Source organism: Streptomyces sp. NPDC046557 (assembly GCF_040645975.1).
Classification (GTDB): Bacteria; Actinomycetota; Actinomycetes; order Streptomycetales; family Streptomycetaceae; genus Streptomyces.
Genome location: NZ_JBEYZH010000028.1, coordinates 1 through 54,497 on the forward strand (window position 1 = coordinate 1; position 54,497 = coordinate 54,497).

Sequence of the window (54,497 nt, forward strand, 5' to 3'; positions counted from 1 at the left end):
CCCCGAAGGTGGAAACCCCCGTCCTGGTCGGCGTCGGCGCCCACAACGCCGACAACGCCATCCACCTCGGCTCCGACATGTCCGACCCCGTCCACATGGGAGAGCACACCCCTGGCGGCCACGCACCGGACGGCATGCCCCGCAACGACCACACCGACTCCGCCTCTGCGGGCAGTGGCGGCCACGCGTCGGACCACACTCCGACCGGTGGAGGTGTAACAGCCCACCCCACGGACACCTCGTTCCCGGGCGAGAGCGGGCACGGCTTTGATGGTGGTGGAAACAGCGGCACCGGGGTTCCCGGCACAGGCGCAACACCTGCTGAAGGGCCCAACCGTTTGGCGGCGGCGACGGACACCAGCGTGGACCTGGACAAGCTGGGCATGCCTGCCGTCTGGCGCACTGATGACGCTCCCTTGTATAGAAGTGACAACAGGGCTCCCGAAGAGATCTTTGAGAGTGGCTTTGAACCGCTTGACCCGTCGCGCGTCGACCTCGTTGAGTATGTCGAAGAGAGTGAGCACTCGGCGTTCGTCAGCACTTCCTACCGTGATGACATCGGTGACGACTTTGGTGGAAAGTACACATACGAGCTGGATGTGCCTGGCGGCATCGACGTGAACACTTCCATGGGGCCCCACCCTCTTTCGTACGAACAGGAGATAGCCTTCCCTGGAGGGGTCCGGCCCGAGTACATCAAGGGAGCCCGTCCGTACAACTATGCGACCGGCGAGGTTGGTGATCTCATTCCGAATCCGAACTACCGCCCCGAGGTTGAACGTGTTCCGTGAGACGGAGATTCTGCATGATTCGGAGATCGTCCTCGTCTCCGAAGGTGGGTGCGTGTCGGGAAGAGTGGTGGCCGAATTCTCCGGATCTTCCTACATGGTACGCATCTCTTACGGTGACGAGATGGTCGAACACGTGGCCTGGAATCTTTTCGAGGCGTTGGCCCAGGTGCGGACAGATCTCGAGCACGCGGGACTAAAGCCGGCAGTCGAGGGTGCTTGCCGGGACGTGTACCCCAGCAGAATGGCACTGGAGATGGGCGGCGGGAGGAAGGCGTATCGCTGGCCGGTCGCAGAGCGACCGGTGACAGTGGGAATTTTTGCTGCTGTACCGAGGTCTGAATATTGTCGACTCGCTTATGTGGGAGAGCAGCGAGTCTCTATCGAAAAGCTCAGGAAAAAAAGAAGTGGGTGAAGCGGTGGTGCGGGCGCCCGTTGAATGGATAACAGAAGCGATGCGAGCCGAGGCGTCAAGGAATCCCGATTCCTGGGTCTATGCGATCGATCCCTTTGTCGATCCGGCCGGTCGAATCCCTCCGTACGCCATCTTCGGTGCTTGGAAGGTCGACGAGCAGGGTGAAATAACCGATCAATTCACTCCTAATTCTAAATATCGACCTTCTCCACGCAGCATGGGCATGGCCGAGCCGACCGATGCGGTGGATGCTGCCATCCAGCTTGCTGCCACTCGGTATGGCAGCGAGGCTGACGTCGTCCGGGCCCTTGTGGGGTCCTTCGTATTCGTCCTTCCCCAGTCGGTTATCTACCTAGACGTTCGTTCCGAAGCGGTCGCCAGAAAACTCCTGCCCGTATTCACTGATCCTAGCCACGCGCCGACCGCAGCGCCGGAACTGCGAAGGGTGGAGGCGTGCAGCCTGGCGGCAGGTCTGCCGAGCGACACGTATTTCAAGATAAATCCTGGCAGTTCCGCCTCCGTGGAAATACCAGTCACGGATCTGCAATCTTGGCGCGCCGCCCAGTAGGCGGCCCCGAAGCCCTGATTTCCGCTGGGTGAGCTGATCTCCGCAACAGGCGCTGCTGTGGAATCCGAAACAGGTGGCGTTGGCGTGTGTGGCTGCCCACGCATCTGTTGTACTGGAGGCCCGGCAACGCGGGCAGCAACACAGCCGCTGACCACATCACCACGGCCCAACTCACCCTGGCTCAACTTCCGAAGAAGTACCGGCATTGACGCCGGACGCTGATTCGTACCGACTCCGGGGGCGGAACGCATGAGTTCACAGCCTGGCTCACCCAGCGCGGACGGTGGCTGTCGTACTCGGTCGGCATGACCATCACCGAGCAGATTCACCAGGCCGTACTCAAGGTCCCCGCCCCGGCCTGGACGGCAGCGATCGAGCCCGGCGGCGAGATCCGGGACGGCGCCTGGGTCGCCGAGATCCGGCGACTGCCTCAAGGGCTGGCCGAAGGGAATGCGGCTGATGGTCCGCAAGGAACCGCCCCACCCCGGCGCCCAGTTGCGCATCACCGACGCTGACGGACTGCGGCTGACTTGCTTCGCCACCAACACCACCGACATGCCGATCGCGGCACTGGAGCTGCGGCACCGTCAGCGAGCCCGAGCCGAGGACCGCATCCGGGCCGCGCGGGCCACCGGCCTGCACAACCTGCCCCTGCGCGACACCGCACAGAACCAGATCTGGCTGGAAATCGTCCAGCTCGCCCTCGACCTGCCGGCCCGGATGCCCATGCTCGCCCGGGCCGGCAAAACCCGCAGGTGGGAGCCCCGCCGTCTCCGGCTCCGCCTCTTCTCCGCCGCAATCCAGATCGTCACCACCGCCCGCCGCCGGCACCTGAGATTCGCAGGCCACTGGCCTTGGACCGACGTGATCACCGACGCCCTGGCACGGCTCGAAACTCTCCCTTAACCCCGGCTGACCGCGCGTTCCCGTCCCTGCAACCAGCACCACCGCGACCGGAGCCGTGGAACCCGGCACCCACCCGACGGGACAGCCGGGCCATCAGCGTGCCCACCACCGACCCGAACAACCGAAACGGCCCGCCGAAGAAACCGACGGACCGTCACGAAGGGCCGCGGCTAGCAAGGAACCCCGGCCCTTCGAACGCGGAGGTGAGGTAGAACAGCGGATTCGGCAGCTCCTGCCAGGACCGAAACCGAAGAGGGCTGACCTAGAGAAGGCGCTCGCCCACCTCGCGGACAATCCGGCGGGGCAGGAGATAATTTTCGTCGAATACGGCCCGGCGCCTAGGTGGCCAGTGCGATTGAAAGACTGAAGAATTGACGAATGTACGGCAACCGGATCTCCAAGAATGGGCTGAAGAGAAGCGGCGGAACGCAGCTGACGTCGCGGAGATGCTCGAGGTGCCTCCGGAAACCTACGCCCTTGATGCAATGAGCCTCCTTCCGGCTTTGCAAAATTATGTATCACGCGCCCCATTGGAAGATTTTGAACAGTCGGACTGGATCACGCTACACGTCGACTTGATGTCATTTGTGGCCGATTACCTCGTTCGGAAGTACGGCGCACAGTGGGCTGTGGCAGAAGATCCTCGAACACCACGTGGATATCGCTACCTCATCGAGGTGACCGGGCGGGATGGCCGGACTCGCCAGATTGATCCACTCGACGTGGTGACGAAGGAATTCTCCAACCGGCCGATCGATATCATCCGAATGGTGGCAAGCGCGGAACTCACACTGCGTTTGGCCTCTGAGGTGAGCCAGGAGGAGTAGGGAGCTTTCGGCGCCCGTGGGCCGAGAAGCGCGTTCGAAGCGGCCGCGTTCGTCGAGTCGGTGACGAACCGCCTAACGGGCACCCGCTAGGGCCCCGCGGGCCCCGTCGGCGGCGCTCAGTCACACCGGGGCCGGAATGCCGCGGAGGGCGCGGCGGAGGGTGTTGGCGTGGGCCGAGACGGCGGAGGGGGAGAGCGGGGTCTCGCGGGAAGGGCGGTTGGAGGTGGGCGAGCAGGCGGGGCAAGGGGTGTCCGGGGCGCCGAGGGGGTCGCGGCAGGACGGGCACTCGGGCAGGGACGCCGCGGGGGCGGCGGGATCGTGCCGGGCCCGGGGCGCGGGGAGTTTGCGGACGAGGCGGTCGGCCAGCAGGGCGCGGGCCGAGTGGACGGGGCGGGGTAGTCCGTCCGCGAGCAGGGAGCGGGCCTCCAGCTCGGGCACTCCGTGTTCCACCCACCGTTCCGCGAGCGGCGCGAGGACGAGGATTTCGGCGGCGCTGAGCGCCAGCCGCGGCTCGTACACGCCGAGCCGCCGGAGTAGCGCGCCGCCTCGGCCGGCGGCCTCCGTCAGCTTCACGGGTTCTGGGAGGGAGGGTTTTTCTTCCTCTTTCTGCTTCGCCCGAAGGGGGAACCCTCCCGCGTTCCCGTCGATCGGTTCACCGGCGGCCGGTAGTACGGGAACCGGCTCCCCTTCCCCGTACGGGGTGTCGAAAATGGACACCTTTGTCCGGACTTGCCCGGTCATCGCGTCCCGCACGGTCTCCCGCACGTAGTACCCGTACCGGATCAGCTCGTCCACGGCCTTGGAGACCCCGCGCCGGCCGACTCCCGGGTTGTTGTCGGCGAGGGAGCGTACGTCCTCACGGGCCCCGCTCGGCAGGGAGAGGAGGTAGCCGAGGATTCCCCGGGCGGTGAAGCTGAGGCGCTTGTCCCGGATCAGGTCGTTGCCGAGGACGGTGAAACCGCGCGTCCGGCGGCTAAGGTGAATCTGCATCGAAGGGCCTTTTCTTCGGTGTCGGACCCCGGGGTGTTGGCGCACCGCCGGGGTCACCTGTTTTCAGTTCGTGGTGGCCCGGACGCTAGCGCACCATTCGGCCCAACTGCCAGCTATGGCCCGGCGTTTACCGTCCGTACGCATCCGGGCCCGGAAATCGGCGCCGGCGCGTGGTCAGGCGTAGCGTTCTCGGAGTTTGTACTTGAGCACCTTGCGCAGCGCCTCGTTGCGGGGCAGGGCCTCCACCAGCTCCAGTTGTTCCGGGAGCTTGTGCGGGGACAGGCCCTGGGCGCGCAGGTGGGTCGTGACGGCGGGCAGAGTCAAGGGGCTCGCGCCCGGGGGCTGTTCGACCACAGCGCAGACTCGTTCGCCGCGGTCCGGGTCGGGAAGGCCGATGACGGCGGCGTCCGTGACGTCGGGGAGCAGGTGGAGGAGGTCCTCGATCTCCTTGGCCGAGATGTTCTCGCCCTTGCGGATGATGACGTCCTTGCTGCGCCCGGTCAGGACCAGGTGCCCGTCCGGGGTGAGGTGGCCGAGATCGCCGGTGATCAGGTAGCCGTCGGCGTCGAACGCGTCCGCCGACCGGTCGGGGTTCAGGTAACCCCGGCAGACCGCCTCGCCCCGCAGCCGGACCTCCCCGTCGACCGACGGTGGGAGCGGGGCGCCGTCCGGGGTCGTGATGCGGATCGACATGCCCTGCGGGGGTCGGCCCTCGGTCGTCGCGAGGTTCTCGTCCGTGTCGTCCGGGTCGCCCATGGTGATCATCGGAACCTCGGTCATGCCGTAGCCGTGGGTGAGCTTGCAGCCCAGTTCGCGGACCACCGCGTGGTAGATCTCCGGTGGCTTCGGGGCGCCGCCGCCCGCCAGCAGGCGCAGGGTGGGGATGAGCTTCGCGGAAGGGTCCTTGCGCTGCTCGGTGAGGAACAGCGAGTAGAAGGCGGTGGAGCCGCCGGCGATGGTGACCCCGTGGCGGCGGTACCCCTCCAGGGCGTCCGGCATCGCGAATTTCTCGAACAGCACCGCCGGGAAGCCGTACAGCAGCAGCATCACCAGGTAGTCGGGGCCGCCTATGTGCGCGTACGGGAAGGCCACCGAGCCCACGTCCCCCGGCCCCGGCCGCAAGGCGTGCGCCAGGCCGGAGCCGCCCGCGATCAGGGACCGGTCGGTGTGCAGGACCCCCTTGGGGTCGGAGGTCGTGCCGGAGGTCCAGTAGATCCAGCGCACGTCCGTCCCGGAGGCGGGTGGCGCGGGCAGGGCGGCCGGGTCGCCGTCCGGGAGGCCCTCGTAGGCTCGGAAGACGCCACGCGCCCCCAGCCGGGCCGCCATCGCCGTGTGGTCGAAGCCGCGCCACTCGCCGGGGACGGCGAAGAACTCCGCCGCCGACTCGCGCAGCGCGAAGCCCGTCTCGCGGTCCCGGTAGAAGGGGATGACGGGGGACTGGACGGCGCCGAGCCGGGCGAGCGCGAGCGAGAGCAGCACCGTCTCGATGCGGGTGGGCAGTTGCCAGGCGACGACCGTGCCGGGGCGCACCCCCATCCCGTACAGGCCCGCCGCTACCCGCTCCGCGCGGTCGTGGAGCGCGCCGAAGGTGAGGGTGCGGTCGTCGGCGGGGTCCGGGGCGGCCTCGATGAGCACGGGGGCCGTGGGGGTGAGGGCGGCCCGGCGGGCGACGAGGTCCCAGAGGGTGGGGGAGCCGCCGAGGCCCCGGGCCGTTTCCGCCGCGATGTCGACGGCCGCCGCCATGGCGCCGGACCGGCGCTCCGCCGCGATGTCGACGGCCGCCGCCATCTCGCGGCCCGCCGCCGTTTCCGAGTCGGCCGCCGTTTCGGAGTCCGCCCCCGTTTCCGAGTCCGTCGCCCTTTCGGAGTCCGTCGTCCCGTCCTTCGTCGTCATCCGGAATCCTCCCCCTCGACCCGCCCCGTGACTGACGATGCGTCAGGTCTGGCGAGAGCGTAGGGCTCCGGCGCTTGCCGGTCCAGAGGCCGCGGCGCTAGCTTGATTCTGACGGTCCATCAGATACGGCGAGGGGACACCGGACACCATGGACACGGAACTGCCACGGATCATCAGCGTCGACGACCACGTGATCGAACCCGCCCACCTCTTCGACGTGTGGCTGCCGGCCAAGTACCGGGACCGCGGACCGCAGGCGCTCACCGCCGGCATCGGCGACCTCGTCTACACCGGGGGCAAGTACGTGATCTCCATGGACCCCGACGGGCCGCCGACCGACTGGTGGATCTACGAGGACCTCAAGTTCCCGTACAAACGCAACATCGCCGCCGTCGGCTTCGACCGCGACGACATGACCCTGGAGGGCATCACCCGCGAGGAGATGCGCCGCGGCTGCTGGGACCCGGCGGCGCGCCTCGCCGACATGGACCTCAACCACGTCGAGGCGTCCCTGTGCTTCCCGACCTTCCCCCGCTTCTGCGGCCAGACCTTCGCCGAGGCGCACGACAAGGAGGTGGCCCTCGCCTGCGTGCGCGCCTACAACGACTGGATGGTGGAGGAGTGGTGCGGTGACAGCGGCGGCCGGCTGATCCCGCTCTGCATCATCCCGCTCTGGGACATCGACCTCGCGGTGGCGGAGATCCGGCGCAACGCCGCGCGCGGCGTGCGCGCCGTGACCTTCTCCGAGATCCCGACCTACCTCGGCCTGCCGTCGATCCACTCCGGGTACTGGGACCCCTTCTTCGCCGTCTGCCAGGAGACCGGGACCGTCGTCAACATGCACATCGGGTCCTCCTCCCAGATGCCCGCCGCGTCCCCCGACGCGCCGCCCGCCGTCCAAGCCTCGCTCAGCTTCAACAACGCGATGGCCTCGATGATGGACTTCCTCTTCAGCGGCGTGCTGGTGCGGTTCCCGACGCTCAAGCTCGCCTACAGCGAGGGCCAGATGGGGTGGATCCCCTACGCCCTGGAGCGCGCGGACGACGTGTGGCGCGAGCACCGCGCCTGGGGCGGGGTCCGCGACCTGATCCCCGAACCGCCGTCCACGTACTACTACCGGCAGATGTTCTGCTGCTTCTTCCGCGACAAGCACGGCATCGCCTCGCTCGACGTCGTCGGACGCGACAACGCGACCTTCGAGACCGACTACCCGCACGTCGACTCGACGTTCCCGCACACCAAGGACGTCGCGCTCGACCACGTGAAGGGCCTCGACGACGAGACCGTCTACAAGCTGATGCGCGGCAACGCCATCCGCATGCTGGGCCTGGACCTCGACCGCCACCGCGGAGGCCGCAGCCACGGGGCCCGCAGCCACGGGGCCCGCCAGTGGACCTGACCTACACCGCCGAGGAGCGGGAGTTCCGGGCCCGGCTGCGCGAGTGGCTCGCCAAGGAGCTGCCGGCGCTGCCCCCCAAGCCGTCCCCGGACGACTGGCCGGCCCGCCGCGCCTACGACGCCGGCTGGCAGCGCCGGCTGCACGACGCCGGGTACGCGGGACTGCACTGGCCCCTCGACGCCGGTGGGCGCGGCGCGACCCCCACCCAGCACCTGATCTTCCTGGAGGAGACGGAACGGGCCGGCGCCCCCTACGTCGGCGCGAACTTCGTCGGCTTGCTTCACGCGGGACCCACCATCGCCGCCGAGGGCACCGCCGCCCAGCGGGCGCGCTGGCTGCCGCCGGTGCTGCGCGGCGACGAGATGTGGTGCCAGGGGTTCAGCGAACCGGACGCCGGCTCCGACCTGGCCTCGCTGCGCACCCGCGCCGTCCGCGACGGCGACGACTACGTGATCAGCGGCTCGAAGATCTGGACCTCGCACGCGGAGGTCGCCGACTGGTGCGAGTTGTTGGTGCGCACCGACCCGGCGGCCCCCAAGCACAAGGGCATCAGCTGGCTGGCCATGCCGATGGACGCGCCCGGGATCACCGTACGGCCGCTGCGCACCCTCGCCGGATCGGCCGAGTTCGCGGAGGTGTTCCTGGACGAGGTGCGGGTGCCGGTCGCGAACCGGGTGGGGGCGGAGAACGACGGCTGGCGGGTCACGATGGTGACGCTGTCCTTCGAGCGGGGCACCGCCTTCGTCGGCGAGGTGGTGGCCTGCCGCCGCACGCTCGCCCTGCTGGCCCGGACCGCGAAGGAGAACGGCCGCTGGGACGATCCGGTCCTACGTCGCACCCTGGGACGGCTCCACGGGGAATTCGGCGCCCTCTGGAGGCTGACGCAGTGGAACGTCAGCGAATCGCAGCGCTCGGGCGGCGTCCCGGGCACGGGTGGCAGTGTCTTCAAGCTGGCGTACTCGCACGCGCGGCAGGAGCTGTACGACGCCGCGGCGCAGGTGCTCGGCGCGGGCTCGCTCGCGCTGGACGAGGAGTGGGTCCTGGACCGGCTCTCGTCGCTGTCGTACACCATCGCGGCGGGCACCTCGCAGATCCAGCGGAACATCGTCGCCGAGCGCGTACTCGGCCTGCCGAAGGGGCGGTGAGCGACGTGGACTTCCAGCCGAGCCGTGAGCAGCGTGACCTGCGGGCGGGCGTACGGGACCTCCTCTTCGGGCGGTACGGGCGCGAGGCGCTGCGGGCCTCGGTGGAGGCAGGCGTCGCGGTCGACCGGCGGCTGTGGCGGAAGCTCGGCGAGGCCGGGTTCTTCTCGCTGCGCCTCCCGGAGGCCGACGGCGGGGTCGGGCTCGGGCTCCCGGAGGCCGTCCTCGTCTTCGAGGAGGCGGGGCGGGCCCTGCTGCCGGGGCCGCTGGTGGCGACCTTCCTGGCGGCGGGGGTGGTCCCGGGCGCCGCGGCCGGGACGACGGTGGTGACGGCGTACGACCTGGACGGGCCCCTGGTGGCCCACCTGGCGGAGGCCGACGCGGTCCTCGGGGCGCCGGCACTGCCCGAGGGCGAGCCGGTCCGTTCGGTGGACCCGCTGACCCCGCTGCACCGGGTGGTCCGGGCCGGCGGGCCTGGGGACGACCGGCCGGGGCGGGCCGACCCGTACCGGGACGAGGGCGCCCTGCTGACGGCCGCGCTCCAGCTCGGCAGCGCGCTGCGCACGGTGGAGCTGGCGGCGGAGCACGCGCGCGGGCGCGAGCAGTTCGGGCAGCCGATCGGGGCGTTCCAGGCGGTCAAGCACCTGTGCGCGGGCATGCTGGTGCGGGCGGAGGTGGCGCGTGCGGCGGTGTACGCGGCGGCCGTGACGGGGGACGGCGCCGAGATCGCGGCGGCGAAGCTGCTGGCCGACGAGGCGGCCGTGCGGGGGGCCCGCGACTGCCTCCAGGTGTACGGCGGGATGGGCTTCACCTGGGAGGCGGACGTACACCTGCACTTGAAGCGGGCGTGGGTCCGTGCGGAGCAGTGGCGGACCGCGGCGCAGGCGGAGGAGCTGCTGGCGGCGGACCTGCTGGCGTCGGCGCCCGCGTGAGGCAGGGGAGGCGCGGGGGCACGGGGGGCACGGGGGACATGGGGGGCACGGGAGGAACGAGGCGGGACTCATGTCCGATTACAGAGAGTTGATATCGGTTTGTGTCCTCCGATCACCCCCTTACGGTCCGGAGTCGGGGGCGCGCTCCGGTACGCTCCCACGAATGCGAGCGGCCCTGCGGCGTGAGCGTCGCACAGTATGCACCACGCCCACTCCTTCGCGCGGGAATATGCCCGAAGCGCTTGTTGTGGTGACTGAACGTCAACCATGCTGCTCTGCAAGGGGGTCACTGGCGGTGACCCCGTTCCGTCGTGAGGCGAAGTGTCCGCCGGTTCGGATGGTGTGAGCGGTGCAGGTGCTTCAGGTTCAGCTTGAGGTAGGAGCGGACCCCGCCGAGGTCGGCCGGGCGCGCCGGTGGGCGCGCTCACGGCTGGCGGGATGCGGGATAGGGGACGACGAGCCGCTCGCCGAGACGCTGATCCTGCTGATCTCGGAGCTGGTCACCAACGCGGTCGTGCACACCGGCTGTCCGGCCGTGCTGCGGATGCTGTTCGGGGGACCCGGGGTGCGGGTCGAGGTCGCGGACGCCAGCGACCGGGAGCCCGCCCGGCGCCAGGCCGCCGGCGACGACACCGGCGGGCGCGGTCTTGAGCTGGTCGACGGGCTCGCGGACCGCTGGGGCTGGCAGCGCGAGGGCGCGGGGAAGCGGATCTGGTGCGAGATCGACCGGGGGCGGAAGGCGGGCGCCGACCGCTCCGAGGATGCCCCGGAAAGGTCTGCCGAATTCTTTGCCCCGATCCGGGAACCTCGCGTGTACCTCTAACGAGGTGTTGACGGCTCGTCACGTGTTGATCACTCTGGTGTGGAGCGATTCGTCGCGAGGGGACGCCAAGGGTCCTGCCTTGACGAGTGCGGGTCGTGGGGTGGCGGCTGCCGTGCCGCGCTCGGGGCGTGCATGCGCGTACGCCGCCACCCAGTAGGTCCCCCTTCGGGGGCCGTCCATGGTCGCCACGCCGGTGGCTGCGTCAGTGGGCGAGCGTCATCAGCAGGTAGTCGACGGGGCGTACGCGCCACTCGGGGCGCAGGCCGCTGCGCAGCACGATGCTGAAGCCGGCGGGTTCGCCCCGGTGGAGGGCGGCGAGGGCCTGTAAGCGCCCGCCGCCGTCGGCCCAGGCGAGCGCCCGATCCACCTCGGCGGGGGCCAGGGCGAAGGGGCGGGTCGTCCGGCTCTGCGTTCGGATGAGGCGGACCGCCTCTTCAGGAGTGTCCAACATCAGCCGGTCGAGCAACTCGGGCGCCGTGGAGTAGGCGTCGGGGTAGCAGAGCGCCTCGAACCAGTATCCGGTCCGGAGGGCGACCGTACAGTCCCGGCCGGGGGGCAACTTTGTCCGTTGTGGTCGCGTGAGCGGGTCGGATGGAGGCATGGCCGCCCTCCTGGGCTGGGGCGCGCCGTGGCCATCCGCAGTTGGCAGGGCAACGGCCGCGCAGACGAGGAGCGGTGCAGCGGACGGTGAGGCCGCAGCCGCAGAGGGTGACCGTAGCGCTTCGCGATGTGTGGTGGCAAGGGTGCACCGGGGCATATATGCCAGCCCTGGGCGCGCCCCCCGCCGGGACTCGGCGAGGGGCGCCGAGGCTCTGCCGCGGCGCGCGGGGCGGGCCGCGGCAACCGTCAGCTCACGAAGTGGTCGAACTCGCCCGCTTTGACGCCCTCGATGAAGGCGGCGAGCTTGGCCGGGCTGGTGGTGATGATCGCTTCCGGGTCGTCGCTCTCGCGCATCACGATTCTGTCGCCGTGCCGGCCGACCTCGATGCAGTTTTCGCCCCCGCCTCCGGAGAAGGACGACTTCTGCCAGCTGATGGGTGTGCTCATGGCGCTGTTTCTCACAGTTCTCGTGCGATGTGATGGATGATCTGCCGCGATCCCTCCGGGTCGAGGGCGGCCTTCTCGGCGATGTCGAACAACGTGCGGTACTTGCGCAGGTCGGCGTCGGCGTCAAGGAACCGTCCGCCGAAGGCGCTGTCGATCTGCACGGTGTCCAGTTGCGGAACGACTCCGTGGGCGTAGAGGACGGGCTGCGTCACCTCGATGAAGTCCTCGTTGGTGAACGGGATCACCCGGACCGTTATGGCGGGCCGCGCCGATACCTCGATGAGGTGTTCAAGCTGCTCGCGGGCCACGTCGCGTCCGCCGAAGCGCATGCGCAGGGCCGCCTCGTGGATGATCGCGTCGAACCGGGGCGGGTTCGGCCGGTCGAGGACCGTGATGCGCTTCATTCGGTGCTCGACGCGGGCCTCGACCTCGGCGGCGGGAAGCTTGGGCGTGACGCCGGAAAACAGGGCGCGGGCATAGTTCTCGGTCTGGAACAGTCCGGGCAGCGTGACGCTTTGCATCGACCGGAGCGCTACGGCGTGGTGTTCCAGTTCCGCGATGTCGAGGAATCCAGGGGCAAGGATGCCCCGATATTCGTCAAACCAATACTGCCCACGATGCTCCCTCGCGATCGCGCAGAGCGCGTCGATCAGGGCCTCGTCGTCGCAGGAGTAGAAGGTCGCGAGTCGCCTGATCCGCTCCTCGCTGATCCCCAGGCGTCCCGCTTCGATGTGGCTGATCTTCGCTTGGTCGACCGACAGCAGACCGGCGGCTTGCCTGGCCGTCGTTGCTGCCGCCTCGCGCAGTTTCCGCAACTCGGCGCCCAGCCGTGCCTGGCGTGCGGTCGGGTTGTCCCTCGGCGGCATGTGTCCCTTCCCCTTGTCTGGCACGAGTCTGCCGGTATCCATGCCGTGGGTCCACCGAGTCCCGGCGGCCGACCTGGCAAGGTTGCACCGGTGCATAGTTGCCCCTACGGTTCTCGTAGCACCGCGTCGCAGGCCCATCGGACCGAAGTGCAGCCGCTGGCACGCGCCCTGAAGGGGTGTCACGTGGAGGCGGCCGATGCCACGGAGGGCAGGCGCGCGCGGATCCGTACCGTCAGGAGACGATCGCGATGACGAACACGAGCGCTTTACCGGCCGCCGACGAGGGGCCGGGGCGGAGGGCGACCTACCGGATGGTGGCGCCGAGTCGGGCCGGGACGGTCGGGATCGCCCGGGACTGGGTGGTCTCCGTCCTGCGCGGGGCGGGGTGGAGCGAAGCGGCGGAGCGGGCGCGGTTGTGCGCCTCGGAGCTCGTCACCAACGCCTACCGGCACACCGATACCGGGGAGATCGCCGTCGAAGTGTCGCTCTCCGATGAGCGCGCGACGGTTTACGTCTACGACGGCGCGCCCGAGCTGCGCCTTCCGCCCCGGCCCCCGGCCGGCGGCGACCCGCCGCTCCTGGTCACCGGCGGGCGGGGACTCGCGCTCGTCGCCGCCTACGCCGACGACTGGGCGGTCGTGGCGCAGGGCGCCTGCGTCAAGGTCGTCTGGTTCAGCCTCCTGTCGGCGCGATGAGACGCGTGGGGCGGAGGGGCTCAGAGGACGGCGACGGGGGCCACCGGCGTACCGGTGCCGCCGACGAAGGGTTCCGGCATCGCCGACAGGAAGAACGCGTACCGGCCCACTTCCGCACAGGCTGTGGACAACGTTTCGAGGTTCCAGTTCTGGCCCTGGAGCATCCCCATCTCGACCAGGTCCAGCGCGTGCACCGGAAGCCACAGGTTCTCGATCTCCGGCGGGAAGATCTCGAAGGTCAACGTGTCGTTGGCGACGGCCGCCACGTCCCGGGCGTGGAACCACTCCGGGGTCCGCACCGACAGGCCGGGGGAGGGGAACCCGTAGCCGTGCTTGTCGCCCGCGAGGTACACCTGGATCTGGCCTGTCCGGACCAGGACGACGTCACCGGCCCCGACCGTGACCCGGCCGAACTCCTCCGCCACCGCGAGGTCCTCGGGGGTCACCGCGTGGCCGCCCGGCAGCCGGTCCACGCCCTTGGCGCGGGCCACGTCCAGCAGGACCCCCCGCGAGACGACGGGACCGGCCTTGTCGATGCCACCGAACTCGGCGCGGCCGTGGGCGGTGATCGTGGCGGCCGGGCGGCCGTTGTAGATCCGGCCCGAGTGCGAGACGTGCGTGAGCGCGTCCCAGTGGGTCCCGGCCTGGAGCCCCATCGTCACGGCGTCGTCGCTGCACGCCACCGTGCCCGGACCGAACAGCTCCTGGTTGATCTGCACCATCGTGTGCAGCGGGTTGACCCGGCCGGGGATCAGGCCGGCCTGCACCCCGTCCTCCCTGAGGGGCAGCGCCAGCGGGATGCGCCGGCCCGTACGGGCCTCGGCGGCCGCGGCGCGCACCACCGCGTCGGTGATGAGGTTCAGGGTCCCCCTCTCGTCCTCGGCGCCCCACCGGCCCCAGTTGTTGACGCGCTTGGCGATGTCGTGGAACTCGGCCGGCAGGGTCATGGCCTCATCAACTCCCGGGGCTTGTGCTGTGGCATCGGATGGCCCATAGAATCTAACGGTCCGTCAGAAACTGCGGAAAGGGGTCGGGCGTGGGGAACTTCCTGGCAGGCAAGGTCGTCGCCGTCACCGGGGCGGGCCGGGGCATCGGACGGGCCGTGGCGCTCGCCGCCGCCGCCGAGGGGGCCAAGGTCGTCGTCAACGACTACGGCGTGGGCATCGAGGGTGGCGAGCCCACCAGCGAGATCGCCGCGTCCGTGGTCAAGGAGATCGAGACGGCGGGCGGCGAGGCCGTCGCCGTCGCCGACGACGTCTCCACCATGGCGGGCGGACAGCGCATCGTCGACACCGCCCTCGCGCGGTACGGGCGCGTCGACGGGGTCGTCTGCGTCGCCGGCATCCTGCGCGAACGGATGCTGTTCAACATGTCCGAGGAGGAGTGGGACCCCGTGGTCGCCACCCACCTCAAGGGCACCTTCACCGTCTTCCGCGCCGCCTCCGCCGTCATGCGCCGGCAGGGCTCCGGCACGCTCATCGGGTTCACCAGCGGCAACCACCAGGGCTCGGTCGCCCAGGCCAACTACAGCGCCGCGAAGGGCGGCATCATCTCCCTCGTGCGCTCGGCCGCCCTGGGCCTGGCCAAGTACGGGGTCACCGCCAACGCGGTCGCGCCCGTCGCCCGGACCCGGATGTCCGCCAACGTCCCCATGGAGCTCAAGGAGATCGGCGAGCCGGAGGACGTCGCGGCGCTGGTGACGTACCTGCTCAGCGACCGGGCGAAGGCGGAGGCGATCACCGGCCAGGTGTATACCGTCGCCGGCCCGAAGATCGCCGTGTGGGCGCAGCCGCGCGAACTGCGCGCGGCGTACGCGGACGGCCCCTGGACCCCCGAGAAGATCGCCGACTTGCTGCCCGGGACGGTGGGCACCGACCCGATGCCGATGCTCGCCCAACTGGAGGCCATGGCCAAGGCGGCAGCCGCCAAGGACCGCCCCAACGCGTGAGGGAGAGCCATGGACTTCGGTTTCGGGTCCGAGGACGAGGAACTGCGCAACCACGCCCGGTCGTGGCTGCGGGAGCACCTCGTCGGCCCGTACGCGCACGCCCGCGGGCTCGGCGGGCCCGGCAGCGAGCACGAGGGGGTGGAGGCGCGGCGGGCCTGGGAGCGCGAACTGGGTCGCGGCGGCTGGATCGGCCAGGGCTGGGAGGTCCCCGACGGGGCCTACGGGCAGCGGCGGCTCTCCCTGACGGGGCAGGTGGTGTGGGCGGAGGAGTACGCGGCGCTCCGCGCACCCGGACGGGTCGGCCACATCGGGGAGAACCTCCTCGCGCCCACCCTCGTCGCCTACGGGACCACCGAACAGCGGGACCGCTACCTGCCGGGGATCGCCCGCGGCGAGGAACTGTGGTGCCAGGGGTACAGCGAGCCGGGCGCCGGATCCGACCTCGCCGGGGTCCGTACGACGGCCGTCCGGGACCCCGCCGACGGGCGCCACCGGATCACCGGGCAGAAGATCTGGACCTCCCTCGCCCGGGACGCCGACTGGTGCTTCGTCCTGGCCCGCACCGAACCGGGCTCCCGCCGCCACCGGGGCCTGACCTTCCTGCTGGTGCCGATGGACCAGCCGGGCCGCATCGAGGTCCGGCCGATCCGCCAACTGACCGGGACCAGCGAGTTCAACGAGGTCTTCTTCGACGGGGCGGTGGCCGCCGAGACCGTCGGCGGTGAAGGCGACGGCTGGACCGTGGCCATGGGCCTGCTCGCCCTGGAACGGGGCGTATCCACCCTCGTGCAGCAGATCGGTTTCGCCGCCGAACTGGAACGGGTCCTGGCCGCCCACACCGCCTCGGGCGCGGACGACCCCGTCCTGCGGGAGCGGCTGGTGCGCCAGTGGGCCGAGCTGCGCACCATGCGCTGGAACGCCCTGCGCACCCTGGGCGGCAGCGGCGACCGGGGCGCGCCGAGCGTCGCGAAGCTGCTGTGGGGCGGCTGGCACCGGCGGCTCGGCGAGCTGGCGGTGGCGGTGCGGGGCGCGGAGGCCACCGCCGGACCGACGGACCGGGGCCGGGAGGACCCGTACGAGAACGGCCTCGACGAGGAACAGCGCCTCTTCCTGTTCAGCCGGGCCGACACCATCTACGGCGGCTCGGACGAGATCCAGCGGAACATCATCGCCGAGCGCGTGCTCGGCCTGCCCAGAGAGACGCGGTGACGACATGCGAGGCGTCGTGTTCGACGGCAAGCAGGCCCAGGTGGTCGACGATCTGGAGATCCGAGACCCGGGGTCGGGGGAAGTGCTGGTCGCGATATCGGCGGCCGGACTGTGCCACAGCGACCTCTCGGTGATCGACGGGACCATCCCGTTCCCGCCGCCGGTGGTGCTGGGGCACGAGGGCGCGGGTGTGGTCGAGGCCGTCGGACCCGGCGTCACGCACGTGGAGGCCGGCGACCACGTCTCGCTGTCCACCCTCCCCAACTGCGGGGCCTGCGCGGACTGCGACCGGGGCCGGCCCACCATGTGCCGCAAGGCCATCGGCATGCCCGGACAGCCCTTCTCGCGCGGCGGTTCGCCGCTGTTCCAGTTCGCCGCCAACTCCGCGTTCGCGGAGCGGACGATCGTCAAGGCCGTGCAGGCGGTGAAGATCCCGAAGGACATCCCGGCGACCTCGGCCGCGCTGATCGGGTGCGGGGTCCTGACCGGGGTCGGGGCGGTCCTGAACCGGGCGAGGGTGGGACACGGCGAGTCGGTGGTCGTGATCGGCGCCGGCGGCATCGGGCTGAACGTGCTCCAGGGCGCCCGGATCGCGGGGGCCGGGACCATCGTCGCGGTGGACGCCAACCCGGCGAAGGAGGCGGTGGCGCGGCGGTTCGGCGCCACCCACTTCATCGACGCCTCGGCCGCCGGGGACACCTCGGCGGCGGTCCGCGAGATCCTGCCGACCGGCGCGGACCACGCCTTCGAATGCGTGGGCCACGTACGGCTCATCCGGCAGGCCGTCGACCTCCTCGACCGGCACGGACAGGCGGTGCTGCTGGGCGTCCCCGGCTTCAAGGAGGAGGCGTCCTTCCAGGTGGCGTCCCTCTACCTGGACAAGACGATCATGGGCTGTCGGTACGGGTCCTCCCGGCCGCAGCGCGACATCGCGCTCTACGCCGAGCTGTACCGGCAGGGGAAGCTGCTGCTGGACGAGCTGGTGACGGAGGTCTACCCGGTGGAGGACTTCGCGAAGGCGCTGGACGACGCGCGCCACGGGCGCGTCGCGCGCGGGGTGCTCACCTTCTGACGCGGTCCGGGGCCGCCGGAAACAGGGGCCCGGAACCGTATGGCCGGGGGGCGAAGCGACCGGTCGGGGGGTGAGGCGACCGGTTCAGGGGGTGAAGCGGCCGAACCTGCCCTGGTGGAAGAGGAGCGGGTCGCCTTCACCGGGCGCGCCCAGGGCCTCGACGCGGCCCACGACGATCAGGTGGTCCCCGCCCGTGTGGACGGCATGGATTCGGCAGTCGATCCAGGCGGGCACCGAGTCCAGCAGCGGCGAGCCGGTCGCGGGGGACGGGCGGTGGGTGACGCCGGCGAACTTGTCGGCGCCGCTGATCGCGAACGACCGGCACAGCGCTCCCTGTTCGGCGCCCAGGATGTTGACGCAGAACACCCCCGCGCGGGCGATCCGGGGCCAGGTGGTCGACGTACGCGCCACCATGAACGTGACCAGGGGCGGGTCCAGCGACAGCGAGGCGAAGGACTGGCAGGCGAAGCCGGCCGGCCCTCCCGTGCCGTCGCCGGCGGGGGCGGTGATGACGGTGACCCCGCTGGCGAAGTTCCCGAGGACGGCCCGGAACTCGGCGGCGCCGACCGGCGTCCGCTCGTCGTCCCGTACGGCCCGGAGGTCGGGGCGCGGCAGGACGGCGTCCGACAGCGGATCCGGCTCCGGCGCGGCGGAGGTGGGGGAGCCTGCTGACCTGAGGTATCGGACGACGGTGGCCGCCATCCCTGCGTGTCCCATCACCCCTCGATTGAAGCTGACGGTTCGTCAGATGGGAAGGGTCGGGACGGTGCGGCCGTGAGTGCGGCCGTGAGGTACGGCCGCACCGCTCTACCTCCGGTCGGGTGAAACCCCGGCCCGCCCGGACCCGTACGCCGGGCAGCCGCGCGCGGGCTCGGCATGGTGGCGGGGACCGGCGTGCCGCCGTACGCCGCACCACCGCAGACACCCGGGAGAGACCCCATGCTCGGCACCGATTTCCGTACCGGATCACCCAACTGGCTCGACCTCGGCAGCCCCGACATCGACGCGGCCACCGCCTTCTACAGCGGCGTCTTCGGCTGGGACTTCGTCTCCGCCGGACCCGAGGCAGGCGGGTACGGCTTCTTCCGGCTGGGCGGCAAGACCGTCGCCGGGATCGGACCGCTCACCGAGGAGGGAGCGAAGTCCGCCTGGATGGTCCACTTCATGAGTCCGGACCTGCAGGCCACCGTCCAGGCCGTCAGGGACGGCGGCGGCACCGTCCGGATGGAGCCGATGGACGTCATGGGGGAGGGGTGGCTCGCGCAGTTCACCGACCCGCAGGGCGCGCAGTTCGCCTCGTGGCAGCCCGGGAAGACCCCCGGGCTGGAGGTGGCCTCGGCCGAGAACACGCTGGTCTGGGTCGAGCTGCACGTGCCCGACCCGCTCGCGGCCGTCTCCTTCTACAACGGGGTGTTCGGCTGGCGCAGCGAGGAGATGCAGGCGCCCGGGATGACGTACCGGGTGCTGAGCATCAAGGACGGCGACCAGCGCGAGGCGTCCTTCGGCGGGGTCGCGCCGCTGGGCGACGGCGCGGGCGGTGGCGGGGCCGGGCCGAGCTGGGTGCCGTACTTCCACGTCACCGACGCGGACGCCACCGTGAGCGCCGTACAGGGCAACGGCGGCTCGGTGCTCATGCCGGCGGCCGACGTGCCGGACGTCGGCCGGATCGCGTGGGTGGCCGACCCGTTCGGGGCGACGTTCGCGCTGCTGAAGCCCAGCCCGCAGATGTAGCGCCCCGCCCGGCTTCCCCGGCCCGCCCGCCGCCCGTTCGCGTCCTCAGCGGCCGAGGTACTTGGGGGCGCGGCGCTCCACGAAGCTCGCCACGCCCTCGTTGGCGTCGACGGTGGTCATGTTGATCTCCTGGGCGGCGGCCTCGGCGGCCAGGGCGGCCGCCCGGTCGCCGTCGAGGGAGGCGTTGACGAGCTGCTTCGTCAGGGCCAGGGCCCGGGTCGGGCCCTGGGCCAAGCGCTCCGCCCAGGCGCGGGCGGTCGCCTCCAGGGCCTCGGGCGGAACCACCGTGTTGACCAGCCCGAGGCGTTCGGCCTCCGCGGCGGACACGGCGTCTCCGAAGAACATCAGCTCCTTGGCCTTCTGCGGCCCGAGCAGCCGGGGCAGCAGGTACGCGCCGCCGCCGTCCGGGACCAGGCCCCGGCGAACGAACACCTCGATGAACCGGGCCGGTTCGGCCGCGATGACCAGGTCGCAGGCGAGGGCGAGATGCGCGCCGATCCCGGCGGCGGTGCCGTTGACGGCGGCGATGACCGGCTTCTCGCAGTCGAGGACCGCGGTGATCAGTCGCTGGGCGCCGAGCCGGATCATCCGGGCCACGTCCCCTGCCACCCGCTCACCGGTGGCCGGCCCCCCGCGCAGGTCGGCGCCCGCGCAGAAGCCCTTCCCGGTGGCGGTGAGGACGACGGCCCGCACGGCGGGGTCGCCGGACGCCTCGCCGAGCAACCCGATGACCCGCTCCCGCTGCTCCCCGGTGACGGCGTTCATGGCCTCGGGCCGGTTGAGCGTGATCCACGCGACGCCGTTGTCGATGCGGTGCAGTACGTCGCGGTGCGGTACGTCGTCCTCGGGGGCGGGGGTCATGGGCGAACTCCGTTCGTGTGAGGCACGCCGGCCGCACCGGGGCGGCCTCCGGGTGGGAGACCGGCCCCGCACCGGCGCGGGGCTCGATCGTGGCCCGGAGCGGCAGCGGCAGCGATCGTGTCAGCGGCAGACGGCCAGGGCGTCCAGGGCCACCGCGCCCTGGCCGCGGGGCAGCACCATCAGGGGGTTGATGTCCAGCTCGGAGAGGGTGTCGCCCAGTTCCAGCGCCATCCGCTGGGCCCGCAGGACGACCTCCACCAGCGCGTCCACGTCCGCCGGGGGCGCGCCCCGTACGCCCTCCAGCAACGCGTGCCCGCGCAGTTCCGTCAGCATCGCCCTCGCCTGGTCCTCCCCGAACGGCGGCACCCGCACCGCCGCGTCGCGCAGCACCTCCACGAGCACCCCGCCCAGCCCCACTGTCACCGTAGGGCCGAACAGGTCGTCCCGGGTGACGCCGACGACCATCTCGACGCCCCGCTCGACCATCTGGCAGACGAGGATGCCGTCCAGCGGGACGTTCTCGTAGCGGGCGATGTCCGTCAGCTCCCGGTAGGCGTCGCGGATCTGGCTCGCCGAGGTCAGGCCGATCTTGACCAGGCCCAGCTCCGTCTTGTGCCCGAGCTGGGGCCCCGACGCCTTCATCACGACGGGGTACCCGACCAGGCCCGCCGCCCGGACCGCCGCGGCCGCGCTGGTCACCAACTGCTCGCGCGGCACCCGTATCCCGTAGGCCCGCAGCAACTGCTTCGCCGCGTGCTCGCTGAGCTGCCGGCCCGGGCGCATCAGGGCCTGGGCCTTGCGGTAGGAGGGGGACGGGGTGCGCGGGGCGTCCTCGAAGGGCGAGCGGTAGGACGCGGTGAAGCGGTGGTGGTCGAGGTAGGCCCGTACGGCGGTGATGCAGTTGCCGAAGGTGCGGAAGGTGGCCACCCGGGAGGAGCCGAGCAGGGTGGTGCGGTACGCCTCCTCCGTACCGACCGGGGACCCCCAGATCACGCAGATCAGCTTGTCCGTCCGCTCGGCGGCGTCCACCAGGTCCTGCGCCAGCTTGTCGCTCATGGGCGGGAACGGTCCGGTGATCGGGCAGATCAGGACGCCGACGGACGGGTCGGCCAGGATCGCTTCGATGATCTTGGGGCCGCGCCAGTCGCCGACGGGGTGGCCGCCGTTGTCCACGGGGTTCGCGACGTTCAGGTAATCCGGGATCCACTGGTGCAGCTCGGCCTGCTTGGCCTGCGAGAGGGTGGGGAGCATCAGCCCCGCCTCTGTCGCCAGGTCGGAGAAGTGGGCCCCGGTGCCGCCGGAGATGGAGTACACGACGACGCCGTCGGCCCGGGGCGGGCGCGCGCGGGCCAGCAGGGCGGCGGTGTCCTGGAGCTCGTCCAGGCCGTCCACCCGGATCACCCCGAACTGCCGCATGGCCGCGTCCACCACCGCGTCGGAGCCGGTCAGCTTCCCGGTGTGGGAGGCCGCCATCCGGGCGCCGGTCTCGGTGCGGCCGACCTTGACGGCGACGACGGGCACCTTGGCGCGTGCGGCCCGGTCGGCGGCGAGCAGGAAGGCGCGGCCGTCCTTGAGCCCCTCGACGTAGCAGGCGATGGCCCCCACCTCGGGCCGCTCGGCGAAGTAGGAGATGAAGTCGGCGGTCTCCAGATCGGCCTCGTTGCCCGTGGGCGCCCAGTGCGAGAGCCGGATGCCGAGTTCCTGGAGGGTGTAGACCGGCCGGCCCTGGTGCCCGGACTGGGTGATCAGCGCGATGGCCGGGCCGTCCAGGTCGTCGCGGAACGCCTCGAAGGCATTGAGGTTGGTGTTGGGGCCGAGCAGGCGCAGGCCCGATCGGCGGACGGCGGCGGAGAGCCGGGCCTGCGCGGCGGCCCCGGCGTCACCGGTCTCGGCGAAACCGGAGGCGAACGCGACCGCGAACCTGACCTTGGCCTCGGCCAGCTCCTCGATCACCGGGAGCGGGTCGGCCACGAGCAGCACCGCGAGGTCCACCTGTTCGGGCAGCGCGGCCACGGAGGCGTGGCAGGGCATTCCGAAGACCGTGGCGCGGGTCGGGTGCACGGGGTGGACGCGGGCCCCGACGCGCTCGGCCCAGGCGATGAGCTGCCGGGTGATGCCGGTGTTCGGTCTGCCCTCGGCGTCGGAGGCGCCGATGACGGCCACGGACTCGGGCCGGAAGAACCGGTCCAGGTCGGGCACGTCGGAGCGCAGCGGCCGTCCGCTGACATCCAGTGCCGCCGCGTCCTCGGCGGTGGGGGCCGCCGTGGAGTGGACGGCCGTCCGGGGGGTCTCGCCGCAGGCGTCGACCCGTGCGCGGAAGTCGGTGGTGAGGGTGCCGTGAGTAGATCCAAGCATCGTTCCGCCCGCTCCTGCTCGATGAACTCCATGAGTCTCGCTAGCTGACGCCCAGTCAGATTACTGAACTGACGCGCCGTCAGGAACAGAATTGCGCAGGAAAGATGGTGGAGGTGGTGTGTGGAACGGTCCCAGATCCCCGGGCGAGGGGTCCAGGACGGTTTCAGCCGACCCGGCGGCGGGTGCGGGCGCTCCCGTCCCCGCCTTCGCGCGCTCGTCGGCGGGGGGCGGGCCGGCGGCGGGCGACGGCCTTGGCGATCCGCTCCGCGTCCAGGGCCATCTCCCGGAACATCCCGCTGATGGGGTTGGTGAACCCGGTGAAGTAGAGGTCCGGGGCCCCGGAGGGGGTACGGGCGCCGTGCACGCGGGGGCGACCGCGCTCGTCGAGCACGCCGAGGTGGCCCACCAGTCCCTCCAGCGCCCGCCGGTAGCCGGTGGCCGCGATCACGACGTCCGGGGTGATCCGGCTGCCGTCCGCGAACTCCACCTCGGCCCCGTCGAAGCCCGCGACGGCGGCGACCGGCTCGACCGCCCCGCGACGCACGGCGTTGATCAGTCCGACGTCCTGCACGGGGATCGCGCCCTCGCGGACCCTGCTGTAGAGCCCGGTGTCGGGGCGCGGGAGCCCGTACGCCGACAGGTCCGGGACGGTGGCCTTGGCGATGAGCGCGCCGAGCCGGTCCACGAACCGCACGGGCAGCCGGCGCACCAGGATCGCGCTCCGCTGCGCCGGCCAGCCCAGGCTGGAGCGCCGCACGATGTGCGGGGCGGTCCGGACGGCGAGCCGCACCCGCGCGGCCCCGCCCTCGGCCAGGTCGACGGCGATCTCCGCGCCCGTGTTGCCGACCCCGACCACGAGCACGTCCAGGCCGGCGTACGGGGCGGGGTCGCGGTACTCGGAGGCGTGCAGCAGCCGCCCCGGGTAGCCGTCGCGGCCGGGCCAGTCGGGCAGCGCCGGGGTGTGGTTGAACCCGGTCGCCACGACGACGGCCCGCGCGGCCAATACCCGGCCGCCGCCCGCGTACAAGGTCCAGCCCTCCCCGTCCCCGTTCGCGTCGGTGGCGCGCTCGATCCGGTTCACCTCCACGCCGGTGACCAGTTCCAGCTCGTGGAACTCCGCGTACTTCTCCAGGTAGCGCACCACGTCCGCCCGGGCGACCCACCGCCCGAAGCGGCGCGGAACGGCCAGCCCGGGGAGCGCCGAGAGGCGCCGGGTGGTGTGCAGGCGGAGCCGGTCGTAGTGGGCGCGCCACGAGGCGCCGACGGCGTCGGACTTCTCGACCACCACGGCGCGGACCCCGCGGGCGCGCAGCGCGGCGGCGGCGGCGAGGCCGCCGGGGCCGGCGCCGATCACGTACACGGGGCGGGGCTGGGTGGTCAGGTCGGGGACTGCGGGGACTGCGGGCATGAGGTGTGAGCGTATCGACACAGAGAGTTGATGGGTCTCGGACGAGGAGGAATCCGATTGCGGATCGGTCACGGGGCCGCTCCGGGGGCCTTGCGGGACGGGCCCCGATCGGGTGAACTGACGTACCGTCAGATTTGGAGATGGGGGCTGCCGATGCGGACCGTCTGGCTCAGTGGGGCCGAATGGATAGCCGTGCTCCGGATAGGGCTCGGCCTGTGGTGGCTGGAGAGCTGGCGGCACAAGGACAAGAAGGGCTGGTTCGAGCGCGGCACCGGGATCGGGTGGGCCGCCGACGTGGCGGGCAAACACCGCTGGGCGTTCGTCAAGGGCGGCTTCGACCGGGTCGTCCGGCCGCGCCCGAAGCTGATGGCGTACGTGGTGGTGTACGCGGAACTCGCGCTCGGCCTCGGCCTGGTCGTCGGGCTGCTCACCCCGATCGCCCTGGTCGGGGGAGTGCTGCTGAACCTGCTGTACCTGGTGCTGATGATCCACGACTGGGCCGAGCAGGGGCAGAACGCGATGATGGCGCTCATCTCGGCGGTCGTGCTCTTCGCCATGGGCTGGCAGGTCTGGTCCCTCGACGCGGCGACGGGACTCTTCCTGTGAGCGGGACGAGCGGGGCGACGGGTCCTGCCGGTGGGAGGAGCGGGACTTCGGGTCCTGTCGGCAGGGCGACGGCGCGGTACGACCTGCCCGAGGCGGACGACTTCACCCGCCCCTACTGGGAGGCCGCCGCACGGGGCCGACTGCTGCTGCGCCGCTGCGCGCAGTGCGGCCGGGCGCACCACTACCCCAGGGAGTTCTGCCCGTTCTGCTGGGCGGGGGAGGACCGGGTGCGGTGGGAGGAGGCCGAGGGGGCGGCCGTCCTCTACACGTGGTCGGTGATCCACCGCAACGACCTGCCGCCCTTCGGGGAGCGGGTGCCGTACGTGGCGGCGGTGGTGGACCTGGCGGAGGGGCCGCGGATGATGACGGAACTCGTGGACTGCGGGGCGGCGGAGCTGAGCATCGGGATGCCGCTGCGGGTCGCGTTCCGCGAGACCGGTCCGGGCACGGCCGTTCCCGTCTTCCGCCCGGAGTCGTAACCGGGCCCGAGGGCAGGGAAGTTGACGTACGGGACGCCATCCGTCGCCGTATGTCACAGGCGCGCACCGGTCCGGCGGAACGGCTGCGTCCCCGGGCGGAATCCGGCGATCCTGGGGTGTCGCCAGAAAGGTCCGTACCACCTCACCCCTCGGAGCAGCCGGTGTCCTCGCAGGAGATCCCCCTCACGATCACCCCCGAGCAGGCCGCCTACGGCGTGATCCTGCCGGTGTCCCTGCCCGGCGGTGGGAGCGCGCGCCTGCGGATTCCCGCGGGCTGCCGGGACGGTGAACTCGTACGGGCGCGCGTCGGCGACCGCGAGGTGCTGGTGCGGATACGGGTTGCGGCGGCGGGGGCCGGGGCGGGGGCCGGGGCGGGGGCCGGGGCGGGTGGCGCCGCGGGGCCGGCGACCGTCGCGTCCGCGGTGCCCGGGCAGCCGCCGCGGCCGGCCAAGTCGTCCGGTGTCGGCGGGTGCCTGGCGGTGGTCGGCGTCGTCGCGGCCGTCATCATCGCCGCGATCGCGGTGAACAGCGGCGGCGGCGACAAACACTCCTCGTCGTCATCCTCGTCGTCCTCCTCGTCGCCGACACCGACGTACAGCTCCTGGTCGCCGGCGCCGCTGCCGACCGACACGTCGTACACCTCCGGAACGGGCAGCGGCGGCGCCGGCAGCTACCCGTACCCCACCACCGCGCCGACGACGGCGGATCCGAGCCCGTTCGACACGGGTACCTGCCTCAACGGGCAGTTGCCGGACTCGACTACCGCGCAGCGCGTCGACAACGTGGAGGAGGTCTCCTGCTCGGCGTCGGACGCGCACTACAAGGTGATCCAGCGGTTCGGCTTCACCTCCGACCTGCACCGCTGCGACGACACCGCGCGCACGGAGTACGCGTTCTCGTACCGCTACACCCTCAACGGGGCCCCGATCAACGAGTACGTGTACTGCCTGATCGGCCTCGGCTCCTACTCGCGGAGCTGAGCCGCGCGGACCCCTCCGGCGGCGGGCTCACGGCCACAGGAGGCCGCGCGTCCAGGTGCCCGCGGGATCGCGCCGGTAGTGGAGCCGGGTGTGGCGGCGGGCGGCGTCGCCCTGGAAGAACTCGACCTCCGCCGGGGCCAGCACGTACCGCGTCCACGTCGGCGCGGACACCTCGGGGTCGGCTCCGGCGCGGACCCAGGCCGCCGCCGACGCCTCGGCCAGCTCCGCCAGGGAGCCCAGCACCTCGCTCTGGCGGCCGGTCAGCGCCGCCGCCAGTGCGGCGCGCGAGCGCACCGCCAGGTCCTCGCGGCTCTCCTGCGGCCCGCAGGCCGTGACTCGGCCCCGGACGCGGATCTGGCGGCCCACCGCAGGCCAGTAGAAGCCGAGGGCGGCGGCCGGCTGCCCGGCCAACTGGCTGCCCTTGGCGCTGGTGGCGTGCGAGGCGAAGTGCCAGCCGCGGGCGTCGGCGTCGTGCAGCATCAGGGTCCGGACGTCGGGCCGCCCGTCGGCGTCCACCGTCGCCAGGCTCATCGTGTGCGGCTCGGGCTGCCCGGCGCGGGCGGCGTGCGTGAACCACTCCCGGAACAGTTCCAACGGCTCGGCGGGCGCGGTCCCGGGGTCGAAGGAGGGAAGCGGGGTGTCCCACACGCGCAGGGAGTGCAGCGTCTTGCGAAAGTCGTCGCTACCGGTCTCAGGGGTCATGCGGCCATGGAATCATCCCACCGACACGGATGCGTATGCCCGTCCGGGCCTGGGGTGGCGAGGGGGGTGGGCTGCGCCGGTGCCCCGCTTCGCGGCGGCGCGGTCGGGCGCTGCGCGGAGCTGTCCCCTACCCGCCCTTCCCCCGTTCCCCGGGCTCCGCCCAGACCCGCGCCTCAATCGCCGGCGGGCAACTTCAGCCTCGCCGGCGTTTGAGGCGCGGGGGTCCGGGGGGCTGGCCCCCGGCAACAGCGGCGCACGTAGGCTCCGGGGCCCGCCCGGGGTTCGGGGCCCGGCTCGGGCAACCTCAGCCCCGCCGGCGATTGAGGCGCCGGGCGGCCAGTCCCTCCCGGATGGGGGAAAGTGCCTCCGGCACGGCCCGAGGCGTTCATATGATGTGCCCTCATCAAACAGCTAGGGGTGGGGGCACCGATGGACCGCACAGACCGCACAGACCGCACAGACCGCACAGACGCCACCGGCGCGAGACGCGGCGGGCGTACGGGGACGGTGCTCCGCCGGGCACTGGCCACGCTGCTGCTGGCCGGCATGGCCGTCGCCTGCGGGCCCGATACGGGGACCGCCCCGGCCCGGTCCCTGGCGCCGCCGACCACACCCCCGGCGGTCACGTCCGCCCCGCCCTCGTCCACCCCGCTCCCCGGCCCCTCGGCCTCGGTGGCCGCCTCGGCGACCGTCGCCGTATCGACCCCCTCCGCCGAACCGACGACGCGGCCCGCGACGAAGCCCACGACCCAGGACCCGGCCCCGGAGCCGACCCGCGAGGCGACGCCCGCCGCGGAGACTTCCTGCGAGATCGTCTCCGACGCGGGCAACTGCTACAAGGCGGGCCAGTTCTGCCGTAAGGCCGATGTCGGCCGCGAGACGCACGGCGCCAACGGACGCCTCATTTACTGCCGACCGGACGGCAGTCGGTCCCGCTGGAACTACTGAGCCGCCGGCAGGGGCGGGCCGGGGCTACCGCCCCAGGACGACCGTCCCCGACGAGCAGAACCAACCGCCGGTGCCCGAGGCCAGCGCGACCTCGGGCAACCGGCCGTCCCGTCTGGTGACCTGCCGGCCCGGACCGGCCTCGCCGCGGAGTTGACGGACCGCCTCCACCAGCAGGAACAGCCCCCGCATCCCCGGATGGCAGGCCGAGAGACCACCGCCGTCGGTGTTCACGGGCAGCTCGCCGTCCCGCAACAGCCGCCCCTTCTCCACGAACGCCCCGCCCTCGCCCTTCGCGCAGAAGCCGAGGTCCTCCAGCGTCACCAGGGTCATGTACGTGAAGGCGTCGTAGATCTGCGCCAGGTCCACGTCCGCCGGGGTCAGCCCGGCCCGTTCGAAGGCCAGGCGCCCCGAGACCGCCGCCGGGGAGACGGTGAAGTTCTCCCACTCCGACATGGTGGTGTGGGAGACGGAGGTGCCCGAGCCCAGGACCCACACGGGCGCCTTCGCGGTGTCCGGTACGTAGTCCTCCGCCGCGAGGAGCACGGCGCAGCCGCCGTCCGAGCGGATGCAGCAGTGCAGCTTCGTGAAGGGGTCCGCGATCATCTCGGCGGACAGCACGTCCTCCACCGTGATCGGGTCGCGGTACATCGCGTCCGGATTGGTCGCGGCGTTCGCCCGGGCCTGCACGGCGACGGCCGCGAGCTGCTCCGCCGTGGTGCCGTACTCGTGCATGTGGCGGCGCGCGGCCATCGCGTACTTCGCGACGAGGGTGTGGCCGTACGGGACCTCGAACTGGAGCGGGCCCCGCGCCCCGAAGGACAGGTTGGAGGTGCGCCGCCGGGCCTTGATGTCGGCCCGGGCGGTGGAGCCGTAGACCAGCAGGACGGCGTTGGCGTGGCCGGCGGCGATGGCGTCGGCGGCGTGGGCCGCCATGACCTCCCAGGTGGAGCCGCCGACGGAGGTGGAGTCGACCCAGGTGGGCCGCAGCCCCAGGTACTCGGCCACCTCGACGGGGGCCAGGGTGCCGAGCCCGGCCGAGGCCAGACCGTCGATGACCGAGCGGTCCAGTCCCGAGTCGACGAGCGCCCGGCGGGCGGCCTGGGCGTGCAGGGCGTAGGGGGTGGGTCCGTCCACCCGGCCGCAGTCCGAGAGCGCGACGCCGACGACGGCGACCCTGCGGCGGGGTGCGGAGGCGGCGGAGAGGGGTCCAGGCATGAGGAGACGGTATATCTGACGAGCCGTCAGCCGCTAGGTCGGGTGGCGAACGTCCGCACGGCCTTGTGAGTTCGACGGTGTCGGCCCCTGGGCATCCGCGACTCCCCGGCCTAGCATGACGGCCCGTCAGATACCCCCTCGGCCACCGCCGGGGAGGTTTCCCCGGGAGGAGCCCGACGATGGACGCCGCCTTCACCGCGGAGCAGGACGAGATGCGCCGCACCCTGCGCGAGATCCTGGGCAAACGCTGCGGCCCGGACGAGGTCAAGGCCGCCGTCCGCACCGCCGCCGGACACGACCCCGAGCTGTGGCGGCGGCTCTCCCGGCAGCTCGGCCTGCCGGGCATCGCCATCGCCGAGGAGTACGGCGGGGTCGGCTGCGCGCCCGCCGACCTGGCCCTGGCCTGCGAGGAGACCGGGCGCGTACTGCTGCCCTCCCCGCTGCTGGCCACCGCCGGGCTCGTCGCCCCGCTGATCGGTGCCCTCGGGACGCCCGCCCAGCGCGCGGCGCTGCTGCCCCCGCTCGCCGCCGGGACGCTGACCGCCGCGCTCGCCGTACCCGGCACGGCCCTGGCCACGGCCCTCGCACTGACCGGGGACAACACCCCGGGCGACTGGTCGGGGGGCGGCCGGGCGGGCGGGGTACAGGCCCGCGGCGACGGAGCCGGCGGCCGGCGGCTGTACGGGGAGGCCGCCCAGGTCCTGGACGGGCACAGCGCCGGGCTGCTGCTCGTCGCCGCGCACACCGGCGGCTTCGCCCGCAGCCGTACCCTGCTGTTCCTCGTACGGGGGGACGCGCCCGGTCTCGTGCGCGCCCGACAGGCCACCCTCGACGAGACCCGGCCGCAGGGCCGCGTCCAACTGCGCGACGTGGAAGCCGAACTGCTGGGCGGCGAGGACGGAAACGATGCCGCCGACGTGGCCGGGGCGCTCGCCGCGACCGGCCGCACCGTCGCCACCGCCCTCGCCGCCGAGGCGGTCGGCGCGGCCGGGCAGGCGCTGGCCCGCACGGTGGAGTACGTACGCCGGCGCGAGCAGTTCGGCCGCGCGGTCGGCTCCTTCCAGGCGGTCAAACACCGCCTCGCCGATCTCTACGTCCAGGTCCAGGCGGCCCGGTCCGCCGCGTACTACGCCGCTTGGGACCCCGATCAGGGCGGACTCGCCCTCGCCCAGGCGCTGGAGGCGCTCCGGCTGACCGCCGCGGAGGCCATCCAACTGCACGGCGGCATCGGCTTCACCTGGGAACACGACGCGCACCTCTACTTCAAGCGGGCCGCGGCCGACGAACTGCTCTTCGGCCCCGCCCACCGGCTCCGGGCGCACGCCGCACAGCGCGCCGGGCTCTTCCCGGCCATCCAAGAGAGGACGGCCGCGCGATGACAGCCGTCGGTGTCCGCCTGATGCAGAAGGTCTCCTCGACCCTGCTCTTCGCCAAGATCGCGCCGCACGTGATCCCCGCCATGGACAAGGCGGTGCACAAACTCACCCGTGGCAAGGTCATCCTGAGCGCGCAGATGCTCCCGGGGCTGATCCTCACCGCCAAGGGCGCCAGAACGAGCGAGCCGCGCACCACCCCGCTCGCCTGCATGCCGCTAGACAACGGCGCGAGTTGGCTGCTGATCGGCTCCAACTTCGGCCGCCCCGGCCACCCGGCCTGGACCGCCAACCTGCTCAAACACCCCGATGCGCACGTGAGTTGGCGCGGCAGGGAGATCGCCGTACGGGCCCGGCTGCTCCAGGGCGAGGAACGCGCGGCGGCCTGGCGTGAGGCCCTGGCGTTCTGGCCGCCGTACGCGACGTACCAGGCGCGCATCGAGCGGGAGATCCGACTGTTCCGGCTGGACCGCCGCTGATCACGGCACGTCAGGCCCCGGGGACCGACCCGGGCCCCGGCGGCGGACCCGGACCCCTTGGCGGCGGACCCGGCCCCTGCGGCGGACCTGGACCCCTGGCAGGGGTCCGGGGTCCGCCGTTACTTGGTCGGCTTCTTGCCGGTGATGCCCAGGTGGACCAGGAGCGCCAGGTTCGGCTTGAGTTCGGCCTGCTTCACGCCCCAGGTCTGGAACCCCTTCTGGTGCGAGGCGACCGCGGCCAGCATCGCGACCAGCGAACCGGCCATCGCGGCAGGGCTGAGGTCCTTGTCGACCTTGCCCTTGGCCTGGAGTTCCTTCATCGACTCGGTGAGGGAGTTGGTGACGGAGTTCAGGATCTTCATGCGGATCTTGTAGAACCGCTTGTCGCCCTCGGCCGCGCCGAGGTCGACGACCCGCAGGATCGCGTCGTTGCGGCGCCAGAAGTCCAGGAAGCCCTCGACCAGTTCCTCGGCCGCGCTCCAGCCGGCCTTGCCGACCCAGTTGCGGCCCTCGACGAGCGCCGTCAACTGGGCGCCCTCCGTGGCCATTTCCTCGGCGATCTCCAGGACGGCACCTTCGACGTCCGGGAAGTACTGGTAGAAGGTCGCGGGGGAGGTACCGGCCTTGCGCGCGACGTCGATCACCTTGACGTCGCGGTACGGCGAGGAGCTGAGCATCTCGCCGAGGCAGTCGAGCAGCTTCTGCCGCGTCGCCTGGCCGCGCCGGCCGGCGACACGCCCGTCGACGGTGCGTACTTGTCCTGTCATGCCGTCAGCTTACCGAGGGGTGATGGGCGCGCTATTCGGCCGCCTGCAAATGGGGTCAACCGGCCGCCGACCTGGGCCACAGCGCCTCCGCGCCCGACCGTCCGATGCATTTCGGCCGTTTCCCACGTCGTTTCCCCCGGAGCGCCCCACCTCCGCCGACCGGTCGCAGACCGTCACCGACCTCACCCGTATCGTGGCGTAATCCCCCGAATAGTCTTGTCAACAGGCTGTGGACAAGTTTTCGGACCCATCATGGCCGGGAGGCGCAGGGCGGACAGATGGGGGCATACCCCCGCACGACGGAAGGAACCGGCCCATGACGGCATTCGCGGAAGGCTCCCCCTGCTGGGTCGACGCCTCGCTCCCGGACGTCGAGGCGGGAAAGCGCTTCTACGGTGAGCTCTTCGGGTGGACCTTCGGGGACAGCGCGGGCGCCGAGTACGGGCACTACACCCAGGCGTACAGCCGCGGCCGCAACGTCGCCGCCCTCGCCCCCAAGCCCGACGGCCGCATGCCCACCGTCTGGGGGATCTACCTCTACACCGTCGACTCCTACGCGTGCGCCGCCCGCATCCGCGCCGCCGGCGGCCAGATGGTGATGGACCCGCAGCCCGTAGGCCCGTACGGCACGGCCGCTATGGCCGCCGACCCCGGCGGCGCCGTCTTCGGCCTCTGGCAGCCCGGCACCCACCACGGCTTCGAAGCCCAGGGCGAGCCGTACACGTACCGCTGGTCGGAGGTCTACACCCGTGCCCGGGACGCCGTCGACGTGTTCTACGCCAAGGTCTTCGGCTACGTCCCCGAGGACCAGGACGACCCCGACTCCGGCATCGAGTACCGCGTCTGGTCCCCGCCCGGCAGCGCCCCCGGCTCCGCCACCGCCGTCCTGGGCCGCAGCGTGATCACCGACGCGTTCCCGGAGATCATGCCGGCGCACTTCCTCGCCTACTTCGCCGTCCCCGACTGCGACCAGACCGTGGCCACCGCGCGGCGCCTCGGCGGCCGGGTCACCGCCGATCCCGTGGACACCCCGTACGGGCGCATCGCCGTCGTCGCCGACAATCAGGGGGCGGTCTTCGGCGTGCTCTCGGAGCCCCGGACCAAAGCCGGCGGCGAATCCCGGCCCTGACCCGGGGCCGGACCAGGCGCGGGCCTGACAGAATCGGGCGTGCGCGCCGGTGGACGCGCGCTGCGGGCGGGCCCGGCATGGGCCCGTACGGCCCGTACGGGGAGGTGTGGAGGCGAGTGGTGGAGCAGCTGACGCAGCACGACCCGAGACGGATCGGCCCCTTCGAGGTGCTGGGACGGCTCGGCGCCGGCGGCATGGGGCTGGTCTACCTCGCGCGGTCGGCGTCCGGACGACGCGTCGCGATCAAGACGGTGCGGACCGAACTCGCCGAGGACCAACTGTTCCGCGTGCGCTTCACCCGCGAGGTGGAGGCGGCGCGCGCCGTCTCCGGCTTCTACACGGCGGCCGTGGTCGACGCCGACCCGCGCGCCGCCGTACCGTGGCTGGCGACCGCGTACGTACCGGCCCCCTCCCTGGAGGAGATCGTCAACGAGTGCGGGCCGATGCCCGCGCAGGCCGTACGGTGGCTCGCGGCCGGCATCGCCGAAGCCCTCCAGTCCATCCACGGCGCAGGCCTCGTCCACCGCGACCTGAAGCCGTCCAACGTGCTCGTCGTCGAGGACGGCCCGCGCGTCATCGACTTCGGCATCGCGAGCGGGGTCTCCAACACCCGGCTGACCATGACGAACGTCGCCGTCGGCACCCCCGCCTACATGTCGCCCGAGCAGGCGAAGGACTCGCGCACCGTCAAGGGCGCCAGCGATGTCTTCTCGCTCGGTTCGACGCTCGTCTTCGCCGCCACCGGACACCCGCCCTACCACGGGGCGAACCCGGTCGAGACGGTGTTCATGCTGCTGCGCGAGGGCCCGAACCTGGAGGGGCTCCCCGACGAGCTGCGGCCCCTCATCGACTCCTGCATGCAGATGGACGCCACCCGCCGCCCCACCCCGGCGGACCTCCAGGCGCAGCTGGCCCCGCACCTCTTCGAAGGCGGCGACGACAGCGGCACCGCCTCGGCCTGGCTGCCCGGCCAGGCCGTCGCCATGATCGAGGCCCGGCGCGCGGGCCTGCGTACGGCTGTGGTCCCCGGACCCGCCCGCCCGCCGCGCGGCGCCCAAGGGCCGGCGTCGGGCCCCGCCACGCACCGGCGGCGCGAGCCCGCCGAGTCCTGGGTGGACCCGCGCACCGGCCAGGCCGCCCCGCCGCTGCCGCCCCACCCGCCAGGGCGCTCCCCGGTGCTTTCGGGCGAGCCCGTCCGGCTCGGCGCCTCCCCCGTACCGATCGGACCCGGGCCGCGCGCGACGGCCGCCGCGCCCGCCGGGGCCGGCGCCGACGTCGCGACCGGCTGGGTCCGCCCGCCGGGGGGCGCGTCCGCCGAGGCCGTCGCGGCGGTGCCGCACCAGTCCGCTTCGTCGGCGTCGACCCCGGGCCCGTCCGGCCCCGCGCCCGACAGCGGGCGCTGGCGCCCCTGGCGCTTCCGCATGTCCAACGAGGTCTGGGGCACCCCGACCGTCGCGGGCGACCTGCTCTACGTCAGTTCCTTCGAGGTGCACGCCCTGGACGTCGGCAGCGGCCGGCGCCAGTTCAAGACCAGGGACGTCGCCTGGTCCATGACCGTCGCGGACGGCCGCATCCACGCCTCCGACGGGCCCTCCCTGTACGCGCTCGACGCCTCCGACGGCTCCGAGCGGTGGAGGCTGGCCACCGAGGCGTGGGTGTACGCGCTGCGCGCTGAGCGCGGCACCGTGATCACGGCCACCCGGGGCGGCGGCGTCCAGGGCTGGGAGGCGTCCAACGGCCGGAAGCTGTGGGAGCTGAGCGGGGCGCAGTCCGACTTCGAGACCCCGGAGGCGGCGCCCGTCCTGCACGACGGCACCGTCTACGTGTGGCAGGACGCCCGGCTGCGCGCCCTGGACGCCCGCTCCGGCCTGGAGGCCTGGTCGTACCCGGTCGGCGACGCGGCGGCCTGTGGGAACGTGCCGGTACGGGTCACGCCGGCGCCGGACGGGAACGTCTACGTCGCCGCCGGGACCCGCGTCCTGTCCGTGGACCGGGCCTCGGGGCGGGTGCGCTGGCACTTCGAGGCCCCGGCCGTCTTCCTGGCGCCCCCGGCCTTCGCGCCGGGCGCGGCGGTGACCGGCGGCGGCGTGTACCTCGTCGACTACCTGGGCACCGTCTACGCCCTGGACGCGGTGACCGGCAAGGACCGCTGGCGCATCGCGACGGAGTCGCGGCCCTCGCCGGACCCGGTCCTGGTGGCGGCCGGCAACGTCCACCTGGGCGCGGGCAGCGCCCTCTACACGCTCGACGCGGTCACCGGCACCCCGAAGTGGCGGTTCGCGGCTGGCGGGGAGATCACCGGCTCGCCGGCGGTCGCGGACGGCCGCGTGCACTTCGGCTCGGCGGACCACTGCCTCTACACCCTGGACGCGGCGGGCGGACAGCTGCGCTGGAAGCTGGCCACGGGCGGCGAGATCACCGGCGCCCCGGTGGCCGAGTCGGGGGTGGTCTACGCGTGCAGCAAGGACCGCTGCGTGTACGCGCTGGACGCGGCGAAGGGGACGGGCACCCGGACGGGCGTGTGAGCGCGGCAGGGGCCCTGGGTCGCGCGCGGCACCGGGAGTGACAGGATGGACCCCATGAGCAACGTCTACTTCGACATCAACATCAACGGCGAGTCCGCGGGCCGCATCGTCTTCAACCTCTTCGACGAGGTCGTCCCGAAGACGGCCCAGAACTTCCGCGAGCTGGCCACCGGCCAGCACGGCTTCGGCTACGCCGGTTCGCCCTTCCACCGCGTCATCCCCGAGTTCATGCTCCAGGGCGGTGACTTCACCAACCAGAACGGCACCGGCGGCAAGAGCATCTACGGCGAGAAGTTCGCCGACGAGAACTTCCAGCTGAAGCACGACCGGCCGTTCCTGCTGTCCATGGCGAACGCCGGCAAGAACACCAACGGCTCGCAGTTCTTCATCACCACGATCCCCACCCCGTGGCTCGACGGCAAGCACGTCGTCTTCGGCGAGGTCGTCGAGGGCTCGGACCTGGTCAAGAAGATCGAGTCCCTGGGCTCCCAGTCCGGCCGCACCTCGGCCAAGATCGAGATCGCGGCCTCGGGCGTCGTCGACGCCGCCTGACCCCTCCCGCTCCGGCCGGCCGGCCCCGTCCCCTCCGGGGGACCGGGGCCGCCGCCATGTCGGGCCGTCTCGTCGGCTACACCGTGGCCACGGCCAGCATGTGGGAACTCGCGGCGAGCAGGTCGGGGTGCGGCTCGGCGAGGCGCGCCGCCGTCAGGGCGGCCTCGAACATCTTCGAGTCGATGAGGCTGTCCTTGGTGTGCAGCTCGGTCGCCTTGAGCGCCGACCACACCGGGCCCTCGATGCCGTACACCCGCGGTGCGCTCAGGCCCGCCTCACGCATCTCCGCGGCCAAGCCCTCTCCGGTGTGGAAGTAGGCGCTGGTGAAGCCTTTGCGGCCTGGTTCGTGGATGCCGCTGACGAGGATGTCCGAGACGGCGTCGCGTACCCGCTCGATGGTGAGCATGGTGGTGGCCACATGCTCGAAGAGGGATGCGTACCTGCCGATGGCCGCCGCGGCGACGAGCCCGCCGGGGCGGACGACGCGCACCGCTTCGCGTAGTGCCTTGACGCGATCTCCGTGGTCGAGCAGGTGGTAGAGCGGGCCGAGGACGAGCGCGACGTCATACGTGCCGTCGTCCGCCGCGAGGGAGCGGGCGTCGCCGAGCGCGCTGTTGAATCCAGCAGCGGTGGCCTCCTCGACGTGGCGGGGAACGGGGTCGATGAGGTCGACCTCGTACCCGTCCTCGGCCAGCCAACGCGCGTGCGCACCGGGCCCCGCGCCGATGTCGATGACCCGTGCGGGCGCGGTCGGCAGATGGCGCCGCAGTAGTTCCTGCGTGCGAACCATCTCCAGCGCCCCGTCCGCGCTGCTGCTGAGCCGGTCGGATTCGCTGATCGTCTCGCTGTAGAAGTCGATGATCTCTGGACCTACGGAGTGAGTCGGCATGCTCTCGATTCTCAACCCTGGCCACGCAGCGATGGTAGCCCTTAGCCTGACCGGTCAACCGGTCAGCTCAAAAGGTTGGGAAACGTATATGCCACCTCTCAAGTACGAACAGATCGCGGAGAGTTTGCGCAGCCGCATCACTGAAGGCGAGTTCGGTCCGGGAGACATCCTGCCGTCCAGCCGCGATCTGTGCGAACAGTGGGCGGTTTCGCGGGCCACGGCCATCAAGGCGATGGAGGTGCTGCGTTCCGATGGACTGGTGGTGCCGTATCAGGGGCGTGGTTTCGCAGTCACGGAGGCTCCGGTGGCCCGTCCGGCGGGCGGCCGGGGGTCGGGAACGACGCGGGCGCAGGGAGGACCGTACCGTCGACTTGGTGCGCCGGACATGCTGGTGCCGCCTTCGCACGTCGCTGACGCCCTGGGGCTCGCGCCGGGTCGTCAGGCGCTGCATAGGGCGCGGCTGGGGCTCACGCATGACGGCCAGCCTCACTCCTTGGTGGTCGCATGGTTCCCGCCGGAGGTGGCGGAGCTCTGCCCGCGTCTGCATCAGAACGGCCCGATCGCCGAGGGAACGACCCACTATGTGCGGCGCGCCACAGGTTGGCTGTCGGTCCGTGGAGTGGACACGACTTCGGTACGCCTGGCAACGAGGGCGGAGGCTGAACTCTTTCAGGTGAAGCGCCCTTGCGCGGTCGCGGTGGTGCTCCACACCGCTTACGACGACCGTGGCAAGGCCCTGGTCTGCGAGGAGGGCGTGACTCCGGAGGGGCTGTGGGAACGCGTGGACAACTATGCGATGAATCAGGGTGATTGACTGGACCGGTCCACCGGTCCAGTCTTTGGGGGCGAGGCCGTCTCGGTTCTCGCGGTGCATGCAGATGCCCCCGCGACCGCTCGAACGGTCCGGGGGTTTGGCCAGCGCTGCGAAGGAGCGTCAGCATGGGGCGTTGTATCGGCTTGTCCGGGAGCGAGCGTGAAGTCGTACGCCGGTGGCGACGGGAGGCGCGGGCGGTGCCGGGTGCGCGGGCGCAGTTGCGCGAGGTCCTGAGCGGGTGGGGGATGTCCGAGCTGGAGGGGGACGCGCTGCTCGTCGTCTCCGAGCTGGTGACCAATGCCGTCCGGCATGCGGCCGGTCCCCGGGACCGTGAGATCGAGACCCGGTACGCAAGGCTGCCTGATGGGCTCCGGATCGAGGTGCACGACACGGGCGCGGCACGACCACAAGTCGGGGCGCCGGAGCTGGAAGGGGACTGTGGACGCGGGCTCTTCCTGGTGGCGGCAGTCGCGGAACGGTGGGGCGTGGGGGAACGTGTCGGTCCGGGCAAACGGGTGTGGGCGGAGTTGTCCGTGAAGGTGGGATCGGTGTGAGCAGTCTGGTGAGCCCGTCGGACTGGGTGTTGAGTGCCGACAGGTCGGGGAGCGGGCCCGTGTACGAGTCCGAGTGCACGTCGTGCCTTGACGGTTCCGGGCCGGCGGACGAGGACCGGGCTCCGGCGGTGTGGGCGCTGCGGCACGCTTGCCGTACGGGACACACCGGGTACCGCCGCATCGTCACGGACTTTCAGCGGGCCGCGCCGGTACGCCTTCCACGGTGACAACCACGAGTGCATCCTCCGGGGCGGTGACCACACAAACCAGAACGGCACCGGCGGGTAGAGCATCTCGCAACACCAACGGCTTGCAGTTCTTCATCACCACGATCCCCCACCCCGTAGCTCGATATCTGCCACTGTGGTCGCGCTCATGCCCGCGCCCGTCGCCTGCGCCAACCGGCCACGTACGGGCCATGAGGCCGTGGCACGATGCCTTGGCAGGCCGGGGCCCGCTGAGGTCCCGGCTCCGTGACCGAGGGGAGCTGACATGGGCGTACCTAAGCCGCTGACGCACGAGGAGATCGCCGAGAACCTGGCCGAGTTGCCGGGGTGGGAGCAGGACAGCGACGTGATTACCCGCACTTATGAGATCCCGTACCACGCGGCGGTCGCGGCGATCGTGACGATCGCCGATCGGTCCCGGCGCATTCAGCACCACGCGGATCTCGACCTACGAATAGATCACCTGCGCGCGTCGATCACTACGCACGACGCCGGGAATCGACTCACCGCCTCGGACTTCGACCTCGCCCGCCGCATTGACGCAATCGTCGCCGCGCACCAGGCCCTGCCGATCGACTGATCGCGAACGCACGAAGACACGCCCCGCCTGCCCCAGGCAGAGGGGCGTGTGCCGGGTGGTGGGCAGCGGGCGCTGAATGCCACGGCGTTCTCGTGGGTCCACTGGGTGACGGTGGCGGCAACCCGCCGTCCCAGCAACGGTCGCCCGCACCCCTGACCGATCAGGAGGCTGAACCCGATCTGCGCCACCAGCCGTTGCGTCGGCGGCCCTGTGCCCGACCGGATTCGTTGATGTTGATATCGCCGCCCGCCTGGTTGACGCTGGCCTGGCCCGAGGCGTTGGCGGTCTGCTGTATAGCGCCGGAGTGCGGCGGACTGTCAGGTGGAGGCAGGAGCGGAGCAAGCTCCTGGTCCAAGAGCCGCTGAAGCTCGCTTGCCAGGGCGGGATCACCGCGAACCAGCCGCTGAAATCTGAGCTGCCAGCCGTCTGTCAGCCTCTCCTCAGCGGCGGCATCATGCGTCCGGCGCGCCTCCAGCACCTCGCCCCGTACGTCTGTCAGCTCATCCTCGATGGCCGGAACGTGCTCCGGACGGGCGCGCTGCCACAGCGCAACCGTGGAGGAACGCGCCTGCTGCCAGGCGTCTGTCGCCATCGCGCTCACCAGGGCGGTCGCGACCGCCAGTATCAATGCCTCCACAATGCCTCCTGTACGTCGGAAACCCCGCACGTGTCATGACCGTGCGAGGGCCCACACCACGGCGTCGAACCGTACGGCGAAGGTGAGGTCCTCCGGGAGTGTCTTCACCTGGAGCCGGGCGATGCGTCCACCATCTGTCCTCACGCAGAACACGGCGTCCGGAGTAACGGGTGCGTATGCAGAACCGGTGGTGTCCACCGAAGCGGCGCAGGCTGCTTGGTCCGGTATCCCGTGGCCCTCCCACAGGGCCACGGCCCCGCCGGTCCCCGCCGTGACCACCAACCGGTCCAGCATCCCGAGGTTGATGTCGCCGGTGGCCATGAGAGAGGTCGCCGAGGTGGGCCGCTCGCCGTCCAGTTCCTTACCACCGCTGGTGTCCAGGGCCAGAGTGCCCCGCCATTGCTCGGGGGGAGGGGTTGCCACACGGGTGCCGCCCGTGCTGTCGCCACCTGCTTTCGGACCGGTGGCCGTTGTGCCCTGTGGCAGGGCTGGAACGCCCTGCCCCGAAGCGCTCCCCGATTCGTCGGCAACGAGGGCGTGCATGCCCACCGCACCGACGACGACGGCGATCAGGCTCACAAGGGCGGTCCACGGGCTGTTTCGAATGGTGGTGCTGACAGTGGTGCTCTGGGCGGTGTGGTCGCGCCCCGCCTGCTGGACCGAGCCGTTTCCGGTCGCACTTCCGGTCATGCCCGTGTAGGGCCCCGATCCACCGGGTTCGTAAGGGGTGTTGGAGTCGTCGCCGGATGCTGCCACAAGGTCCCCCTGTCCACATGGCCTAAGAGCCATGAGGGTAGCGGCATGCACCTGACGCGCGGCAAGGTTTGCGCGGACTCGATCGCCCCGCACCCCTGACCCGGGTGGCGGTGGCGGCGCTGTCGTGGCCTCAGCGCGGTGGTCGGCGTCGGCACGGCGACCGGGAAGTGCTCGCCGCGTCGTTCGGGGCGACGGCTCTCCGGTGCCCAGGGCGGAAGGTTCGGGCATCGAATCCTCGCAGCGACTGGGGCGCCATCGCTGGACCGTCGAACGCACCGGGGCCCAGCTGCCGGCTGCCACCGCGAACGTAAGCCGAGGAGACCCTTGCAGTCACCGGCATCGCCTGCACCCTCATCTGTTACAGAGGACCGGCACATGAGATGGCGCCTCTAGGGACGGTCCGGCGGCGCCGGGGGCCACGGCTCGTCGTCGTGGCGGGTGGGGGAGGTCGGGGCCGGGCTGGTGGGCGGGAGATCGCGGTCATGGAAGCGGCGGCGGGGTCGGCCGCGCATGACGGCCGCCGCCAGGAGGAGCAGCGCGCCGGCGCCGAACGCGCTCGCCACGCCCGCACCGACGCTCCGGGCGCCGCCGACGGAGAGGCTTCCCAAGGCTTGGCCCTGACGGACCATCCACAGCACGGCGAAGCCGAGGACCACGACCCCTGCGAGCGCCATCAGGGCGCGCGAGCGCAGCACGATCGCGATGAGGGCCAGGAGCGCCGCGACGCAGAACGGCAGCAGCAGCCCGGTGAACAGGGCGGCCTTGGCTCCGGTGATCCCGCTCGGGGAGAAGAGTTCCACCAGCCGGTAGTCGCGCCCGTGCCGGCCGTCGTACCAGGCACGGAAGGGACTCCAGACGGCGACCGCGGCCCCGATCAGGCCGAGGATCGAGCCGAGTACGTTGCGGATCATGCCCGACCCTCCGGGGTTAGGGATCTTGGTCCCCGACGCTACGTGCGGACGGGGGCGCCCGCATCCCGGGTGGGGCGTCCGGGGGGCCTGGTAGCGTGGCGCGCCGTTGTCCAGGGGGAGGAGTCGGCCATGGCGGTCGGACGTCGCATCAGGTTCGGCGCGGTGCTCCTGGGGGTGGTGTTGGCGCTCACCGGGTTCTCGTCCGGCCACAAGAGCGGGCACAAGAGCAGTGGCGGGGGCGGCTGCTCCAGCTCCAGCTCCAGCTCCAAGAACAACAGGAGCAGCAACAGCTACAACAACCGCAACACCACCCGGGGCGGCAGCGGCTCGACGGCCAGTCCCACCCCCACGCCCACCCCCACCGGCGCGCCGGCCCGCGCCGAGGTCGTCACCTGCGCCGGCCCCGCCACGCCGAAGGCCACCGTCCGCGTCACCTCCCTCGCGAGCGCGGAGCGCACGGTCGAGGTCCCGATCACCTTCGAAGGCGCGTCGGGGACCGTCGAGCGCACCTCCGGCCGGGTGACGCTCAAGAAGGGCGAGACCCGCACCATCGAGATCCCGCTCGGCAGCTCCGCGAAGGCCGCCCAGGTCACGAGCTGCCGGCTCGGCCGCGTCACCTGACCGGCCGCGCCGGCCGCGCCTACCGGAACCGACCGCGCCTACCTGACCCGGGGCTCGGGCGCCGCGCGGCGGGCGGTGAAGAGGGCGGCCTGCTCGGCCGGGGGCAGGTTCCCCAGGGCGATCAGGGCCGGCGCCTGGTCCAGGGCTTGGCGCAGCGCCGCCCGCTTGGCCGACCACAGGGCCCGCACCGTGCCCTGGACGGCCGCCGTCGGGAAGCCGGCCAGCGTCCGCGCCGACCTCAGGGCCGCCGCCGCGAGTTCCCCGGGCTCGACCAGCTCCGAGACCAGCCCGATCTCGTACGCCCGCCGCGCCGAGAGCCGCTCGGCCGTCCCCATCAGGGACATCCGGGCCACCTCCCCGAACGGCATCCGCTGGGCCATGTAGACCGCCTCGTACGCGCTGACCATCCCGTATGTGGTGTGCGGGTCGAAGAACGTCGCGGACGACGAGGCGACGATGAACTCCGACTCGCCCAGCAGGTAGAACGCCCCGCCGCACGCCATGCCGTTGACGGCCGCGACCACCGGTTTCCACAGGTCGTTGGCCTTCGGGCCGATGGCCAGCAGCGGGTCGTCGACGGAGTACGGGGACGCGGGCTGGGGCACCGACACATCCCGGTCGATGCCCGTGCAGAACGCGACCGTGCCCGCCCCCGTCAGCACCACCGCCCGTACGTCCTCGTCGTGCCGGAACAGCCGCCAGACGGCGGCGAGTTCACCGGCCGTCGCGAGATCGATCGCGTTGTGTCGGCGCTCCCGGTCCAGGGTGACGACCGCGACCCCGCTCGCCCCGTCCCGCTCCACCCGAACCGTCACGGCCGCTCCAGGACCCAGCGCGGCACGCTCATCCCGCCCGTCTCGGTGAACACCACCTGCACCCGCGCCCCGATCCGCAGCCGGGCCGGATCGACCGAGTCCAGCGGGGCGTCGGCCGAGGCGACCAGGTTCCCCGCCAGCCGGATCGGCGGAGCCTCCGCCAGTTCCACCAGGATGACGTTGTACGGGGCCTGCGCCGCGTAGGCCGGCAGTAGCGGCGGGTGCGGTCGCACGTACGACCAGATCCGGCCCCGGCCGCTCATCAGCCGCCACGCGGAGTCGAACGACCCGCAGTGCGGGCAGCACGGCCGCGGCGGGAAACGGAGCCGGCCGCAGTCGGCGCAGGACTGGACGCGGAGTTCGCCCCGGGCGGCGTACTCCCAGAACGGGGCCCCGTCTTCGTCCGGGACCGGGAGGAGGAGGCTTTCGGCGTGCGCGGTCATGGTCGGGTCAGCTCCTCAGCAGGATCGCGGACGTCGGGACACCCTCGCCCGCCGTCACCAGGCAGGTCGCGGCGTCCGGCACCTGGGCGGTAGAGATGCCGCGCAGTTGCTTGACGCCCTCGTTGATCAGGTTGAAGCCGTGCACGTAGGCCTCCGACAGGCCGCCGCCGCCGGTGTTGATCGGCAGCCGGCCGCCCATCTCCAGCGCTCCGCCCTCGGTGAACGCGGCCCCCTCCCCGCGCCCGCAGAAGCCGTAGCCCTCCAGGGACAGCGGGATCAGGGGGGTGAACGCGTCGTAGATCTGCGCGACGTCCACGTCCTGGGGCCCGAAGTCGGCCTGCTTCCACAGGTGGCGGGCGGCCGTCCACGCCGGACCGGACAGCGGGTCGTCGTTCCAGTAGTTGACCATGCCGTGGTGCTGCGCGGGCAGGCCCTGAGCGACGGAGTGGACGTAAACCGGCTTCTGGCGGCAGTCCCGCGCCCGCTCCGCGGACACGATGACGCAGGCCAGCGCGCCGTCCGTCTCCAGACAGTTGTCGAAGAGGCAGAGCGGCTCGCTGATCATGCGGGAGGTCATGTACATCTCGCGGGTCAGCGGCCGCTCGTACATCACCGCGGCGGGGTTCTCGTTGGCCCGGTTGCGGCAGGCCATCGCCACGTTGAAGAGGTGGTCGCGGGTGGCCCCGTACTCGTGCATGTAGCGGCGGGCCAGCATGCCTATCTCGTCGGCCGGGCGCAGCAGCCCGAAGGGGCGGGTCCACTGGCCGGGGGTCGGCAGTTGCACGGTCGTGTTCTTCCAGGGGCGCGGCCCGGAGCCGCGCTTGCGCGAGCGCCAGGCGACGCCGACGGACGCCTGGCCGGTGGCGACGGCGGCGGCGAGATGGCCGACCGTGGCGCAGGAGCCGCCGCCGCCGTAGCCGACCTTGGAGAAGAAGGTGACATCGCCGGCGCCGATGGACTTGGCGACCTCGACCTCGTCGGTCTCCTCCATCGTGTACGAGGCGAAGGCGTCCACCTCGGACGGTGCGATGCCGGCGTCCGCGAGCGCCGCGAGGATCGCGCGGCAGGCCAATTCCTTTTCGCTGCCCGGCAGCCGTTTGGCAAAGGCGGTCTGGCCGATGCCGACGATTGCCGTAGCGTCCTTGAGCGTTGCCGCCATCGCCACCTCCGGGTGCGCGCCAGTGCTGACAGCCGCGAAGGCTACAGCTAATCTGACGGATAGTCAGCTACTGGTACGGGGAGGGCGACGAGCCATGGGCGAGGAGCAGCACGCGAGGCACCGACAGGACGACGCCCGGCCCGGCGGCGACGAGGTGTCGGCCGGGGCAGGCGGGGCCGGTGGGGACGGCGGGGCGGCAGACGGCACCCCGGACGGCGCCGGGCCGGGCGCCGTCCGTGCCGCCGCCGCCGACGACGCCGAAGACGCCGGCCCCGGCGCCGCCCGGGCCCGGGACGTCATCCCCGCCGCCGCCCGGGGCGGGGGCGTCGTCTCCGTCGCCGACGCGGCCCATCCGGGAGACGCCGTCCAAGCCACCGATGCCGGCGACCCCCGCGGCGACCTGCGTTGGGGCACCGTAGCGGGCCTCGTGCGTGACGCCGCCGCCCGCTACGGCGATCGGGAGGCGGTCGCCGACGGCCGCGTCCGCGTCAGCTACGCCCGGCTCGGCGCACGCGTCGAACGCGCCGCGGCCGCCTGCATCGCCGCCGGCGTCGAACCCGGCGACCGCGTCGCCGTCTGGGCACCCAACAGCCTCGACTGGATCGTCTCCGCCCTCGGCGCCGTCTCCGCGGGTGCGGTCCTCGTCCCCCTCAACACCCGTTTCAAGGGCGCCGAGGCGGCGTACGTCCTGCGGCGCAGCCGGGCCCGACTCCTCTTCATCACCGGCACCTTCCTCGGCACCTCCTACGTCGCCTCCCTGCGCCGCGCCGCCGCCGAAGGCCACGGCAGCGGCCCGCTGCCCGGCCTCCCCCACCTCGAACAGGTCGTCGTCCTCGCCGAAGACGCCCCCGAGGCGTTCCGCACCTGGAAGGACTTCCTCGCCGGCGGCGACCCCGTACCGGCCGGGGCCGTCCGCGAGCGCGCCGACTCCCTCCGCCCCGACGCACCCTCCGACATCATCTTCACCTCCGGCACCACCGGCAGCCCCAAGGGCGCTGTCATCACCCACGCCCAGACCCTGCGCTGCTACGACGTGTGGAGCGAGCTCGCCGGACTGCGCGAAGGCGACCGCTACCTGATCGTGAACCCGTTCTTCCACACCTTCGGCTACAAGGCAGGGATCATCGCCTGCCTGATGCGCGGGGCGACGATGGTCCCCCAGCCCGTCTTCAACGTCGACACCGTCCTCGCGAACGTCGCCGCCGAGCGGATCTCCGTCCTCCCGGGCCCGCCCACCCTCCACCAGTCCCTCCTCGACCACCCCCAGCGCGGCCACCACGACCTGTCCGCGCTGCGCCTGGTCGTCACCGGCGCGGCCGTCGTCCCGCTCCGGCTCGTGGAGCGGTTGCGCGGTGAACTGCGCATCGCCACCGTCCTGACCGCCTACGGGCTCTCCGAGGCCGGCGGCATCGTCACCATGTGCCGGCGCGGCGACCCGCCCGAGGTCATCGCCGCCACCTCCGGGCGCGCCATCCCCGACACCGAGGTACGGATAGCCGACGAGAGCGGCGCCCCGGCGCCGGTCGGCACCCCCGGCGAGGTGTGGGTGCGCGGCCACCACGTCATGCGGGGCTACTTCGAGGACCCGGACGAGACGCGGCGCGCGATCACCCCCGACGGCTGGCTGCGCACGGGCGACGTCGGCGTCCTCGACCCCGCCGGGAACCTGCGCATCACCGACCGGATCAAGGACATGTTCATCGTCGGCGGGTTCAACGCCTACCCCGCCGAGATCGAGCAGCTCCTCGGCCTGCACCCGGACGTCGCGGACGTCGCGGTGGTCGGCGTCCCCGACCCGCGCCTCGGCGAGGTCGGCAAGGCGTACGCGGTCCGCCACCCCGGCTCCACCCTCACCGCCGACGACCTGATCGCCTGGTCCCGACGGGAGATGGCCAACTACAAGGTGCCGAGGACGGTGGAGTTCGTGACCGAGCTGCCGCGCAACGCGAGCGGCAAGGTCCTCAAGCGAGAGCTGCGCACCCGGACCTAGGGGGTGTCCAGGTGGCTCACGCGGGCGTGCGGGCCAGCACCAGGCGCCAACGCGGAGTCCCGTCGGCCCGGCGCCCGAAGTGCGCCAGCGGGACCGTCTCCACCGTGAATCCCGCCGCGCGCAGATCGGCCCGGACCGGCCCCCACGGGAACGAGCGGTAGTACATGACGAACGGCGGCCGCCACACGGCGTTGCGGACCCGCATCGCCGCGTCGAAGCCGGCCACCGCCCACCACAGCGGTGCCGTCGGCGGGATCGGCGCCCCGATCGGGAAGGCGAACACCCCACCGGGGCGCAGCGTCCGGTGGACGCCCGAGAACAGGGCGGGCCGCTGGGCGGGGAGGAAGTGGCCGAACGCCCCGAAGCTCACCGCCAGGTCGTACGAGTCCGCGAGCGCGTCCGGCAGAGCCAGCGCGTCGGCCCGTACGAGATCGGTCCCCTCAGGGAGGTCCCGCGCGGCCTGCCGCAGCATGCCGGCGCTGAGGTCCACCCCGGTGACCCGGTCCCGGCACAGCCGCCGCAGCAGCGGCAGGCCCGCGCCGGTGCCGCAGCACAGGTCCAGTCCCGAGCCGAAGGAACCCTCGTACTCCGCCAGGGCCTCCTCGACCGCGTCGAGCATCCGGTCCGGGGTGCGGAACGGGGTCTCGTCGAACTTCGGCGCGAGCAGGTCGTAACCGCGCTCGACGGAGGTCAGCGCCTGTACGGCCAGTTCGCGGAGCGTCGGCCCCTGGGAGGTGAACACGCCTCCACCTTAGACGCGTTCCCCGCCGGTCTCACGGTGTGCGCGGCCCGTCCTTCTGCCAGGCGCCGACGCCGAGCCGGCCCGTGGTGCCGAGGTCGAGTTCCGGTGTCACGGTCACGGCCGGGGCCCCCGGTTTCGCCGTCACCCTGACGTACGGCGCGTTCACCGCTTCGCCGGAGCCGGTGGTGTTGCGCCACGCCAGGGGGGCGGAGGCGGACTCGCCCGGGTGCAGTGTCAGCGACGCGGGCGGTGCGTCCCGGCCGATGCCCGAGGCGATCTCGGTGGTGCCGTGCAGGACCTCGATCCCGGTCACCGGCTTGCGGTTCTCGTCGAACAGTCTGAGAGCGGGATAGCCGTCGAGCTCGTACGTGCCGGTGCCGCAGTAGGTCAGGTGCAGCCCCACGACGCGCAGTCCCATCGCGGCGTCCCCTTCGTCGGCCGTGACCCGCATCCCCGAGGGCGGGCAGGTGCCCGTCGGGCCGGGCGCTTCGGCAGCCGGAACGGCCCGGACCGTGGAGATCCGCACCCGATACCCCGCCCCGGCCCGCGAACCGGCTCCCGCCCCGGCTCCGGCCGCGGCCCCCGAACCGGCCGTGGCTCCGGCGTCCGCCCGCTCGACGGTGCGCGTGACGCTCTGCCCGGGCCCCACGGACGCCACGGTCTGCCGGACGGTGTCCATGGCCTGGCCGGAGTCGTTCAGGAGGGTGAAGGTGATGGTGTAGGTGAGGGCTTCCGCACCGGAGTTCGTGACCCGGAACGCGGCGCGGTCCGCATCCGGGAAGGGTCCGCACTCCCGGCTGACGAGGCTCACGCCGTCGTGTTCCGCGCCCGTGGGCCGGCCCGCGGGCGGGCTGGGGGCGCAGCTCGGTGCGACGGGGCCGCCGGCCGCCCCGGAGGCCGCGTCGCGCGTTCCGCATCCGGCGAGGAGCACGGTGGCGGCGAGGGCGGCACAGAGGGCGGCCGGTGTGGCGGAGGTGGTGGGGCGCATCCGCCCAGGAGAGCAGGCGCCGATGCGCGTGGCTGTGACGGAGGCCACGCTTCCGGTCACAGGGCCGTCACAAGGACGTGCGGCGGCCGCGGTGGTCCCCCCGGGCCACCGCGGCCGCCGTCCCCCGTACGAGCCCTCGGATCTCCCCCGTACGTATCCCCCCGTACGCATCCCCGTGGGCTTCCCCCGTACGTCCCCCGTGTGTCTCCCCCGTGCGTGCTGTGCTCGCCTCAGCTACGGGCGCGGTACGGACGCGTGGTTGTCCAGCGTCACGATGTCCGCGTCCAGAGCCTTGTCTTCCTGCCCGGGCAGCGGCGTACCGCCCGAGGCATGGTTGTCGAGCGGCGTGATCTCGATGCCCGACGCGTGATTGTCGAGCGGTTTGATGTCGCCGTCGTTCGGCAGGGCGTTCTCGTTCGTCATCATCGGATCTCCTGATGGATGAGTCGGGCCCGTTCGGCGATTCCCCCGTGGACCGCCGAACGGGTAGTCCTCCAGTCGACCCGCGAGCCCCCCCGACCGAGCCGATGTAGCCATGATGGCGTGCGGCGATAAACGAACGATGAACGTCCCGTTCATCTGGCGTCCGCGCAGGTCAGGCCGCCAACTGCGACGCCAGTAACGTACGTACTTCGGCCAGCTCCGCCGAACCCAGTTGCGCGAACACGCTTTCCGCGTCCCGCCAGCACACCCGCGCGCGGTCCCGCTGCCCCAACCGCACCAGTGCCTTCCCCAACACCGTCAGCACCGTCGCCCGGCGCCACTCGCCGCCGATGCCGCGCAGCGCGATGGCCTGCTCGGCGTGCGAGGCGGCCAGCGTCGGCCGGTTGGCCGCCAGATGGGCCTCGGCCAGCCGGAAGTGCGTCACGCCCTCCCACAGCGGTTGCCGGTTCTCGTGGAACAGCGACAGCGCCTCGCCGAGTTGCTCCAACGCCTCCCCGAGCCGGCCCGCCTGGGTGAGCGCGATGCCCAGCGCGTAGCGGCCGTTGGCCAGGCGCAGGGTCAGCCCCATCCGGTCGTAGATGGCGATGCCCTGTTGCGCGAGGTCTATGGCGCTGGTCAGGCGGCCGAGTTCGACGTGGATCCGGGAGAGGTTGCACAGGGCACTGGCCTCGCCGACGAAGTTGGCGTCGGCCCGGAAGTTCGCGATCGCCTCCAGCAGGAACCGCTCGCCGTCGGCGTGCCGCCCCTGGTAGAGCGCGATGATCCCGCGGTCGTTGGGGGCCCAGCAACTGGGCAACGGGTCGTCGGCCTCCCGGGCCAGGGCCATCGCCCGACGCGCCTCGTCGTCGGCCTCCGCGAAGCGGCCCGCCACCAGGTGGACCATCGTCAGCGTGGTCCGGGCCCGGCCCTCGGCGTGCGGGTCGCGCACGCCGCGCGCCGTCTCGCACAGCGCGCGGGCGGCGGACTCGTACTGCTTGGAGTTGGCCCCGGACTCGGTGAGGTCCTTCGCCGCCCACAGCAGGTCCACCGCCCGGCGCAGCACGTCGGGCCGCTCGGCGCCGCGTACGGATGCCTGCCGGACGCACGCCAGCAGCGGGTCCGCCTCCGCGAACAGCCAGTCCAGGGCGGTCCGCGCCTCGGTGAAGACCAGGCCCGGGTGGTGGGTGGCGGACATGTGCGCGGGCAGCCGGTCGCCGGGGCGTTCCAGGGCGTACACCCCGGCGGCGGTGGCGAGGTAGAAGTCGAGGAGTCGGTCGAGGGCGGCGGTGCGCCCGCCCGGCGGCTGCTCGTCGCGGTCGGCGCAGGCACGCGCGTAGAGCCGTACGAGGTCGTGGAAGCGGTAGCGGCCGGGCGCGGCGGATTCGAGCAGGGAGCAGTCGACCAGCGCTTCGAGGAGGTCCTCGGTCTCGTGCTCGGGCAGGTCCAGTACGGCACCGGCGGCCGGGAGCGAGATGTCGGGGCCGTCGGCGAGCCCGAGGAGCCGGAAGGCGCGCTGCTGGGCGGGCTCCAACTGGCCGTAGCCCAGCTCGAAGGTGGCCTTGACGGCCAGGTCGCCGGCCTGGAGCTCGTCCAGCCGGCGGCGTTCGTCGGCGAGCTTCGCGGCGAGGACGGACACCGTCCAGGTGCGGCGGGCGGCGAGCCGGGACGCGGCGATGCGGATGGCGAGCGGCAGGAAACCGCAGGCGCCCACCACGTCGAGGGCGGCCTGCCGCTCGGTGCGCACGCGCTCTTCGCCCACGATGCGGGTGAACAACTGGAGGGCCTCGTCGGGGCTCATCACGTCCAGGTCGACGAGGTGGGCCCCGGCCAGGCCCGACATGCGGACCCGGCTGGTGACGAGGGCGGCGCAGCCCGCGGTGCCCGGTAGCAGCGGGCGCACCTGGGCGGCGTCGCGGGCGTTGTCGAGCAGGACCAGGACGCGTCGGCCGTCGAGGGTGGAGCGGTACAGCGCGGCCCGCTCGGCGGCGGTGTCGGGGATGGTGGTGTCGGGGATGCCCAGCGCCCGCAGGAAGGACCCGAGGACGGCGACGGGCTCGGCCGGGCGGGGCTCGGTGCCCTGGAGGTCGACGTAGAGCTGGCCGTCGGGGAAGTGCGGCCGGGCGGCGTGCGCGACGTGGACGGCGAGGGTGGTCTTGCCGACGCCGCCGATGCCGGCGAGCGCGGAGACGGCCATCACCTGGCCCTCGGCGCCGGCCAGGATCGCGCCGAGCTCGTTGACGAAGGGTGCGCGGCCGGTGAAGTCCGACACGGTCGCGGGCAGTTGCGCGGGGCGTACGGCGACGGGCGCGGCGGCCGGGGCCGGGTCCTCGGCGCGGGCGAGTTCGGCGTCGGCGCGCAGGATGCGTTGCTGGAGCGCGGACAGTTCGGGGCGGGGGTCGACGCCGAGTTCGTCCGCGAGGAGGCGGCGGGTGTCGGCGTAGACGGCGAGCGCCTCGGCCTGTCGGCCGCTGCGGTACAGGGCGAGCATCAACAACTCGCGCAGCCGCTCGCGCAGGGGGTGGGCGGCGGTGAGCGCGGTGAGTTCGGAGACGGCCTCGGCGTGGTGGCCGACCTCCAGGTCCAGGTCCAGGCGGGTTTCCAGGAGCTGGAGGCGCCATTCGGCGAGGCGCGTGCGCTCGGTCTCGGCGTGCGGGCCGGGGACGCCGGCGAGGGGTTCGCCGTCCCACAGGTCCAGGGCGCGGGCGAGCAGCGTACGGGCGAGGACGCGGTCACCGGCGGCACGGGCCTTGTCGGCGTCGGCGGCGAGGGCGCGGGCGACGCCTAGGTCCAGGGCGGCGGCGTGGTGCAGGCGGATCGCGTAGCCGCCGGCGTCGGTGACGAGCAGCCCCGGGTCGAGGACCTTGCGCAGGCGCGACGCGTACGTACGGATGGTGGCGAGGGCCTGCTGCGGCGGCTCCTCGCCCCAAATCGCGTCGATGAGTTCGGGCGCCGTGGCGGTGCGGCCGTCGCGGAGCAGGAGCGCGGCGAGCAGGGCGCGCTGCTGGGGGCTGCCGGAGGGCAGCGACTCGGCGCCGCGCCAGGCGCGGACGGTGCCGAGGACGGCGAAGCGGTTGCCGGGGTCGGGGGCGGTGGTGTCGACAGTGGAGGGCTCGGCGGGCTCGGCGGGCTCGGCGGGGCGGACGGGGCCGGCGGCGGGGGTGCCGGCTGAGGTACGGGTGCCTGCGGTGGTGGGGGACATCCGCGCCGCCTCGGGGTGGTTCCGCTGGTGCGGGATGGCCGGTATGCCGTCCATCTGTCGTCCCCCCTGCCTTCCGTCGGTGTAAGGGCCAGTCTGCCCTGTCTTGCACGTACCCGTCAGCCCGCAGCGGAGTGATCCCCTCCCGGCCGACGCACAACTAGCTGACGATCCGTCAGTTCGGCGCTACCGTAGTCGTCATGGAGACCTTCCCCAAGATCATCTCGGTGGACGACCACACGGTGGAGCCCCCTCACGTCTGGCGGGACCGGCTCCCGTCCAAGTACCGCGACATCGGGCCCCGCGTCGTCCGCGCCCCGTTGAAGGAAATGACCTTCCTCGGCGGAAAGTTCGCCCCCCTTATGGGGGCCGAGGGCGACGACGGGCCCATCGGCGACTGGTGGGTGTACGAGGACCTGCACCGGCCGCTCACCCGTCTCGACACGTCCGTGGGATACGACCGCGACGAGATCAAACTGGAAGTCATCACCTACGAGCAGATGCGCCCGGGCTCCTTCTCGGTTCCCGAGCGACTGGCCGACATGGACGTCAACCACGTCCAGTCCGCCCTCTGCTTCCCGACGTTTCCCCGCTTTTGCGGGCAGACCTTCACCGAGGCCGCCGACCGGGACCTGGGGCTGCTCGGCGTACGGGCGTACAACGACTGGATGGTCGAGGAATGGTGCGGCCCCGACGCCCACGGCCGCCTCATCCCGCTCACCCTCGTCCCCCTCTGGGACGCCCGACTCGCCGCCGCCGAAGTCCGCCGCAACGCCGCGCGCGGGGTGCGGGCCGTCGCCTTCTCCGAGATACCCCCGCACCTCGGACTCCCCTCTATCCACACCGACGAGTGGGACCCCTTCCTCCAGGCGTGCGACGAGACCGGCACGGTCATCGCCATGCACATCGGCTCCTCGTCCCGGATGCCGTCCACCTCGGCGGACGCCCCGCCGGCCGTCGGCTCCACCATCACCTTCGCCAATTGCTGCTTCTCGATGGTCGACTGGCTGATGAGCGGCAAGTTCGAGCGCTTCCCGAACCTGCGGATCATGTACGCGGAGGGCCAGATCGGGTGGATCCCGTACATCCTGGAACGCGCGAACGTGGTGTGGGAGGAGAACCGGGGCTGGGGCGGGGTGGCGGACAAGGTCCACCGCCCGCCGTCCGAGCTGTTCGCGGAACACGTCTTCGGCTGCTTCTTCGACGACGCCTTCGGGCTGCGGAACCTCGACGCGATCGGAGTGGGCAACGTCCTCTACGAGACCGACTACCCGCACTCCGATTCCACCTGGCCGAAGTCCCGCGAGGTCGGCGAGGCCCAGATGGGGCACCTCGCGCCCGACGTGGTGGAGCGCATCGTCCGCGGCAACGCCATCGACCTCCTCGGCCTGACCCCGGAGGGGCTGTGGGCGGGGTGAGCGGGTGATCCGTCGGCCCGCGCGCGTCAACACCCTCCTCCCGATGATGGGATGGTAGAGCCCGGGATCTCGGCGGGGTCCGGCCCTTGCGGCGGCAGGGGCGCCAGGGCATGCTTCGCCAGAGCAAAGTGGGGAGGGTGGCGGTGGTGGACAAGCGGACCGTGGTGACCGCGGTGCTGTGCGGGGTGGCGGCGCTGGGCGCGTCCGCGGCCATGACGACGGTGGTGCCGGCCGCGGACGGGACGGCTACGGCGCATCCGAAGTCGGCGCCCTCGGCGGCGGTCTCGGCGAAGCCGCCGTCGCGGTCGCAATCACCGAAGCAACCCCAACTGGCCAAGCCGCCCCGGCCGAACTCGACACCGGTGATCCCGCGCCCTGGAGGGCCGTCCGCCTTCACCGGCGCGCTGTTCGAGGGCGGTCTGGACGGTGATCACTTCTGCACCGCGACCGTCGTGCACAGCCCCGGCCGAAACCTGATCGTCACCGCCGGGCACTGCCTGGTGGCGGGCAAGGGGGGAGTGGGCAGCGCCGTCTTCGCGCCCGCGTACGCGAACGGGAAGGCGCCGTACGGTACGTGGAAGCTCGAAGAGGTCTACGAGGACGAACGCTGGACGGACGACGGGAACGACGACTACGACCTCGCCTTCGCCCGCCTCGCCCCCGACGCCTCGGGCCGCAACATCGAGGACCTCACGGGCGCGGCCGTCCTGGACACCTCGGGCCGCACCGGCGAGGAGGTCACGGTGACCGGCTACCCGGCCGACCGCAAGGTGCCCCGTACCTGCACGGCGGTGTCGATCCGGGAGAAGGCGACCGAGCAGCGCTTCGACTGCGCCGACTTCCCCGGCGGTACGAGCGGCAGCGCGTGGATCGCCCGGGACGGGAAGATCGTCGGCATCCTGACGGGCGGCGATACGGACGACGTCTCCACGAGCACGGTGCTGGGGGAGTACGCCGCTTCCCTGTACGCCCGCGCGACGACGGGCTGAACGCCGGACCCCCCGGCGGGCCGGCGGGTGGGGCGGTCGGGGCGCTGGGTTCTTCGGCGCTCAGGCGCTCAGGCGCTCAGGCGTTCAGGCGATCAGGCCGAGGTGGACGGGCCGGGTGGAGGCGCGGGCCAGCAGCTCGTTCAGCCGCGGCGGCCAGAGGGGCTCCCCGAGGGTGGCCAGCGCGTCCTGGGAGAGCCAGCGCCAGTGGGCCTCGGGGTACTCCGGTACGGGGTCGCGGCGGGGGCCGGTGGTGACGTAGATGTGCTCGTGCTGGCGGACCGGTGTGCCCTGGTACGTGAAGTCGTGCTCCCAGGTGCAGAGCAACCGCTGCGGCTCCAGGTCGGTCCACCCGGTCTCCTCCCGCAACTCCCGCCGCACGCACTCCTCGGGACTCTCCCCGGGGTCGATACCCCCGCCGGGCGGGAGCCAGTGGATGCCGACTTCGATGTTGTTCTCCCGGAAGAGGAACACGGATCCAGTCGGGGAGAGTACGACAATTCGCGCTGCCTGACGTGGAGTTCTCATCAGATCAGAGTACGTCGGAAGGGGCGGGACGGTACCGCTGTGGGGCGGGGTGATCGGGCGGGTGGGGTCTCGGGGGCGGTGTCCCCCCGGGCCGGGATCAGGGAGGTGCTGGGGGCGTCCCGGCGGCCGCAGGCCGGATGGGAGGCTCCAAGCTCACTGGGCCCGGCGCGCGTGCCGCCGGCAAGGGCAA

At 72.2% G+C, this 54,497-nt stretch carries 53 protein-coding genes and 2 pseudogenes; 30 read left to right on the top strand and 25 right to left on the bottom strand.

Annotated features, from left to right (window positions below):
* The 4 genes and pseudogenes from ABZ934_RS29410 to ABZ934_RS29425 all read left to right on the top strand — a co-directional run.
* A partial coding sequence (locus ABZ934_RS29410; RefSeq protein WP_361318892.1) for a hypothetical protein occupies positions 1 to 791 on the top strand: 791 nt, incomplete at its 5' end.
* A 317-nt stretch (positions 792 to 1,108) separates the two neighbouring features.
* Entirely contained in the window at positions 1,109 to 1,771 is a 663-nt protein-coding gene (locus tag ABZ934_RS29415; protein WP_361318894.1) for a type VII secretion system-associated protein, read from the top strand.
* A 116-nt stretch (positions 1,772 to 1,887) separates the two neighbouring features.
* Positions 1,888 to 2,677: pseudogene (locus ABZ934_RS29420) on the top strand (transposase); the annotation flags it as partial.
* 371 nt (positions 2,678 to 3,048) lie between these two features.
* Entirely contained in the window at positions 3,049 to 3,504 is a 456-nt protein-coding gene (locus tag ABZ934_RS29425) for a hypothetical protein (protein ID WP_361318896.1), read from the top strand.
* 120 nt (positions 3,505 to 3,624) lie between these two features.
* On the opposite strand, the gene ABZ934_RS29430 is transcribed toward ABZ934_RS29425, so the two are convergent.
* Together ABZ934_RS29430 and ABZ934_RS29435 are read right to left on the bottom strand one after the other, a co-directional pair.
* Entirely contained in the window at positions 3,625 to 4,494 is an 870-nt protein-coding gene (locus ABZ934_RS29430) for a hypothetical protein (RefSeq protein WP_361318898.1), read from the bottom strand.
* A 174-nt stretch (positions 4,495 to 4,668) separates the two neighbouring features.
* Entirely contained in the window at positions 4,669 to 6,237 is a 1,569-nt protein-coding gene (locus tag ABZ934_RS29435) for an AMP-binding protein (RefSeq protein ID WP_361319010.1), read from the bottom strand.
* A 298-nt stretch (positions 6,238 to 6,535) separates the two neighbouring features.
* Between ABZ934_RS29435 and ABZ934_RS29440 the strand changes: the two genes are divergently transcribed.
* The 4 genes from ABZ934_RS29440 to ABZ934_RS29455 all read left to right on the top strand — a co-directional run bounded on the left by ABZ934_RS29440 (position 6,536) and on the right by ABZ934_RS29455 (position 10,683).
* Entirely contained in the window at positions 6,536 to 7,786 is a 1,251-nt protein-coding gene (locus tag ABZ934_RS29440) for an amidohydrolase family protein (RefSeq protein ID WP_361318900.1), read from the top strand.
* Positions 7,777 to 8,931 carry an acyl-CoA dehydrogenase gene (locus tag ABZ934_RS29445; protein WP_361318902.1) on the top strand — a complete coding sequence of 385 codons (1,155 nt, stop codon included), beginning with the start codon at positions 7,777 to 7,779 and terminating at the stop codon, positions 8,929 to 8,931. Before ABZ934_RS29440 ends, ABZ934_RS29445 begins: the two co-directional genes overlap by 10 nt.
* Before the next feature lie 5 nt (positions 8,932 to 8,936).
* Positions 8,937 to 9,860: an acyl-CoA dehydrogenase family protein gene (locus tag ABZ934_RS29450; RefSeq protein ID WP_361319012.1), complete on the top strand. Its 924-nt coding sequence runs from the start codon at positions 8,937 to 8,939 to the stop codon at positions 9,858 to 9,860.
* Positions 9,861 to 10,209: 349 nt separating this feature from the next.
* Positions 10,210 to 10,683 (top strand): ATP-binding protein, encoded by a 474-nt coding sequence (locus ABZ934_RS29455; RefSeq protein ID WP_361318904.1) that lies wholly within the window; start codon positions 10,210 to 10,212, stop codon positions 10,681 to 10,683.
* A gap of 202 nt (positions 10,684 to 10,885) precedes the next feature.
* On the opposite strand, the gene ABZ934_RS29460 is transcribed toward ABZ934_RS29455, so the two are convergent.
* The 3 genes from ABZ934_RS29460 to ABZ934_RS29470 form a co-directional block, all read right to left on the bottom strand.
* A complete protein-coding gene (locus ABZ934_RS29460) occupies positions 10,886 to 11,242 on the bottom strand; it encodes a hypothetical protein (RefSeq protein WP_361318906.1) in 357 nt (118 codons plus the stop codon).
* Positions 11,243 to 11,529: 287 nt separating this feature from the next.
* On the bottom strand, positions 11,530 to 11,730 hold the full coding sequence (locus ABZ934_RS29465) for a DUF397 domain-containing protein (protein ID WP_361318908.1): 201 nt from the start codon (positions 11,728 to 11,730) through the stop codon (positions 11,530 to 11,532).
* 11 nt (positions 11,731 to 11,741) lie between these two features.
* Positions 11,742 to 12,596: a helix-turn-helix transcriptional regulator gene (locus tag ABZ934_RS29470; protein WP_361319014.1), complete on the bottom strand. Its 855-nt coding sequence runs from the start codon at positions 12,594 to 12,596 to the stop codon at positions 11,742 to 11,744.
* A gap of 248 nt (positions 12,597 to 12,844) precedes the next feature.
* On the opposite strand from ABZ934_RS29470, the gene ABZ934_RS29475 reads away from it, so the two are divergent.
* A complete protein-coding gene (locus ABZ934_RS29475; protein ID WP_361318910.1) occupies positions 12,845 to 13,291 on the top strand; it encodes an ATP-binding protein in 447 nt (148 codons plus the stop codon).
* A gap of 20 nt (positions 13,292 to 13,311) precedes the next feature.
* Here the strand turns inward: ABZ934_RS29475 and ABZ934_RS29480 are convergent, their stop codons facing one another.
* Complete coding sequence (locus ABZ934_RS29480) at positions 13,312 to 14,238, bottom strand: cyclase family protein (protein ID WP_361318912.1); 927 nt, start codon at positions 14,236 to 14,238, stop codon at positions 13,312 to 13,314.
* 89 nt (positions 14,239 to 14,327) lie between these two features.
* Here ABZ934_RS29480 and ABZ934_RS29485 point away from each other — a divergent pair, with 89 nt between their 5' ends.
* The 3 genes from ABZ934_RS29485 to ABZ934_RS29495 are packed head-to-tail and all read left to right on the top strand — an operon-like array spanning position 14,328 to position 17,520.
* On the top strand, positions 14,328 to 15,239 hold the full coding sequence (locus ABZ934_RS29485; protein ID WP_361318914.1) for an SDR family oxidoreductase: 912 nt from the start codon (positions 14,328 to 14,330) through the stop codon (positions 15,237 to 15,239).
* Positions 15,240 to 15,248: 9 nt separating this feature from the next.
* A complete protein-coding gene (locus tag ABZ934_RS29490) occupies positions 15,249 to 16,448 on the top strand; it encodes an acyl-CoA dehydrogenase family protein (protein ID WP_361318916.1) in 1,200 nt (399 codons plus the stop codon).
* A 4-nt stretch (positions 16,449 to 16,452) separates the two neighbouring features.
* The gene (locus tag ABZ934_RS29495; protein WP_361318918.1) at positions 16,453 to 17,520 is read left to right on the top strand and encodes a Zn-dependent alcohol dehydrogenase; all 1,068 of its coding nucleotides are present in this window, start codon (positions 16,453 to 16,455) and stop codon (positions 17,518 to 17,520) included.
* 84 nt (positions 17,521 to 17,604) lie between these two features.
* On the opposite strand, the gene ABZ934_RS29500 is transcribed toward ABZ934_RS29495, so the two are convergent.
* Positions 17,605 to 18,222, bottom strand: a complete 618-nt coding sequence (locus ABZ934_RS29500) for a flavin reductase family protein (RefSeq protein WP_361319016.1) — start codon at positions 18,220 to 18,222, stop codon at positions 17,605 to 17,607.
* 237 nt (positions 18,223 to 18,459) lie between these two features.
* Here ABZ934_RS29500 and ABZ934_RS29505 point away from each other — a divergent pair, with 237 nt between their 5' ends.
* A complete protein-coding gene (locus ABZ934_RS29505; RefSeq protein ID WP_361318920.1) occupies positions 18,460 to 19,251 on the top strand; it encodes a VOC family protein in 792 nt (263 codons plus the stop codon).
* A gap of 45 nt (positions 19,252 to 19,296) precedes the next feature.
* Here ABZ934_RS29505 and ABZ934_RS29510 read toward each other — a convergent pair whose 3' ends face one another.
* The 3 genes from ABZ934_RS29510 to ABZ934_RS29520 form a co-directional block, all read right to left on the bottom strand.
* Entirely contained in the window at positions 19,297 to 20,112 is an 816-nt protein-coding gene (locus tag ABZ934_RS29510; protein WP_361318922.1) for an enoyl-CoA hydratase-related protein, read from the bottom strand.
* A 120-nt stretch (positions 20,113 to 20,232) separates the two neighbouring features.
* Positions 20,233 to 22,467, bottom strand: a complete 2,235-nt coding sequence (locus tag ABZ934_RS29515) for an acetate--CoA ligase family protein (RefSeq protein WP_361318924.1) — start codon at positions 22,465 to 22,467, stop codon at positions 20,233 to 20,235.
* 163 nt (positions 22,468 to 22,630) lie between these two features.
* Positions 22,631 to 23,875 (bottom strand): NAD(P)/FAD-dependent oxidoreductase, encoded by a 1,245-nt coding sequence (locus ABZ934_RS29520; protein ID WP_361318926.1) that lies wholly within the window; start codon positions 23,873 to 23,875, stop codon positions 22,631 to 22,633.
* Positions 23,876 to 24,028: 153 nt separating this feature from the next.
* Between ABZ934_RS29520 and ABZ934_RS29525 the strand changes: the two genes are divergently transcribed.
* From ABZ934_RS29525 to ABZ934_RS29535, 3 genes are all read left to right on the top strand, one after another.
* Positions 24,029 to 24,481, top strand: a complete 453-nt coding sequence (locus ABZ934_RS29525) for a DoxX family membrane protein (RefSeq protein WP_361318928.1) — start codon at positions 24,029 to 24,031, stop codon at positions 24,479 to 24,481.
* Between the two features lie 83 nt (positions 24,482 to 24,564).
* The gene (locus ABZ934_RS29530) at positions 24,565 to 24,960 is read left to right on the top strand and encodes a Zn-ribbon domain-containing OB-fold protein (RefSeq protein WP_361319018.1); all 396 of its coding nucleotides are present in this window, start codon (positions 24,565 to 24,567) and stop codon (positions 24,958 to 24,960) included.
* 161 nt (positions 24,961 to 25,121) lie between these two features.
* The gene (locus tag ABZ934_RS29535; protein ID WP_361318930.1) at positions 25,122 to 25,940 is read left to right on the top strand and encodes a hypothetical protein; all 819 of its coding nucleotides are present in this window, start codon (positions 25,122 to 25,124) and stop codon (positions 25,938 to 25,940) included.
* Positions 25,941 to 25,967: 27 nt separating this feature from the next.
* Here ABZ934_RS29535 and ABZ934_RS29540 read toward each other — a convergent pair whose 3' ends face one another.
* Entirely contained in the window at positions 25,968 to 26,642 is a 675-nt protein-coding gene (locus ABZ934_RS29540) for a pyridoxal 5'-phosphate synthase (protein WP_361318932.1), read from the bottom strand.
* A gap of 429 nt (positions 26,643 to 27,071) precedes the next feature.
* On the opposite strand from ABZ934_RS29540, the gene ABZ934_RS29545 reads away from it, so the two are divergent.
* Positions 27,072 to 27,590, top strand: coding sequence for a hypothetical protein (locus ABZ934_RS29545; RefSeq protein WP_361318934.1), 519 nt, complete (start codon positions 27,072 to 27,074; stop codon positions 27,588 to 27,590).
* Between the two features lie 24 nt (positions 27,591 to 27,614).
* On the opposite strand, the gene ABZ934_RS29550 is transcribed toward ABZ934_RS29545, so the two are convergent.
* Complete coding sequence (locus ABZ934_RS29550; protein ID WP_361318936.1) at positions 27,615 to 28,805, bottom strand: acetyl-CoA acetyltransferase; 1,191 nt, start codon at positions 28,803 to 28,805, stop codon at positions 27,615 to 27,617.
* 179 nt (positions 28,806 to 28,984) lie between these two features.
* Between ABZ934_RS29550 and ABZ934_RS29555 the strand changes: the two genes are divergently transcribed.
* Together ABZ934_RS29555 and ABZ934_RS29560 are read left to right on the top strand one after the other, a co-directional pair.
* Positions 28,985 to 30,184 carry an acyl-CoA dehydrogenase family protein gene (locus ABZ934_RS29555; RefSeq protein WP_361318938.1) on the top strand — a complete coding sequence of 400 codons (1,200 nt, stop codon included), beginning with the start codon at positions 28,985 to 28,987 and terminating at the stop codon, positions 30,182 to 30,184.
* Positions 30,181 to 30,657, top strand: coding sequence for a nitroreductase family deazaflavin-dependent oxidoreductase (locus ABZ934_RS29560; protein WP_361318940.1), 477 nt, complete (start codon positions 30,181 to 30,183; stop codon positions 30,655 to 30,657). Before ABZ934_RS29555 ends, ABZ934_RS29560 begins: the two co-directional genes overlap by 4 nt.
* A 119-nt stretch (positions 30,658 to 30,776) precedes the next feature.
* Here the strand turns inward: ABZ934_RS29560 and ABZ934_RS29565 are convergent, their stop codons facing one another.
* Positions 30,777 to 31,424 carry a TetR family transcriptional regulator gene (locus ABZ934_RS29565; protein WP_361318942.1) on the bottom strand — a complete coding sequence of 216 codons (648 nt, stop codon included), beginning with the start codon at positions 31,422 to 31,424 and terminating at the stop codon, positions 30,777 to 30,779.
* A gap of 316 nt (positions 31,425 to 31,740) precedes the next feature.
* On the opposite strand from ABZ934_RS29565, the gene ABZ934_RS29570 reads away from it, so the two are divergent.
* From ABZ934_RS29570 to ABZ934_RS29580, 3 genes are all read left to right on the top strand, one after another.
* Positions 31,741 to 32,553: a VOC family protein gene (locus ABZ934_RS29570; protein ID WP_361318944.1), complete on the top strand. Its 813-nt coding sequence runs from the start codon at positions 31,741 to 31,743 to the stop codon at positions 32,551 to 32,553.
* Positions 32,554 to 32,669: 116 nt separating this feature from the next.
* Complete coding sequence (locus ABZ934_RS29575; protein ID WP_361318946.1) at positions 32,670 to 35,078, top strand: PQQ-binding-like beta-propeller repeat protein; 2,409 nt, start codon at positions 32,670 to 32,672, stop codon at positions 35,076 to 35,078.
* Positions 35,079 to 35,132: 54 nt separating this feature from the next.
* Positions 35,133 to 35,630, top strand: a complete 498-nt coding sequence (locus ABZ934_RS29580) for a peptidylprolyl isomerase (protein ID WP_361318948.1) — start codon at positions 35,133 to 35,135, stop codon at positions 35,628 to 35,630.
* A 76-nt stretch (positions 35,631 to 35,706) separates the two neighbouring features.
* Here ABZ934_RS29580 and ABZ934_RS29585 read toward each other — a convergent pair whose 3' ends face one another.
* On the bottom strand, positions 35,707 to 36,519 hold the full coding sequence (locus tag ABZ934_RS29585) for a class I SAM-dependent methyltransferase (protein ID WP_361318950.1): 813 nt from the start codon (positions 36,517 to 36,519) through the stop codon (positions 35,707 to 35,709).
* 88 nt (positions 36,520 to 36,607) lie between these two features.
* Here ABZ934_RS29585 and ABZ934_RS29590 point away from each other — a divergent pair, with 88 nt between their 5' ends.
* The 3 genes from ABZ934_RS29590 (at position 36,608) to ABZ934_RS29600 (ending at position 38,694) form a co-directional block, all read left to right on the top strand.
* Positions 36,608 to 37,333 carry a GntR family transcriptional regulator gene (locus ABZ934_RS29590; protein ID WP_361319020.1) on the top strand — a complete coding sequence of 242 codons (726 nt, stop codon included), beginning with the start codon at positions 36,608 to 36,610 and terminating at the stop codon, positions 37,331 to 37,333.
* A gap of 125 nt (positions 37,334 to 37,458) precedes the next feature.
* The gene (locus ABZ934_RS29595; protein WP_361318952.1) at positions 37,459 to 37,887 is read left to right on the top strand and encodes an ATP-binding protein; all 429 of its coding nucleotides are present in this window, start codon (positions 37,459 to 37,461) and stop codon (positions 37,885 to 37,887) included.
* A 492-nt stretch (positions 37,888 to 38,379) separates the two neighbouring features.
* Positions 38,380 to 38,694, top strand: a complete 315-nt coding sequence (locus ABZ934_RS29600; RefSeq protein ID WP_361318954.1) for a 4a-hydroxytetrahydrobiopterin dehydratase — start codon at positions 38,380 to 38,382, stop codon at positions 38,692 to 38,694.
* Positions 38,695 to 38,854: 160 nt separating this feature from the next.
* On the opposite strand, the gene ABZ934_RS29605 is transcribed toward ABZ934_RS29600, so the two are convergent.
* Together ABZ934_RS29605 and ABZ934_RS29610 are read right to left on the bottom strand one after the other, a co-directional pair.
* On the bottom strand, positions 38,855 to 39,331 hold the full coding sequence (locus ABZ934_RS29605; protein ID WP_361318956.1) for a hypothetical protein: 477 nt from the start codon (positions 39,329 to 39,331) through the stop codon (positions 38,855 to 38,857).
* Between the two features lie 33 nt (positions 39,332 to 39,364).
* Positions 39,365 to 40,087 carry a hypothetical protein gene (locus ABZ934_RS29610; RefSeq protein ID WP_361318958.1) on the bottom strand — a complete coding sequence of 241 codons (723 nt, stop codon included), beginning with the start codon at positions 40,085 to 40,087 and terminating at the stop codon, positions 39,365 to 39,367.
* Between the two features lie 223 nt (positions 40,088 to 40,310).
* On the opposite strand from ABZ934_RS29610, the pseudogene ABZ934_RS29615 reads away from it, so the two are divergent.
* Positions 40,311 to 40,395: pseudogene (locus ABZ934_RS29615) on the top strand (IS5/IS1182 family transposase); the annotation flags it as partial.
* Positions 40,396 to 40,476: 81 nt separating this feature from the next.
* Here ABZ934_RS29615 and ABZ934_RS29620 read toward each other — a convergent pair.
* Positions 40,477 to 40,998, bottom strand: coding sequence for a hypothetical protein (locus ABZ934_RS29620; protein ID WP_361318960.1), 522 nt, complete (start codon positions 40,996 to 40,998; stop codon positions 40,477 to 40,479).
* Positions 40,999 to 41,127: 129 nt separating this feature from the next.
* On the opposite strand from ABZ934_RS29620, the gene ABZ934_RS29625 reads away from it, so the two are divergent.
* Positions 41,128 to 41,619 (top strand): hypothetical protein, encoded by a 492-nt coding sequence (locus ABZ934_RS29625; RefSeq protein ID WP_361318962.1) that lies wholly within the window; start codon positions 41,128 to 41,130, stop codon positions 41,617 to 41,619.
* Positions 41,620 to 41,657: 38 nt separating this feature from the next.
* Here ABZ934_RS29625 and ABZ934_RS29630 read toward each other — a convergent pair whose 3' ends face one another.
* From ABZ934_RS29630 to ABZ934_RS29640, 3 genes are read right to left on the bottom strand one after another with little or no spacing between them, the layout of a single operon-like run.
* The gene (locus ABZ934_RS29630) at positions 41,658 to 42,434 is read right to left on the bottom strand and encodes an enoyl-CoA hydratase/isomerase family protein (protein ID WP_361318964.1); all 777 of its coding nucleotides are present in this window, start codon (positions 42,432 to 42,434) and stop codon (positions 41,658 to 41,660) included.
* Entirely contained in the window at positions 42,431 to 42,877 is a 447-nt protein-coding gene (locus ABZ934_RS29635) for an OB-fold domain-containing protein (protein ID WP_361318966.1), read from the bottom strand. The genes ABZ934_RS29630 and ABZ934_RS29635 overlap by 4 nt, the downstream gene beginning before the upstream one ends.
* A 7-nt stretch (positions 42,878 to 42,884) precedes the next feature.
* Positions 42,885 to 44,036 (bottom strand): lipid-transfer protein, encoded by a 1,152-nt coding sequence (locus tag ABZ934_RS29640; protein ID WP_361318968.1) that lies wholly within the window; start codon positions 44,034 to 44,036, stop codon positions 42,885 to 42,887.
* 94 nt (positions 44,037 to 44,130) lie between these two features.
* Between ABZ934_RS29640 and ABZ934_RS29645 the strand changes: the two genes are divergently transcribed.
* Entirely contained in the window at positions 44,131 to 46,026 is a 1,896-nt protein-coding gene (locus tag ABZ934_RS29645) for a FadD3 family acyl-CoA ligase (RefSeq protein WP_361318970.1), read from the top strand.
* A 16-nt stretch (positions 46,027 to 46,042) separates the two neighbouring features.
* Here the strand turns inward: ABZ934_RS29645 and ABZ934_RS29650 are convergent, their stop codons facing one another.
* The 4 genes from ABZ934_RS29650 to ABZ934_RS29665 all read right to left on the bottom strand — a co-directional run bounded on the left by ABZ934_RS29650 (position 46,043) and on the right by ABZ934_RS29665 (position 51,432).
* Positions 46,043 to 46,768 (bottom strand): methyltransferase domain-containing protein, encoded by a 726-nt coding sequence (locus ABZ934_RS29650; protein WP_361318972.1) that lies wholly within the window; start codon positions 46,766 to 46,768, stop codon positions 46,043 to 46,045.
* Positions 46,769 to 46,799: 31 nt separating this feature from the next.
* Entirely contained in the window at positions 46,800 to 47,756 is a 957-nt protein-coding gene (locus ABZ934_RS29655) for a DUF4232 domain-containing protein (RefSeq protein ID WP_361318974.1), read from the bottom strand.
* A 234-nt stretch (positions 47,757 to 47,990) separates the two neighbouring features.
* A complete protein-coding gene (locus ABZ934_RS29660) occupies positions 47,991 to 48,182 on the bottom strand; it encodes a hypothetical protein (protein WP_361318976.1) in 192 nt (63 codons plus the stop codon).
* Between the two features lie 169 nt (positions 48,183 to 48,351).
* Complete coding sequence (locus tag ABZ934_RS29665) at positions 48,352 to 51,432, bottom strand: BTAD domain-containing putative transcriptional regulator (RefSeq protein ID WP_361318978.1); 3,081 nt, start codon at positions 51,430 to 51,432, stop codon at positions 48,352 to 48,354.
* Positions 51,433 to 51,575: 143 nt separating this feature from the next.
* Between ABZ934_RS29665 and ABZ934_RS29670 the strand changes: the two genes are divergently transcribed.
* Together ABZ934_RS29670 and ABZ934_RS29675 are read left to right on the top strand one after the other, a co-directional pair.
* Positions 51,576 to 52,793: an amidohydrolase family protein gene (locus ABZ934_RS29670; RefSeq protein ID WP_361318980.1), complete on the top strand. Its 1,218-nt coding sequence runs from the start codon at positions 51,576 to 51,578 to the stop codon at positions 52,791 to 52,793.
* A 143-nt stretch (positions 52,794 to 52,936) separates the two neighbouring features.
* Entirely contained in the window at positions 52,937 to 53,782 is an 846-nt protein-coding gene (locus ABZ934_RS29675) for a trypsin-like serine protease (protein ID WP_361318982.1), read from the top strand.
* Positions 53,783 to 53,866: 84 nt separating this feature from the next.
* Here ABZ934_RS29675 and ABZ934_RS29680 read toward each other — a convergent pair whose 3' ends face one another.
* Positions 53,867 to 54,307: an NUDIX domain-containing protein gene (locus tag ABZ934_RS29680; protein ID WP_361318984.1), complete on the bottom strand. Its 441-nt coding sequence runs from the start codon at positions 54,305 to 54,307 to the stop codon at positions 53,867 to 53,869.
* Between the last annotated feature and the right edge of the window lie 190 nt (positions 54,308 to 54,497).

What these genes read in the sequence shown, in the direction of transcription:
- ABZ934_RS29560 (WP_361318940.1), top strand. Translation starts at nt 30,181, where the DNA reads ATGACAGCCGTCGGTGTCCGCCTGATGCAGAAGGTCTCCTCGACCCTG.
- ABZ934_RS29510 (WP_361318922.1), bottom strand. Translation starts at nt 20,112, where the DNA reads ATGACCCCCGCCCCCGAGGACGACGTACCGCACCGCGACGTACTGCAC.
- ABZ934_RS29440 (WP_361318900.1), top strand. Translation starts at nt 6,536, where the DNA reads ATGGACACGGAACTGCCACGGATCATCAGCGTCGACGACCACGTGATC.
- ABZ934_RS29620 (WP_361318960.1), bottom strand. Translation starts at nt 40,998, where the DNA reads ATGATCCGCAACGTACTCGGCTCGATCCTCGGCCTGATCGGGGCCGCG.
- ABZ934_RS29635 (WP_361318966.1), bottom strand. Translation starts at nt 42,877, where the DNA reads ATGACCGCGCACGCCGAAAGCCTCCTCCTCCCGGTCCCGGACGAAGAC.
- ABZ934_RS29465 (WP_361318908.1), bottom strand. Translation starts at nt 11,730, where the DNA reads ATGAGCACACCCATCAGCTGGCAGAAGTCGTCCTTCTCCGGAGGCGGG.
- ABZ934_RS29520 (WP_361318926.1), bottom strand. Translation starts at nt 23,875, where the DNA reads ATGCCCGCAGTCCCCGCAGTCCCCGACCTGACCACCCAGCCCCGCCCC.
- ABZ934_RS29660 (WP_361318976.1), bottom strand. Translation starts at nt 48,182, where the DNA reads ATGATGACGAACGAGAACGCCCTGCCGAACGACGGCGACATCAAACCG.
- ABZ934_RS29430 (WP_361318898.1), bottom strand. Translation starts at nt 4,494, where the DNA reads ATGCAGATTCACCTTAGCCGCCGGACGCGCGGTTTCACCGTCCTCGGC.
- ABZ934_RS29490 (WP_361318916.1), top strand. Translation starts at nt 15,249, where the DNA reads ATGGACTTCGGTTTCGGGTCCGAGGACGAGGAACTGCGCAACCACGCC.
- ABZ934_RS29640 (WP_361318968.1), bottom strand. Translation starts at nt 44,036, where the DNA reads ATGGCGGCAACGCTCAAGGACGCTACGGCAATCGTCGGCATCGGCCAG.
- ABZ934_RS29590 (WP_361319020.1), top strand. Translation starts at nt 36,608, where the DNA reads ATGCCACCTCTCAAGTACGAACAGATCGCGGAGAGTTTGCGCAGCCGC.
- ABZ934_RS29480 (WP_361318912.1), bottom strand. Translation starts at nt 14,238, where the DNA reads ATGACCCTGCCGGCCGAGTTCCACGACATCGCCAAGCGCGTCAACAAC.
- ABZ934_RS29525 (WP_361318928.1), top strand. Translation starts at nt 24,029, where the DNA reads ATGCGGACCGTCTGGCTCAGTGGGGCCGAATGGATAGCCGTGCTCCGG.
- ABZ934_RS29655 (WP_361318974.1), bottom strand. Translation starts at nt 47,756, where the DNA reads ATGCGCCCCACCACCTCCGCCACACCGGCCGCCCTCTGTGCCGCCCTC.
- ABZ934_RS29570 (WP_361318944.1), top strand. Translation starts at nt 31,741, where the DNA reads ATGACGGCATTCGCGGAAGGCTCCCCCTGCTGGGTCGACGCCTCGCTC.
- ABZ934_RS29665 (WP_361318978.1), bottom strand. Translation starts at nt 51,432, where the DNA reads ATGGACGGCATACCGGCCATCCCGCACCAGCGGAACCACCCCGAGGCG.
- ABZ934_RS29565 (WP_361318942.1), bottom strand. Translation starts at nt 31,424, where the DNA reads ATGACAGGACAAGTACGCACCGTCGACGGGCGTGTCGCCGGCCGGCGC.
- ABZ934_RS29505 (WP_361318920.1), top strand. Translation starts at nt 18,460, where the DNA reads ATGCTCGGCACCGATTTCCGTACCGGATCACCCAACTGGCTCGACCTC.
- ABZ934_RS29680 (WP_361318984.1), bottom strand. Translation starts at nt 54,307, where the DNA reads ATGAGAACTCCACGTCAGGCAGCGCGAATTGTCGTACTCTCCCCGACT.
- ABZ934_RS29540 (WP_361318932.1), bottom strand. Translation starts at nt 26,642, where the DNA reads ATGACCCCTGAGACCGGTAGCGACGACTTTCGCAAGACGCTGCACTCC.
- ABZ934_RS29470 (WP_361319014.1), bottom strand. Translation starts at nt 12,596, where the DNA reads ATGCCGCCGAGGGACAACCCGACCGCACGCCAGGCACGGCTGGGCGCC.
- ABZ934_RS29595 (WP_361318952.1), top strand. Translation starts at nt 37,459, where the DNA reads ATGGGGCGTTGTATCGGCTTGTCCGGGAGCGAGCGTGAAGTCGTACGC.
- ABZ934_RS29495 (WP_361318918.1), top strand. Translation starts at nt 16,453, where the DNA reads ATGCGAGGCGTCGTGTTCGACGGCAAGCAGGCCCAGGTGGTCGACGAT.
- ABZ934_RS29435 (WP_361319010.1), bottom strand. Translation starts at nt 6,237, where the DNA reads ATGGCGGCGGCCGTCGACATCGCGGCGGAAACGGCCCGGGGCCTCGGC.
- ABZ934_RS29670 (WP_361318980.1), top strand. Translation starts at nt 51,576, where the DNA reads ATGGAGACCTTCCCCAAGATCATCTCGGTGGACGACCACACGGTGGAG.
- ABZ934_RS29550 (WP_361318936.1), bottom strand. Translation starts at nt 28,805, where the DNA reads ATGCCTGGACCCCTCTCCGCCGCCTCCGCACCCCGCCGCAGGGTCGCC.
- ABZ934_RS29545 (WP_361318934.1), top strand. Translation starts at nt 27,072, where the DNA reads ATGGACCGCACAGACCGCACAGACCGCACAGACCGCACAGACGCCACC.
- ABZ934_RS29625 (WP_361318962.1), top strand. Translation starts at nt 41,128, where the DNA reads ATGGCGGTCGGACGTCGCATCAGGTTCGGCGCGGTGCTCCTGGGGGTG.
- ABZ934_RS29600 (WP_361318954.1), top strand. Translation starts at nt 38,380, where the DNA reads ATGGGCGTACCTAAGCCGCTGACGCACGAGGAGATCGCCGAGAACCTG.
- ABZ934_RS29500 (WP_361319016.1), bottom strand. Translation starts at nt 18,222, where the DNA reads ATGGCGGCCACCGTCGTCCGATACCTCAGGTCAGCAGGCTCCCCCACC.
- ABZ934_RS29580 (WP_361318948.1), top strand. Translation starts at nt 35,133, where the DNA reads ATGAGCAACGTCTACTTCGACATCAACATCAACGGCGAGTCCGCGGGC.
- ABZ934_RS29585 (WP_361318950.1), bottom strand. Translation starts at nt 36,519, where the DNA reads ATGCCGACTCACTCCGTAGGTCCAGAGATCATCGACTTCTACAGCGAG.
- ABZ934_RS29645 (WP_361318970.1), top strand. Translation starts at nt 44,131, where the DNA reads ATGGGCGAGGAGCAGCACGCGAGGCACCGACAGGACGACGCCCGGCCC.
- ABZ934_RS29475 (WP_361318910.1), top strand. Translation starts at nt 12,845, where the DNA reads ATGACGAACACGAGCGCTTTACCGGCCGCCGACGAGGGGCCGGGGCGG.
- ABZ934_RS29515 (WP_361318924.1), bottom strand. Translation starts at nt 22,467, where the DNA reads ATGCTTGGATCTACTCACGGCACCCTCACCACCGACTTCCGCGCACGG.
- ABZ934_RS29555 (WP_361318938.1), top strand. Translation starts at nt 28,985, where the DNA reads ATGGACGCCGCCTTCACCGCGGAGCAGGACGAGATGCGCCGCACCCTG.